The organism is Rosistilla carotiformis, assembly GCF_007753095.1.
In the GTDB taxonomy this organism is placed as follows: domain Bacteria; phylum Planctomycetota; class Planctomycetia; order Pirellulales; family Pirellulaceae; genus Rosistilla; species Rosistilla carotiformis.
Genome location: NZ_CP036348.1, coordinates 7,337,965 through 7,395,635, shown reverse-complemented (window position 1 = coordinate 7,395,635; position 57,671 = coordinate 7,337,965). Strand labels below are relative to the sequence as shown.

At 57.2% G+C, this 57,671-nt stretch carries 50 protein-coding genes (2 of these 50 only partly in view); 27 read left to right on the top strand and 23 right to left on the bottom strand.

Going from position 1 to position 57,671, the window contains the following annotated elements:
* From Poly24_RS26625 to ilvA, 3 genes are all read left to right on the top strand, one after another.
* A protein-coding gene (locus Poly24_RS26625) for a glycosyltransferase family 4 protein (RefSeq protein WP_145102494.1) crosses the window boundary here: on the top strand, positions 1 to 1,793 show its 3' portion. It extends 454 nt beyond the left edge of the window; only the last 1,793 of its 2,247 coding nucleotides appear in the window; the start codon falls outside the window, past its left edge; its stop codon occupies positions 1,791 to 1,793.
* 96 nt (positions 1,794 to 1,889) lie between these two features.
* Positions 1,890 to 3,335, top strand: a complete 1,446-nt coding sequence (locus Poly24_RS26620; protein ID WP_145102493.1) for a glycoside hydrolase family 130 protein — start codon at positions 1,890 to 1,892, stop codon at positions 3,333 to 3,335.
* 207 nt (positions 3,336 to 3,542) lie between these two features.
* The gene (ilvA, locus tag Poly24_RS26615) at positions 3,543 to 5,066 is read left to right on the top strand and encodes a threonine ammonia-lyase, biosynthetic (protein WP_145102492.1); all 1,524 of its coding nucleotides are present in this window, start codon (positions 3,543 to 3,545) and stop codon (positions 5,064 to 5,066) included.
* A 104-nt stretch (positions 5,067 to 5,170) separates the two neighbouring features.
* On the opposite strand, the gene Poly24_RS26610 is transcribed toward ilvA, so the two are convergent.
* From Poly24_RS26610 to Poly24_RS26600, 3 genes are all read right to left on the bottom strand, one after another.
* A complete protein-coding gene (locus tag Poly24_RS26610) occupies positions 5,171 to 5,506 on the bottom strand; it encodes a type II toxin-antitoxin system RelE/ParE family toxin (protein WP_145102491.1) in 336 nt (111 codons plus the stop codon).
* On the bottom strand, positions 5,503 to 5,772 hold the full coding sequence (locus Poly24_RS26605) for a hypothetical protein (protein WP_145102490.1): 270 nt from the start codon (positions 5,770 to 5,772) through the stop codon (positions 5,503 to 5,505). The genes Poly24_RS26610 and Poly24_RS26605 overlap by 4 nt, the downstream gene beginning before the upstream one ends.
* 96 nt (positions 5,773 to 5,868) lie before the next feature.
* The gene (locus Poly24_RS26600) at positions 5,869 to 6,999 is read right to left on the bottom strand and encodes a pyridoxal phosphate-dependent aminotransferase (RefSeq protein WP_145102489.1); all 1,131 of its coding nucleotides are present in this window, start codon (positions 6,997 to 6,999) and stop codon (positions 5,869 to 5,871) included.
* Positions 7,000 to 7,163: 164 nt separating this feature from the next.
* Between Poly24_RS26600 and Poly24_RS26595 the strand changes: the two genes are divergently transcribed.
* On the top strand, positions 7,164 to 7,727 hold the full coding sequence (locus Poly24_RS26595; protein ID WP_145102488.1) for a DUF4416 family protein: 564 nt from the start codon (positions 7,164 to 7,166) through the stop codon (positions 7,725 to 7,727).
* Here Poly24_RS26595 and Poly24_RS26590 read toward each other — a convergent pair.
* The 3 genes from Poly24_RS26590 to Poly24_RS26580 all read right to left on the bottom strand — a co-directional run bounded on the left by Poly24_RS26590 (position 7,690) and on the right by Poly24_RS26580 (position 10,927).
* Complete coding sequence (locus Poly24_RS26590; protein ID WP_145102487.1) at positions 7,690 to 8,610, bottom strand: hypothetical protein; 921 nt, start codon at positions 8,608 to 8,610, stop codon at positions 7,690 to 7,692. The two genes, Poly24_RS26595 and Poly24_RS26590, sit on opposite strands and share 38 nt — an antisense overlap.
* A 1-nt stretch (position 8,611) precedes the next feature.
* Positions 8,612 to 9,214, bottom strand: a complete 603-nt coding sequence (locus tag Poly24_RS26585) for a YceI family protein (protein WP_197452195.1) — start codon at positions 9,212 to 9,214, stop codon at positions 8,612 to 8,614.
* Between the two features lie 138 nt (positions 9,215 to 9,352).
* On the bottom strand, positions 9,353 to 10,927 hold the full coding sequence (locus Poly24_RS26580) for a 3-keto-disaccharide hydrolase (RefSeq protein ID WP_145102485.1): 1,575 nt from the start codon (positions 10,925 to 10,927) through the stop codon (positions 9,353 to 9,355).
* Between the two features lie 106 nt (positions 10,928 to 11,033).
* Between Poly24_RS26580 and Poly24_RS26575 the strand changes: the two genes are divergently transcribed.
* The 9 genes from Poly24_RS26575 (at position 11,034) to Poly24_RS26535 (ending at position 20,150) form a co-directional block, all read left to right on the top strand.
* Complete coding sequence (locus Poly24_RS26575) at positions 11,034 to 13,028, top strand: BatA domain-containing protein (RefSeq protein WP_145102484.1); 1,995 nt, start codon at positions 11,034 to 11,036, stop codon at positions 13,026 to 13,028.
* Between the two features lie 508 nt (positions 13,029 to 13,536).
* On the top strand, positions 13,537 to 14,043 hold the full coding sequence (locus tag Poly24_RS26570; protein ID WP_145102483.1) for a hypothetical protein: 507 nt from the start codon (positions 13,537 to 13,539) through the stop codon (positions 14,041 to 14,043).
* 70 nt (positions 14,044 to 14,113) lie between these two features.
* The gene (locus Poly24_RS26565; RefSeq protein WP_145102482.1) at positions 14,114 to 16,354 is read left to right on the top strand and encodes a vWA domain-containing protein; all 2,241 of its coding nucleotides are present in this window, start codon (positions 14,114 to 14,116) and stop codon (positions 16,352 to 16,354) included.
* A 237-nt stretch (positions 16,355 to 16,591) separates the two neighbouring features.
* A complete protein-coding gene (locus Poly24_RS26560; RefSeq protein WP_231753372.1) occupies positions 16,592 to 16,888 on the top strand; it encodes a flagellar FlbD family protein in 297 nt (98 codons plus the stop codon).
* Between the two features lie 39 nt (positions 16,889 to 16,927).
* Complete coding sequence (locus Poly24_RS26555) at positions 16,928 to 17,689, top strand: motility protein A (protein ID WP_145102481.1); 762 nt, start codon at positions 16,928 to 16,930, stop codon at positions 17,687 to 17,689.
* A 31-nt stretch (positions 17,690 to 17,720) separates the two neighbouring features.
* Positions 17,721 to 18,497, top strand: coding sequence for an OmpA/MotB family protein (locus tag Poly24_RS26550; protein WP_145102480.1), 777 nt, complete (start codon positions 17,721 to 17,723; stop codon positions 18,495 to 18,497).
* A gap of 3 nt (positions 18,498 to 18,500) precedes the next feature.
* The gene (locus Poly24_RS26545; RefSeq protein WP_145102479.1) at positions 18,501 to 19,052 is read left to right on the top strand and encodes a dihydrolipoamide acetyltransferase; all 552 of its coding nucleotides are present in this window, start codon (positions 18,501 to 18,503) and stop codon (positions 19,050 to 19,052) included.
* A 24-nt stretch (positions 19,053 to 19,076) separates the two neighbouring features.
* Complete coding sequence (gene fliN / locus Poly24_RS26540) at positions 19,077 to 19,523, top strand: flagellar motor switch protein FliN (protein ID WP_145102478.1); 447 nt, start codon at positions 19,077 to 19,079, stop codon at positions 19,521 to 19,523.
* 3 nt (positions 19,524 to 19,526) lie between these two features.
* Complete coding sequence (locus tag Poly24_RS26535) at positions 19,527 to 20,150, top strand: FliO/MopB family protein (RefSeq protein ID WP_145102477.1); 624 nt, start codon at positions 19,527 to 19,529, stop codon at positions 20,148 to 20,150.
* Between the two features lie 59 nt (positions 20,151 to 20,209).
* On the opposite strand, the gene Poly24_RS26530 is transcribed toward Poly24_RS26535, so the two are convergent.
* Positions 20,210 to 21,412 carry a toxin-antitoxin system YwqK family antitoxin gene (locus Poly24_RS26530; RefSeq protein ID WP_231753371.1) on the bottom strand — a complete coding sequence of 401 codons (1,203 nt, stop codon included), beginning with the start codon at positions 21,410 to 21,412 and terminating at the stop codon, positions 20,210 to 20,212.
* A gap of 449 nt (positions 21,413 to 21,861) precedes the next feature.
* Here Poly24_RS26530 and fliP point away from each other — a divergent pair, with 449 nt between their 5' ends.
* From fliP to Poly24_RS26510, 4 genes are all read left to right on the top strand, one after another.
* The gene (gene fliP, locus Poly24_RS26525) at positions 21,862 to 22,680 is read left to right on the top strand and encodes a flagellar type III secretion system pore protein FliP (RefSeq protein ID WP_145102475.1); all 819 of its coding nucleotides are present in this window, start codon (positions 21,862 to 21,864) and stop codon (positions 22,678 to 22,680) included.
* Positions 22,681 to 22,762: 82 nt separating this feature from the next.
* Positions 22,763 to 23,032, top strand: coding sequence for a flagellar biosynthetic protein FliQ (locus Poly24_RS26520; protein ID WP_145102474.1), 270 nt, complete (start codon positions 22,763 to 22,765; stop codon positions 23,030 to 23,032).
* A 46-nt stretch (positions 23,033 to 23,078) separates the two neighbouring features.
* The gene (locus Poly24_RS26515; RefSeq protein WP_145102473.1) at positions 23,079 to 23,864 is read left to right on the top strand and encodes a flagellar biosynthetic protein FliR; all 786 of its coding nucleotides are present in this window, start codon (positions 23,079 to 23,081) and stop codon (positions 23,862 to 23,864) included.
* Between the two features lie 82 nt (positions 23,865 to 23,946).
* Positions 23,947 to 25,023 carry an EscU/YscU/HrcU family type III secretion system export apparatus switch protein gene (locus Poly24_RS26510; protein WP_145102472.1) on the top strand — a complete coding sequence of 359 codons (1,077 nt, stop codon included), beginning with the start codon at positions 23,947 to 23,949 and terminating at the stop codon, positions 25,021 to 25,023.
* A 133-nt stretch (positions 25,024 to 25,156) separates the two neighbouring features.
* Here the strand turns inward: Poly24_RS26510 and Poly24_RS26505 are convergent, their stop codons facing one another.
* The 5 genes from Poly24_RS26505 to Poly24_RS26485 all read right to left on the bottom strand — a co-directional run bounded on the left by Poly24_RS26505 (position 25,157) and on the right by Poly24_RS26485 (position 29,341).
* On the bottom strand, positions 25,157 to 25,396 hold the full coding sequence (locus Poly24_RS26505) for a hypothetical protein (RefSeq protein ID WP_145102471.1): 240 nt from the start codon (positions 25,394 to 25,396) through the stop codon (positions 25,157 to 25,159).
* A gap of 63 nt (positions 25,397 to 25,459) precedes the next feature.
* Entirely contained in the window at positions 25,460 to 25,888 is a 429-nt protein-coding gene (locus Poly24_RS26500) for a CsbD family protein (RefSeq protein WP_145102470.1), read from the bottom strand.
* Positions 25,889 to 26,186: 298 nt separating this feature from the next.
* Complete coding sequence (locus Poly24_RS26495) at positions 26,187 to 26,486, bottom strand: Rho termination factor N-terminal domain-containing protein (RefSeq protein WP_145102469.1); 300 nt, start codon at positions 26,484 to 26,486, stop codon at positions 26,187 to 26,189.
* 123 nt (positions 26,487 to 26,609) lie between these two features.
* Entirely contained in the window at positions 26,610 to 27,284 is a 675-nt protein-coding gene (locus tag Poly24_RS26490) for a superoxide dismutase family protein (protein WP_231753370.1), read from the bottom strand.
* Between the two features lie 527 nt (positions 27,285 to 27,811).
* Positions 27,812 to 29,341 carry a bifunctional aminoglycoside phosphotransferase/ATP-binding protein gene (locus Poly24_RS26485; protein WP_197452193.1) on the bottom strand — a complete coding sequence of 510 codons (1,530 nt, stop codon included), beginning with the start codon at positions 29,339 to 29,341 and terminating at the stop codon, positions 27,812 to 27,814.
* 295 nt (positions 29,342 to 29,636) lie between these two features.
* Between Poly24_RS26485 and Poly24_RS26480 the strand changes: the two genes are divergently transcribed.
* Positions 29,637 to 30,677: an AI-2E family transporter gene (locus Poly24_RS26480; RefSeq protein ID WP_145102467.1), complete on the top strand. Its 1,041-nt coding sequence runs from the start codon at positions 29,637 to 29,639 to the stop codon at positions 30,675 to 30,677.
* 80 nt (positions 30,678 to 30,757) lie between these two features.
* Here the strand turns inward: Poly24_RS26480 and Poly24_RS26475 are convergent, their stop codons facing one another.
* Together Poly24_RS26475 and Poly24_RS26470 are read right to left on the bottom strand one after the other, a co-directional pair.
* Positions 30,758 to 33,196: a serine/threonine-protein kinase gene (locus Poly24_RS26475; RefSeq protein ID WP_197452192.1), complete on the bottom strand. Its 2,439-nt coding sequence runs from the start codon at positions 33,194 to 33,196 to the stop codon at positions 30,758 to 30,760.
* Positions 33,197 to 33,318: 122 nt separating this feature from the next.
* Positions 33,319 to 34,524, bottom strand: coding sequence for a GntR family transcriptional regulator (locus Poly24_RS26470; protein WP_231753369.1), 1,206 nt, complete (start codon positions 34,522 to 34,524; stop codon positions 33,319 to 33,321).
* Between the two features lie 240 nt (positions 34,525 to 34,764).
* On the opposite strand from Poly24_RS26470, the gene Poly24_RS26465 reads away from it, so the two are divergent.
* From Poly24_RS26465 to Poly24_RS26455, 3 genes are all read left to right on the top strand, one after another.
* Positions 34,765 to 35,676: an HAD-IB family phosphatase gene (locus Poly24_RS26465; protein WP_145102464.1), complete on the top strand. Its 912-nt coding sequence runs from the start codon at positions 34,765 to 34,767 to the stop codon at positions 35,674 to 35,676.
* Between the two features lie 79 nt (positions 35,677 to 35,755).
* Positions 35,756 to 37,003, top strand: a complete 1,248-nt coding sequence (locus tag Poly24_RS26460; protein ID WP_197452191.1) for an MFS transporter — start codon at positions 35,756 to 35,758, stop codon at positions 37,001 to 37,003.
* Between the two features lie 1,250 nt (positions 37,004 to 38,253).
* Positions 38,254 to 39,510, top strand: coding sequence for a M14-type cytosolic carboxypeptidase (locus Poly24_RS26455; protein WP_231753368.1), 1,257 nt, complete (start codon positions 38,254 to 38,256; stop codon positions 39,508 to 39,510).
* 99 nt (positions 39,511 to 39,609) lie between these two features.
* Here the strand turns inward: Poly24_RS26455 and Poly24_RS27605 are convergent, their stop codons facing one another.
* Together Poly24_RS27605 and Poly24_RS26440 are read right to left on the bottom strand one after the other, a co-directional pair.
* On the bottom strand, positions 39,610 to 41,562 hold the full coding sequence (locus tag Poly24_RS27605) for a BPSS1187 family protein (RefSeq protein ID WP_231753367.1): 1,953 nt from the start codon (positions 41,560 to 41,562) through the stop codon (positions 39,610 to 39,612).
* 1,304 nt (positions 41,563 to 42,866) lie between these two features.
* Entirely contained in the window at positions 42,867 to 44,345 is a 1,479-nt protein-coding gene (locus tag Poly24_RS26440; RefSeq protein WP_145102461.1) for a sulfatase, read from the bottom strand.
* Positions 44,346 to 45,211: 866 nt separating this feature from the next.
* Between Poly24_RS26440 and Poly24_RS26435 the strand changes: the two genes are divergently transcribed.
* On the top strand, positions 45,212 to 45,463 hold the full coding sequence (locus Poly24_RS26435; RefSeq protein ID WP_145102460.1) for a hypothetical protein: 252 nt from the start codon (positions 45,212 to 45,214) through the stop codon (positions 45,461 to 45,463).
* Positions 45,464 to 46,541: 1,078 nt separating this feature from the next.
* Here Poly24_RS26435 and Poly24_RS26430 read toward each other — a convergent pair.
* Positions 46,542 to 47,096 (bottom strand): hypothetical protein, encoded by a 555-nt coding sequence (locus tag Poly24_RS26430; protein WP_145102459.1) that lies wholly within the window; start codon positions 47,094 to 47,096, stop codon positions 46,542 to 46,544.
* A 362-nt stretch (positions 47,097 to 47,458) separates the two neighbouring features.
* On the opposite strand from Poly24_RS26430, the gene Poly24_RS26425 reads away from it, so the two are divergent.
* Positions 47,459 to 47,764, top strand: coding sequence for a DUF3892 domain-containing protein (locus Poly24_RS26425; protein WP_197452190.1), 306 nt, complete (start codon positions 47,459 to 47,461; stop codon positions 47,762 to 47,764).
* Between the two features lie 411 nt (positions 47,765 to 48,175).
* Here the strand turns inward: Poly24_RS26425 and Poly24_RS26420 are convergent, their stop codons facing one another.
* The 4 genes from Poly24_RS26420 to Poly24_RS26405 form a co-directional block, all read right to left on the bottom strand.
* Positions 48,176 to 49,381 carry a hypothetical protein gene (locus Poly24_RS26420; protein WP_197452189.1) on the bottom strand — a complete coding sequence of 402 codons (1,206 nt, stop codon included), beginning with the start codon at positions 49,379 to 49,381 and terminating at the stop codon, positions 48,176 to 48,178.
* Between the two features lie 19 nt (positions 49,382 to 49,400).
* Positions 49,401 to 49,727 carry a hypothetical protein gene (locus Poly24_RS26415; RefSeq protein WP_145102458.1) on the bottom strand — a complete coding sequence of 109 codons (327 nt, stop codon included), beginning with the start codon at positions 49,725 to 49,727 and terminating at the stop codon, positions 49,401 to 49,403.
* A 214-nt stretch (positions 49,728 to 49,941) separates the two neighbouring features.
* Positions 49,942 to 50,640 carry a hypothetical protein gene (locus tag Poly24_RS26410; protein WP_197452188.1) on the bottom strand — a complete coding sequence of 233 codons (699 nt, stop codon included), beginning with the start codon at positions 50,638 to 50,640 and terminating at the stop codon, positions 49,942 to 49,944.
* Between the two features lie 652 nt (positions 50,641 to 51,292).
* Entirely contained in the window at positions 51,293 to 52,186 is an 894-nt protein-coding gene (locus Poly24_RS26405; protein ID WP_145102456.1) for a hypothetical protein, read from the bottom strand.
* 1,327 nt (positions 52,187 to 53,513) lie between these two features.
* On the opposite strand from Poly24_RS26405, the gene Poly24_RS27915 reads away from it, so the two are divergent.
* Genes Poly24_RS27915 through Poly24_RS26390 form a run of 3 tightly spaced genes read left to right on the top strand, consistent with a single transcriptional unit; the run spans position 53,514 to position 55,062 of the window.
* Positions 53,514 to 53,879 carry a helix-turn-helix domain-containing protein gene (locus Poly24_RS27915; protein WP_145102455.1) on the top strand — a complete coding sequence of 122 codons (366 nt, stop codon included), beginning with the start codon at positions 53,514 to 53,516 and terminating at the stop codon, positions 53,877 to 53,879.
* Positions 53,858 to 54,472, top strand: a complete 615-nt coding sequence (locus tag Poly24_RS26395; protein ID WP_145102454.1) for a hypothetical protein — start codon at positions 53,858 to 53,860, stop codon at positions 54,470 to 54,472. The genes Poly24_RS27915 and Poly24_RS26395 overlap by 22 nt, the downstream gene beginning before the upstream one ends.
* Positions 54,472 to 55,062, top strand: a complete 591-nt coding sequence (locus Poly24_RS26390) for a hypothetical protein (RefSeq protein ID WP_145090892.1) — start codon at positions 54,472 to 54,474, stop codon at positions 55,060 to 55,062. The genes Poly24_RS26395 and Poly24_RS26390 overlap by 1 nt, the downstream gene beginning before the upstream one ends.
* A gap of 323 nt (positions 55,063 to 55,385) precedes the next feature.
* Here Poly24_RS26390 and Poly24_RS26385 read toward each other — a convergent pair whose 3' ends face one another.
* Together Poly24_RS26385 and Poly24_RS26380 are read right to left on the bottom strand one after the other, a co-directional pair.
* On the bottom strand, positions 55,386 to 55,958 hold the full coding sequence (locus Poly24_RS26385) for a M48 family metallopeptidase (RefSeq protein ID WP_145102453.1): 573 nt from the start codon (positions 55,956 to 55,958) through the stop codon (positions 55,386 to 55,388).
* A 161-nt stretch (positions 55,959 to 56,119) separates the two neighbouring features.
* Positions 56,120 to 56,812 (bottom strand): hypothetical protein, encoded by a 693-nt coding sequence (locus tag Poly24_RS26380; protein WP_231753366.1) that lies wholly within the window; start codon positions 56,810 to 56,812, stop codon positions 56,120 to 56,122.
* On the opposite strand from Poly24_RS26380, the gene Poly24_RS26375 reads away from it, so the two are divergent.
* Positions 56,787 to 57,671, top strand: partial view of a bifunctional serine/threonine-protein kinase/formylglycine-generating enzyme family protein gene (locus Poly24_RS26375; protein ID WP_231753365.1) — the beginning only. 2,469 nt of this gene lie beyond the right edge of the window; only the first 885 of its 3,354 coding nucleotides appear in the window; it begins with the start codon at positions 56,787 to 56,789; its stop codon lies beyond the right edge, outside the window. The genes Poly24_RS26380 and Poly24_RS26375 overlap by 26 nt on opposite strands.

Here is a 57,671-nt window from a genome sequence, read left to right as displayed (position 1 = left end):
AGACGCTGATCAACACCTACGCAGTACCGAGCGAAAAGGTTGATTTGATCGCCCATGGTATTCCGAATCGACCCGACATCGATCAGGTGAAGTTAAAAGAGCAGTTTGGCGTCGAAGGCAGATCGGTCGCGCTGACCTTCGGATTGCTTTCGCCCGGCAAAGGCATCGAACATGTCTTGCAAGCGATTCCCGAGATCATCCGACACTTCCCCGACTTCATCTATCTCGTGCTCGGTGCGACGCACCCGAGTTTGATACGTGAACAAGGCGAGCGTTATCGAATCAGCTTGGAACGGATGGCGAAAGAACTACGAATTACTAAGCACGTTAGCTTTTACAATCGGTTTGTGGAGCTGGATGAACTCACTGAATTTATCGGCACCGCGGACCTTTACATCACGCCCTATTTGAATGCGCAGCAAGCGGTATCGGGAACGCTGGCCTACGCATTTGGATGTGGGCAAGCGGTCATCTCCACGCCCTACTGGCACGCCGAAGAGCTGTTGGCCGACGGCCGCGGCGTGCTGGTGCCATTCGCCGATCCCAAGGCGATCGCTCGTGAAGTGATCGGTTTGCTGGCAGACGAACCGCGGCGTTCGGCGATGCGTGAGCAGGCGTATTTGCTGGGCCGCGACATGACCTGGGACCATGTCTCGCAGTTGTATGTGAGCTCATTCAAGCATGCGCTTGAAGATCACAATATTCAGCGAAAGCCGTTGGCCGTGCGGACGCTTGACGAGCGACCGTTGGCGTTGCCGCAGATGCAGTTGGATCACTTGCAACACATGAGCGATTCGACAGGAATTGTGCAACACGCGATTTATTCGATTCCAGATCACGGTCACGGCTATTGCACCGACGACAATGCGCGGGCGTTGATCTTGACGGTTTTGATCGAGGAACTGGGCAAGGATTCCCCCGATGTCCAGATGCTCGCGTCCCGATACGCCGCGTTTCTCAACGTCGCTTTTGATCGAGACACCGGCCGCTTTCGCAACTTCATGAGCTTTGACCGGCGTTGGTTGGAACGCGATGGTTCGGACGACTCTCAAGGGCGAGCGCTCTGGGCGCTGGGGATTTGCATCGGCCGATCGCGCCGCGGCGGAATGGTGTCGTGGGCGCGGGAGTTGTTTCATCGGGCGCTCTCCTCTTGTGAAAACACGACATCGCCCCGCACTTGGGCGCTCGGTATTCTCGGCATCCACGAGTACTTACGGCGTTATCACGGTGATCGCGTCGCCAGTACGATGAGCGAGCGTCTGGCAAAGAAGCTGATCGAGATGTACGAATCGGTGGCAACCGATGATTGGCCATGGTTTGAAAACGTCGCGACCTATAACAACGCCAAATTGCCTCAGGCACTGCTCAGCTATGGCCGATCGTCTGGAGACGCTCGAGCGACCGAGATCGGATTGAAATCGCTGCGTTGGTTGGGTGAGAAACAACGGTCCCCGGAAGGCCGTTTTCGCCCGATTGGTTGCAATGGTTTCAGTCGAGACGATGGAACGACGGCGATCTTTGATCAACAAGCGATCGAAGCGCATGCGATGGTCTCGGCGTCGATCGAAGCCTACGCAGTCACCAGTGACGCTGGCTGGGCAGAGCAAGCCCACCTCGCATTCGATTGGTTTCTGGGCCGCAACGATCTCGGCATGCCACTCTACGATGCATCCACTGGCGGCTGCTACGACGGGCTGATGGAAAATCAAGTGAACGAGAATCAAGGCGCCGAATCGACGTTGGCATTCTTGTTGTCGCTCGCTGAAATGCAACAACTCGCGTCACTCGAATAACGGGATCGGCTTCTAGCCCGTCGTCGTGCCCCGTCAACAGGAGGACGACAGACGATAAACCGACCTTACTCTTTATGTTCTTTTCCATCGGCACACATGCACATTCAACGCACCGGAATCGTACTTTCGCCCAACAAGAAACGCGTTGTCTTGCGGCCGTTTCAGCCGCCGACCGACGATCGAATCCTTCGCGTTATTGCACGGGTTTCCACGCTCGCCGAGAGGGAGGTCGACGCGCTATTGAATCAAGTCTATGAAGAATTTCATGGACGCCACCAAAAACCCAAAGCGTTCTTTGAGCAACGGTTTCTGAGTATTCGCCATCACCTGCTCACCGATGCCCCGTTGAGCGAGAACCGGCGTCTACTGTTGGGAGCCTATTTCACTCAGGAATACGCGTTGGAATCTGCCGCGCTTTTCAACCCTTCGCTTGTTTGGCATCCCGATCAATCAAATCTCGCGAATGGCGAACGGCGGTTTGCGATGAGTTTACGGGCCGTTGGCGAGGGACATATTTCGTCGATCGTGTTCCGTTCGGGAACGATCGGCAAAGACCAGGAAATCAGGATCGACGATCCGGTTCGGTTTGTGACGACGCCTCAGTTTGTTCCCGACTCACGCTATGAAAACGATTTGTTCCGACGCAAATTGATCGAACTCGGCTTGGGAACGACGTTCATCTTTGAAGTTCTGTCGTCACTCGAGACCGTCTTTACACTCGAACAGCTCGAGAATCGATTGAATATCTCACTGCGGGAGCATCGATCGCAGCACGATGAACTGGTGCCCCTTGTGGAACAGGTCGTCATGCTGGCGAAATCGAACTACGAGATTCAATACAGTCCAGATCACGAGTTGTCCGAACGCGTCATCTTCCCCTACAGCCCCACGGAAACAAATGGGATCGAAGACGCCAGGTTTGTTCGCTTTTGTGAAGAGGATGGTCGATGCACTTATTATGCGACCTACAGCGCCTACGATGGCAAAATGGTGTTGCCTCAATTGCTGGAAACCGCGGACTTCCTGCAATTCAAAATGCACACACTCAACGGTCCGGCCGTTGCGAATAAGGGCATGGCGCTCTTTCCTCGAAAGATCAACGGCCACTACGTGATGCTTGGTCGACAAGATGGAGAGCATTTGTTTCTGATGTACTCCGACTTGCTCTACTTTTGGTACACCAAGGAGATGATTGTCAAACCAACCAATCCCTGGGAGTTCGTCCAGATGGGGAACTGTGGTTCGCCGATCGAAACCAAAGCCGGATGGTTGGTTCTGACGCACGGTGTCGGTCCGATGCGGAAGTACTGCATCGGTGCGATGCTGTTAGATCTGGAAGATCCATCGAAGATCATCGCCCGGTTGCAAGAACCCTTGATTACACCAAACGAAAACGAACGCGAAGGCTACGTCCCGAATGTAGTCTACACCTGTGGCGCACTCGTTCACGAGAACCAACTGGTCATTCCCTACGCCATGTCCGATTACGCCACGACGTTTGCAACCGTCGATCTCAACGAACTGCTGTCGGCAATGACTTAAACCGTTGGCACGGTATCATCATGATGGCCAAACGATTGCCAATCGGCTGGCGGATATCCCTTCAAAGCAATGGATCTGGCTCAAGGACCAAGGCCCCCGATCGCTCGACGGTGATTTGGCATATGCTGGGATTGTCCGAAGGGTTGTTGCGATAGGTTTGGTGCAACGGGATCGAGTCAACGGAAGCGATGTGAATTGAGAGAGCCAATGACGGATAAACGCTTGTTGGGATACTTGCAACGGATACTCAACGCCCGGGTCTACGATGTCGCGATCGAATCGCCATTGGAACGGGCGAACAAATTGTCTGCGCGGCTCGGCAACCAGGTCTGGCTGAAACGCGAGGATACGCAGCCGGTCCACAGTTTCAAATTGCGCGGCGCGTACAACAAGATGTCACGACTCTCCTCGGCGGAACTGGCTCGCGGTGTGGTATGTGCTTCGGCTGGGAACCATGCGCAAGGCGTTGCGCTCAGCGCCCGCCAGCTAGGGTGCCAAGCTGTCGTCGTGATGCCGGTGACAACACCGAAATTGAAGTCCGACGCCGTCCGCGACTTGGGTGCCCAGATCGTCCTGCATGGCGACAGTTATTCCGACGCGTATTCGCACGCTCTGGAGCTCGAACAGCAACATGGATATGTCTTTGTGCATCCGTTTGATGATCCCGATGTGATCGCGGGTCAGGGAACGATCGGGATGGAAATCCTGCGTCAGCATCAGCATCCGATCCATGCCGTGTTTGTGGCGATCGGCGGTGGCGGGCTGATCTCGGGCGTCGCTGCCTATATCAAAGCGGTTCGCCCCGAGATCAAAGTCATCGGCGTTCAGATGGGTGATTCCGATGCGATGATCCAGTCGATCGATGCCGGCAGCGTCGTCCCGCTGCACGATGTGGGACTCTTTTCCGACGGCACGGCGGTCAAAGTTGTTGGCACCGAAACGTTCCGATTGACGCGGGAATTGGTCGATGGTTTTGTGTCCGTCGATACCGACGCCGTCTGTGCCGCCATCAAAGATGCCTTTGAAGATACCCGCAGCATCTTGGAACCGGCTGGGGCGATGGGGATCGCCGGAATGAAGCAGTACATCGCGCAGCACGGCCTACAAGGCGAAAGGCTGGTGGCGATCACCTGTGGTGCGAACATGAACTTCGACCGGCTGCGGTTTGTCGCCGAACGAGCGGAAGCGGGTGAAGAACGCGAGGCACTGCTGGCGGTCACGATTCCCGAGCAGCGCGGCAGCTTCAAGCGATTGTGCCAGACCATTGGGCAGCGGAATGTCACCGAGTTCAGCTACCGCATCTCGGATGAACGCGAAGCCCATGTGTTGGTCGGTCTGGCGATCAGCAGCCGTGGGGAACTTCCCGAAATTCAACAGTCGCTCGCCACCGAAGGCTTCGCCGCGTTGGACCTCAAGGATGATGAACTGGCCAAAGAGCACTTGCGCTACATGGTCGGCGGCCGCAGCCGGCTTGTGGGAAATGAGCGACTGTATCGCTTCGAATTCCCCGAGCGTCCCGGCGCGCTGGTCCGTTTTCTGTCCAGCATGCATCCCAGCTGGAACATCAGCCTGTTCCATTACCGCAATCAAGGCGCCGATTACGGCCGGATCCTGGTAGGCATCCAGGTTCCCGATGAAGAACTGCAGGCCTTTGCCGACTTCATCGACACCTTGGGTTACCGCTACGCCGACGAAACGGCCAACCCGGTCTATCACCTCTTCTTACGATGATCCACGCTTCGGTACTCCTTGCCCCCCGTCGCGTGACCGGCAATCGCGCTCTTTCGGACAAGCAGCAGCGGCCTCAGTGTACGCTGACGATGCAGCATTGCGTTTCAAGCATCAAAGCCGACTTGGTCTTCGGTGAGCCGATTCTGCTCGGCGGCTCGAATGGCCAGTACGTAGATCGCATCATCTGCGAGTGTGAAAACGGCGCGGTATCGCGGGCGAGCTCCCAGTCCGACGCGTTTTTCACGAATCTCGTAGGCGAAATCATCATTTTCAGCCGCGAGCGAATGGCTTTCCGGGAACTCCGCGATCGACTCCAATTGCGATTGGACCGCGTCGAGCCACCGGGCGGCTTGTTCCGATGAGTGATGCGTTGCCCACCACAAAGCGTTTCGCTGGACGTCGGCCCGAGCCTGCGGCAGAATAATCAGGCGGTGGTTCACTGCTTTCGCTGCGGCAGGCTGAGATTTGCCCGAATCCCTTCGAAGGCTTCGTCGACCGAAGTCCCTTCGCCGGCTTCCATCTCTGCAATCCCCAGCGCGATCGCTTCTCGGTCTTGCTGACGACGCAACGCCTCCATCGCCTGTCGATGAATATCAGCATCGACGACGAAATATATGCGGTTGCTGTCGGGATCGACAACTTCCAATCCGTTGCTGCCGTTCGCATGCAACGCATCCGATAAGTCTTTCGAAAGCTTGAGAGTCATAACAAAAGTTTACCACAAAGCCCGGAAGTCGCGGGTAAAAACATTGGCTAAACCGTTTGTCGACTCGAGGCATCCGCCGCCCCGCTCCCGGGCGTTTTACGCCTTGGGGCCCGATCGGGCGAGTTGCTTAAGGACTTCGATGCCGCGATCGATCGTCTGGTCGCTGGCGGCGTAGGAGATCCGGAAGTGGGTGTCGCGACCGCTGAAGATCCCGCCCGGGATGATCAACAGCCCCGCCGCGATCGCCGCTTCGACAAACGTCGTTCCCGTTCCCCAAGGGACTTTCGGGAAGATGTAAAACGCGCCGCCCGGGACTTCGATTTCGTAGTCGTCTTTCAACGCGTCGATGATCCGGTCGCGTTTGCCTTGATATTGTTGGCGGTAGTCGTCGACATCGACGTCGATCGCTTCGAGCGCCGCCCATTGAGCCGGCTGCGGGGCGCAGACAAACGAATATTGCTGCAACTTGGTCATCGTCTCGACAACTGCGGTCGGGCCGTGGACAAATCCAACCCGCCATCCGGTCATCGCATGACTTTTGCTGAAGCCATCGATCACGATCGTTTGATCGTTGAATTCGGCGGGCGAAATGAAACGGTCGGTGTAACAGAAGCGGCTGTAGATCTCGTCGGATACCAACGCGATCCCACGCTCGGCAGCCAACGCCGCCAGCTCTCGCTGCTCCTGTTCGGTCGCGATCACACCCGTCGGATTACCGGGGCTATTCAGCAGGATCATCTTGGTGCGAGGCGTGATCGCATCGGCGACCTTTTGGATGTCGATCTTAAAGTCGGGATAGGTGTCGATCGGAACCGGCACGCCACCGACCAGCTTGATCAACGGCGGATACATCACAAAAAAGGGATCGAAGAAGATCACTTCGTCGCCCGGATTGACCATCGCAAACATCGACAGCACCAACCCGCCGCTGGTGCCGCTGGTCACGAAGACCTTGCGATCGGCATGCCCGTATTGGGCGTCCAGCTGCGATTGCAGTTTATCGCGCAGCGGTGCGATCCCTTGGGTTTGGGAGTAGGCGTTTTTGCCGGAGTTGATCGCAGCGACGCAGGCTTGCTTGACCGGGTCGGGGACATCGAAGTCGGGTTGACCGATCGACAGGTTAATTGGATCCTTCAGCGTGGCCGCCAGATCGAAGACGCGGCGGATGCCGCTGCTGTCGAAAGCCGCCGTGCGATCCGCCAGCCAAGGGTGCGTTGATTTGGTCATCGGGAAAAAGGCCTTTGTTCTGCTGCAGATCGGTCGATGCCACGCGGGGCACCTTCGCGTCGATCGAAACGGATCGTGTCATTTCGGGTCGAACGAAGTCGCGAGGGTTCGTCGACCGGGTACTTCAAAACGTCTATTCTATCCAAGAAAAGGTCGGTTCAGTAATGGGTGTTGTGCGAATGCCAGAGAGCGTGATGCCGTTGTGCGCGATCACCACGCGATACGACGACGCGCTCGATTGGTCAGTCGCGGCGTTTGCCGCCGCCGGGTTCCAGGTCCGGCTGAAGAGCGAATTGTTTGCCTTCGACATGACCAATTATTACCAAGCCGAGATGGGCAACGATCTGAAGAAACAGATCTTCGCCTTTGAACCGCTCCGCGATCCGCAACAGCTTGCCGATTGGAAGCTGCTGACCAATCAATGGGAGCTCGATTTCAAGGCCCAGAACAGCTATCCCGAAGACCGTCCGCTGAATCTCGATTCGGGCTACCTCACGCTGGCCAAGTTTGTTCTGGCCACGACCAAAGACCGCGACCATCGGCTGTATCTCCGCGACGGCATCTTTGCTGAAGTCACGATGTCGTTCACCGGCGGCAGCTGGAAGATGCATCCGTGGACCTATCCCGATTACCAAACCGAGCCGGCGATGAACTTCTTGAACGCCGCGCGCGAGGAACTGAAGGCGCTGTTTAAAGAAGCGCGTCGAGCTGAATCGGAGAAGCGTTAAGTCGTTGCGGGAGTTGCCGCATGCTGTAGTCCATCTCTTCGGAACCGGCTTCGGCGGCGATCGCCAGCCCGACCGCGATGCCAAGCAGCAAGATCGGCAGCACTAATCGTAAGACGACGCCTTTAAAACCTTCGCTGCGAGAGAGTGGTCCGGCGAGACTGGCAAACAACGCCAGCGGTGCTAGTGGAATCAACAGGTACGTTGCCAGCGGCACTTCGCTGAACGAATTAACTCGCCCGATCAACAACGCCCCCGCGACTAGCACCGCGACAGCGAAACCGCAGCCGACCAGCGACGTCTTCGTCGGGCGGAACCAGGCGAGGATCGTCAGTCCAAACATCGCCGCCGCACCGGCCAAGGCAATCTGAGCGAAACGTAGGCTGCCCGAAAGGGCCAACGCCACGGCGGCCGCGCTGAGCGTCATCCAAAGCGTTGCGGGCAACAGAGGTCCCGGGATCCGCCGAGCCAACGATTCCAAACCACCAGCCAGGCAAGCGATATAGATCGCCAAGACGCTGGCATGGACCGCCCACGACGGCTGCAGATCGTCCCAGTCGGGGACCAGGAACCAAGCGACCACACCGCCCAGGAGCGCAAACATCAGCCAGCGTTCGACGGCATGTACACCCTCGGCCGCGGCGATCGGTCCGGCGACCGATGCGATCAGCAGCGCGTAGGGGAGCCAGTGCCAGTGCGATTCCGCCGCCCAAGGACCGAGCGCGAGCATCGCGTATCCGGCGAGAAAGCCGAGCGTCAACGCGGCAGCGGACGCGTAGCGAGATCCGGCTTGTTCGGGCAACACACGCGATACGACAACAAAGACAAACACCGCAACCACGGCGGGCAAGCACCCGCCGTAGAGGATGTCCTGGATCGAGAACACGTTAGCGTCCCGCCGCTTCGGTCGGCTGGCCGATGGCAACTGTCATCTCGACATCGTTGCTCACCTTTCCTTGACCGTAGTTCATGCCGAACTGCGTGCGATCGATTTTGAATTTACTGTGCAGCGTCAGCCCTTCGGCGGAGACGTCGACCGAAACGGGGATCTTGATCGACTTCGTCGCCTTCAGCAGCGTCAGATCACCGGTGACGATGTAGTTCCCTTCACCCGAACCGGCGGCGACGGAGGTCGATTGAAACGAAGCCTTAGGATATTCGCGGACGTCGAAGAAGTCGGAGTTCTTCAGGTGTCCGGTCAGCTTGGGGATCTCGGTAAACAGCGATCCGGTTTCGATCTCCCAAGCTATCGATTGCAGCGAGCCATCGGCGGCGACCTTCGCTTGCCCCGTGAACTTTCCGAAACCACCTTTGCGTGGATCGGGCTTGTCCCCTTCGTGCGTGCCGACAAAATCGATCCGCGAGTTCGCAGGTGAGATCGCAGCGGTACCAGCCTGCAGAGCGACAGGCTTCAGAATTGTCGCTGTCGCTTGAGCGAAACAGGTGGTCGAGAGTAGGCAGATTCCAAGCAGGGAGGCGAGTTTTTTCATCGTGGAGCTTTCGTTAAAGGAATGGCCTCGATCCAGACAAACCAATCGAGGGCCGATCATTATAAAGGGCTGGGCAAGCCCGTCGCGACATCCCCCGATTTGAATCGATCCGCTCGCCCCTGGCTACTCTCGCCCGGCCTACTCCTTCGTTTCTTCCGCCGCCTCTGGCTTGGCCTCTTCTTTGACTTCTGGCTTCGCTTCTTCCTTGGCTTCCGGTTTCGCTTCTTCCTTCACCTCGGGCTTTGCCTCTTCTTTCGCCTCGGGCTGTGGCTCTTCCTTCGCTTCAGGCTTTGCCTCTTCCTTCATTTCCGGTTTCGGCTCTTCCTTGGCTTCTTCCTTCGCTTCGGGTTTCACTTCTTCTTTGGCTTCGGGCTTCGCTTCCTCGACGGGGGCGGCCAGGGTTGCGACGGCCAGTTGGCGGATGTGGATATCGGTCGTCGGATCGTGAGCTTGCAGCATCAACGTACCGGCTTCCAGGCGTTGGCCCTTGCGCGGGTTGGCGTCGGGGTCGCGATCGTCGCTCCATTCGCTGACCTGCAGTCCGTTAACCCATGCGGCCATCGTCGATCCATCGGCGATCAACAGCATCGAAAACCATTCCTGATCGTCGGCGGCAACGATCCGAGCGTCCTTGCGACGGAAGAAACCGCCGGTTCCGCAATCGGCCGGGAACATCGGATCGCCTTCGATCGTGGCGTTGGAGATCTGGCATTCGTAGCCCATCATCACGTCGCCGGGGATGCAGCGGAAGAAGATCCCCGAATTCAAAGCTGCCGCGTTGGTGCGGACTTCGGCCAACAGGGCAAAGTCGTCGTATTGAGCCTTCGATTCCAATTGGGCTCGGCCGCCGGTGATCTGCATCCCGTCATCGGTCATCTGGTAATCCCCTTCCATCTCGGGATAGCGGACCCAGTGGTCTTCGATCTTCTCGGAGATCAACGAATCGAGTCCCAGCGGGCGGATGCGAACATCGCGAAATGCTGCCGGGCCGCCGTTGTATTGCAGACCGATCAAGCCGGCGGGCAATGGATTGGGATCGACGTAGTTGAGGATTTCCACGCCGTCGAGCTTCACGTTGACGGTCGCACCTTCAACGCGGATGTCGTATCGATGCCACACGTCGTAATCGAATGCGGCGATGTCGGCGCTGCTTTTCGGTTCCCGCTGCACCAAGCTGCCGGTCGGGAAGGGGTTGTCGACCGAAGCGATATTCAATTCATAGCAGTCGACCGTCGGATCGGTTGGGAACAGATTCGTTCGCAGAAAAACGCCGCTGTTGGTTTCGGGAGAGGCTTTGAATTCCAGCGACAGTTGATAGTCGCGCCAACGCATGGTGGTGCAGATCAGGCCCTTTTCGCCGTCATCGACACTCAGCACCCCATCGTCGATCTGCCAGTTCGCTTGGCTAGCGATCTGCCATCCAAAGAAGGTTTGGCCGTCGAACAGTCGCACCCAACCTTGGCTCGCCTGTTCGGCGGGCAAGCGGTTGGCTAGCAGCTGGTCGGCGTCCATCACGATCACGCCCGGCTGCGATTCGGGATCATCCATCGCGGCAGTCGCTTCCGATTCGGCTGGCGCGTCCGATGCGGGAGCCTTTTCGACCGCTTCGGCTGGCGTTTCCTCGGGCCGATCGGCGGGCTCGCTCTTGCATCCCACGACGGTCCCGATCAGGGCGATCAGAAACAATACCTTGAAGCTGCTAGTGTTATTCATTGCAATTTGAGAGAATTGGAAATGGAGTCGACGCCAGCAAGCCGGTGCTTGTGGTATTGCGAAGCAGTCTATTTTCTTTGAAACCCCCTTCTCGACAACCAACACGATGGGAAATGAGCTGCTTTTTTTAGGCCTTTTTGCAAGCAGCTGGATGTTGCTGTGGGCGGCCGCAGCGGCGATTCCGATCGTGTTGCATCTGCTTTCGCGTCGCCAGCGGCGTTCGATCCGCTGGGCTGCAGTCCAGTTTGTGATCGCGGCGCAACAGAAATCGCAGCGAAAGTTTCGACTGTGGCAATGGCTGCTGTTGGCGTTGCGCGTGCTGGCAATCGTGCTGTTTGCGATCGCGCTCGCCGATCCGGTGATCGATGCTTCGGCGGACGTGCCGCTCGATCGCAGGCCGCGTTTGCAGATCCTTGTGATCGACGGATCGATGTCGATGAAAGCGCGCCGCGACGACGGAACACGCTGGTCCGACGCGATCGCTGCCGCATCCCAACGGTGCGACGATGCGCTCCCAGGCGACGGGTTTCTGTTACTGCAGGTTGGTGCCCAAAACGACTGGATCGTCGACACGATCACTTACGATCCGGTCGAGATGCAGCAAACGCTGGCGTCGCTGCAACCGACCGACAGCGAAGCCGCATTTGATCAGACGCTCGAGAGTCTTTCCGATCGAATCCGTTCGATCGACCGCGATGCTCTTTGGAATGGTGAGGTACACGTCGTAATCTTTAGCGATATGCAAGCCACCTCATGGCAACGCGTTTCGTCGCAAACAAAGCTCACGTCCGACGCGCTGTGGGAAATTGTTGAGGTCGGCAACGAGGAGGTCGAAAACTCGCACATCGAAACGTTCCACGTGGACGCTGGCTTTTTTGTCGCCAAACAACCGCTGCAACTTCACAGTCGGATCGCGCGGTCGTCGCGGGCCGATACCGCTCCGATGTTGGTTCAATTGTTGGTCGACGGCGTGGTTCAAGAGAGTCGCCGAGTGGCGATTGCCGCGGGAAGCCGTGGGGAAGTTCACTGGCAGCTTCCGTTATCCCAAGGCGAACATGTCGTCGCGGTCCAAATTCCCGAGGACGATTTGAACGCCGACAACGTCCGCCGCATGGTGGTCGATATGCGGCCGGCGCTTCGCGTCGCCTGCGTCGGCAGTGAGGCATCGGCAACACGGTTTGCGGCGACGGCGCTGCGCAGTGGCACCGCGGGTTCGCTGCAGGTTGAAGAGATCGTTGCACCGCGGCTGGACCGGTTGGATCCGAACGCCTTCGATTGCATCGTGTTGTGTGACCTGGGGCCGATCGGTGCCGCGGATGCCCAGTGGTTGCGACGCTATCTACAACAAGGGCACACCGCGATGCTGTGGCTTGGTCCCCGCAGCGATCCCAATTTGTTTAACCGCGAATTTGCCAACAGCGACAGCAGCGATCCCCTTGCGATCGGGCGGATCGAATCGCTCGCCGACGCCGGGCAATATCCGATCGATCCCCGAGGTTATGCGCATCCCATCACTCAACCGTTTCAATCGCATCCCGACAGCGGCTTAATCACGACTCCCGTGTTCAGGTACTGGAAGATCCTTCCGGTGGAGAATTCACGCGTCGAAACGGTGCTAGGGGTTGGCGACGGCGACCCGTTGTTTTTATCAAAGCGGCTTGCCAGCGGAGGTCGATTGATTGTGATCGCAACCGCCGTCAACCCGCAGGCTGGGACGGGCGATGCGAGTTGGAATGCGATCGCTTTGTGGCCTAGCTTTATTCCTTTAATGCAGGAGACGGTCGCGCTGACGCGCGATCCCAATCCAAATGCTGAAACCGCGGTTCGGTCCACGGAGCGCGAGGCGGGCGTCTACCCGGTGCGGCGCGATGGGAAAGTGATAGGGCAATTCGCGGTCAATCCACCGGTGGCCGAAAGCGAGCTCGTCACGTTGGATCGCGATCGGTTGCCCCAGCGGTTGCGGCCGGAGTCGGACGAAGCCGCAACGGTGGCGCAAACGGATGAGGTTCGAGATGCGGGCGTGCCACTGTTCCAGATTGTTTTGGCGTGTCTGATCGGTTGTTTGGTGGCCGAATCGGCGGTCAGTCGTCAGTTGCGATAATGGTTTCACGCCAGGCTTGTGGGGCTCGAACGGGAAACGAAAAATGCGAGTGATCTCCAATCGCTGGAGACCACTCGCAAGGTAGGGTCGAATCGACGTTCACCGCCACATCGGTTGGACTGACTGAAACAGGGGCATGTTTCAGGCAAGCCAACGCCACGATGCGACGGCACTACATTAAAAAGGCAAAGTCCTCAACATGGCGTGGTTCCTTGTGTGGCGTGCAATCAATCAAAACTCGCGGTTCGGTGGCACGGCAGATTTGGAATCCGATGGGGGAGCAAAGGGTTTCCATAGCGATCGGTTGCCGTGTTCACCTGATGCTTGTAAAAATCGGATCTACCGCGCGATGTGTCGCATCCATTCCCACCCATTAAGTGGGATTCGCATCACTCGGCCTGGAATTATAGAATCGATTGGCATCCCCTGGCTAAATTGCCTAGGTTTGCTTTGTGTTCCGGTGCCGCGTACTTGCCCCTTTTAAATACCCATAGGACAGCCTTTTAAAGTGCCCAAAAAAACACCGCGCCGCGAAGCTTCTGCGTCCGACACCGGTTCCGAAAGCGCCGCCGCTGATCTCGCATCGACGACCGCAAGCGTGGCGGACTCAAATGATTCAGCCGCCGAAGCGGTAAGCGACGCAACCGCCAAGGTTGTTGGCGCGGCGACAGCCGACCCCCACGACGATCCGCAAACGAGCGACGACAACGTGCCAAACGAAAGCAATGAGATGGAAGGTTCCGATTCGGAAGCCGGCGAGGAAGCGCCACCGCCCCGCAGCGGTTCGCTGTTGGACGACGTGCAAGCATTTTTCGATCAACGTGAAGAACTTGCCCAGCGGTTGGCCGAGGAGATCGAAGCGACTCAAGAGAAGCTAGCTGAACTGCAAGAGACGCTTGCCCAATTGCATCCGGATCGCAGCGTGAATGCTGCCAAAGAGCGACGGCCGAAGAAGGTCAAGAAACCGGCGGCTCGCAATACCGGCGATGCTGCGGAAGTGAAACCGAGCGCGTGATTCGATCGCAGCCCTCGCCGGTCCCCATCCGCGTCCGCCGCACCGTCGACTCGTGGAAACCCTTCCTCGGATGATATTCGCCGCCGACACCCGCTGGGAATTTCAACATGCTTGGCCATTGCCGGCGTGGGCGATGGTGTTGTTGTTCGTGGCGGTGGCGGGTTGGATGACATGGCTGTTGATCCGCCAACGGCTCGCGTGGCAGCGGGTGCTTGGATTGTCGGTGTTGCGGTTGTCTGCTGTGGCGTTGCTGTTTGGGATGCTTGGCGGTTGGCGGCTTTCGTTTTTTGAGACCGAACTGCCCGACTTGATTCTGTTGGTCGATGATTCGGCCAGCATGCAATTGCCCTCGGGCGATTCGGCGGGCGAAGCGGGAATCGACCGTCTGACGCGTGCTCGAGATTTGTTGGCCGAGCCCGGTCGGCTAGAGACTTTGGGTGAACGCTATCGGCTGAAATTGCTTGCGATCAGCGACCAGATGCGGCCGGTCGATGCGTTGCAAGATCTACAGGCCCAAGGGCTGAGCAGTCGCTTGGGAGATGGGTTGTTGCAGATCGCCAACGCACAACGTGGCCGGTCGACGGCGGCGATTGTGCTGTTGTCCGACGGAGTGGTTACCGAAGGGGTGGCGCTACGCGTTGCGGCGGACCAGTTGGCTTCCCAAAACATTCCGTTGTGGACGGTTGGGATTGGAGGGGAGCAATCGCCGCCGGAGCTGGCGATCGACGAAGTGATCGCCGACGACCATGCGTTCCTTGGCGATGAAGTGCAGGTCCGCGTGCTGTTGCGTGGTAGCGCGCCACCGGGGAGCGAAGTTGCGGTGGAGCTGCGGGATCGCGATTCCGAAGCCGTGTTGGATCGTCGACAGGTTCGCATGGAAGCCGCGTCGACGCGGACGGTTGTACCGCTTCGCTTTTCTGCAAATCGGCCCGGACCTTGGAATCTGGAGGTTGTTGCGCCGCCGATCGCTGGCGAGATCTTTACCGACAACAACCGCAAGCCGATGCGTGTGGTGGTTCGCGACGAACCGATCGGCGTGTTGTTGATCGCCCAACAGCCGAGCTATGAATTTCGGTTCCTCAAGCACCTGCTGGAACGGGCACAAGGGCAAGGTGCGGCTGCTGAAAACTTGATCCGTTTGACAAGTGTGTTGCAAGATGGGGACCCTCGGTATGCCGAACAAGATCGTTCGGCAGCGACGCTGCCACCGGTGAAGGCAAGCGACTTGCAAGCCTTGGATGTGGTGATTTTGTGCGATGCCGATATCGATCAATTGGGCGATTTGATGATCGATCAAATCGACAATCTGGTTCGATCGCAAGGGACGGGATTGGTGGTGGTTGCCGGACCAGAGAATCGCTTGGCGGCTCGCGGTTCCGCGTGGGATCATCTGATGCCGGTGAAGCTTGAGGATTTGAAGGCGCCCACGGGTTTGCAGTCGCGGCCACTGACGGTCTTCCGCACGCGGTTGGGGGAAGCGTCAGGCGAGTTGCCGCTTCCCGCTGGAATCCGTTGGTCCGACCTGCCACCGTTTTATTGGTTGTTGCGTGCGCCCGCTGTCAAACCGGCGGCGCAGGTGGTCTTGGCGACTGACGAAACGGGGAAGGAGGTCGCGCCGACGCCGGTGATCGTGACGCAGATTGTGGGTGCTGGCCAGGTGTGGCTGCAATTGAGCGACGAGTCGTTTCGGTGGCTCAGCGGGTCCTCGATCCACAATCTTCATGAACGCTACTGGTTGCAAGTGATTCGGCAATTGGCCCGCCGGAAGCGGATCGACACGATCGATCGGGCGGTCTTGCAAGTTTCGGGGACGCGGTTCACTCAAGGCCAGTCGGTGGAGATCGAGCTGGCGTTGCCCGCGGCGGAGCCTCGTCGTCAGGCGCGGGTTGCAATCCGGAGTCCGGACGACCCACCGCGGTTGGAGACGCTGTATCCGTCCAGCGATCCCCAGCGGTTGCGGGGAACGGTCAGCGATTTGCCCGCGGGGGACTATTGGATCGAGTTGATCGACCCGGTGTTTGAAAGTCCTCCGGAGCCGGTGGCGTTGCGGATCGAAACGCCGTCGATCGAAATTGCCGATGGGCGGGCGGCGTTGCTGGCGTTGGATGAAGCGAGCCAGATCAGCGGCGGGAAAATGTTGAGTGTCGCCCAGGCGACGGGTTCGCTGTGGTCATCGTTGCCCGTCGGACGCGCGATCCGATTGCGCGAACTGCCCAGCCGACCGATCTGGAATCATTGGATCGTCGCCGCGATCGTGGTGGGGCTGTTGAGTGGAGAATGGATCTTGCGACGGCGATGGGGCCTCGCCTGACCGTTTCTTGAACTTCACGTCGACCCCGCGGCACCACCGCTGCGACGGTGCTGATTCGGCCGAACGCGTAGACGTAAATCGTCGCCGGGCAAAGGATCTTCGTTGTCGTCGGCACAATCGCTTCAACCGTGACCGTGCGCGTGGGATGCAAATGCATTAGATCGCCACAACAAGCACAATTCTTACGGATCGCCACGCATCGAAGCTAGCGTGTTCTACAGTTGATCAGAGGCGCAGATGTTGTATTTGCGCATCATCGGCAAAATGAGCCGAGTCTGTCGGTTGACGGCAGTCGTGGTTCATCGATCGGCAGTTTTAAACATGATCAAGCTCACGCGGATTGATGGCGAAGCGTTCATCCTGAACGCCGAACTGATTCGGTACGTCGAAAATCGTCCCGACACGTTCGTGACCCTAACCACGGGCGAGCGATTCATCGTGCGGGAAACGATGGACGAGATCGTCGATCGCGCGATTGGATACCAACAACAAAAACAACTGCTGCCGACAATGTCTCCCCATTGCGGTTCGTAAATCGTTCCCCTTTGATTGGAAATAGACGGCGTTCAAATTATGGATATTGCAAGTCTTATCGGCGTGATCCTAGCGCTGGGCCTGATCTTGGGCTCGATCGCACTTGGTTCCGCGCCGTTTAGCGCCTTCATCGATCTCCCCTCGTTCCTGGTCGTGATCGGTGGTGCCGTCGCGGCGGCGTTGATCTGTTTTCCGATGAAAAACATGGTCGGTTCGCCGATGGTGGCGATGAAGGTCTTCTTGAATAAGGCCCCCGATCTGCAATCGCTGATCAAGCAGATTGTCGAATTGGCGGAAACCGCGCGGCGCGACGGACTGTTGGCGTTGGAGAGCAAGATCGCCGAGGTGGAACATCCGTTGGTCAAGTCGGGTTTGCAGATGGCTGTCGACGGTAGCACCCCCGAAGGGGTTGAAGAGGTGTTGCGGACGGAAGTCAGCGCGATCGCGATCCGTCATAAAGATGGCAAGGCGGTGATGGACCAGTTGGGACGTTTTGCGCCGGCCTACGGAATGATTGGAACCCTGATGGGTCTGATCATGATGTTGAGCAACATGTCCGACCCGTCGAGCATCGGTGCCGGTATGGCCGTGGCGTTGATCACGACGTTGTATGGTGCGATCGTGGCGAACGTCTTCTTCTCACCGTTTGCGGAAAAGCTGGGTCTGATCAGCCGCCAAGAAATGGTCTCGATGGAGATCGCAATCCGCGGCGTGTTGGCGATTCAATCGGGCGAAAGCCCTCGCGCGATCGAACAGAAGCTGCGGACCTACCTGCCGCCTAAACAACGCTCTGCAGAATAGACATTCATAGGTCATACGGGATATATCGGATATGGACGAAGGTGGAGATGACGGTGCAGCAGCGATCCCAGAATGGGTCGTGACGTTCGGCGACATGATGTCGTTGCTGCTGACGTTTTTTATCATGTTGGTATCGCTCAGCGAGATCAAGGAAGAAGAAAAGTTCCAAGCCCTCGTCGAATCGATGCGGCAACAATTTGGCCATGAACGTTCGATGGAAAGCATGTCGCCGGGGGATGCAAAACCTCGCGAAACCGCGTTTGAAGTTTTGGCGACGATGGGCCGCGCCAAAAAACTGGACTCGCACAAAGGTGGCGTGGACGCCAAAGCGCCCGTTGGCGAACAACCGACGGTGCGGATCATCCGTCCCGGTCGGTTGACCGCGGTGGGGACGGTCGTGTTCTTTCCCGAAGGGGAGTCCGAACTGAACGACGATGTGAAGGCCGCGCTCGATGGGATCGCGGACGAACTGAAGGGCAAGCCGCAGAAGATCGAGATCCGTGGCCATACATCGGCCCGCATGGCGGCCCAGGCCGTCTCGATTCGTGAACCGATGAACCTGGCTTACGCCCGCAGCGTCCAGGTCTACGATTATTTGGTGAACCACCATCACATCGATCCGCGACGCTGTCGAATCGCTGCGGCAGCCGACAGTGAACCGATGAGTGTTGCCGCGGACCCAGCGAAACAACAACAGAATCCCCGTGTCGAAGTCTTCCTGTTGGACGAAACCGTCTCCGATTTGATCGGAACCAACGACGAACGTCAAAAGAATATCATTCCGGAAAACGATCAGGAGAGGCAATAACCCATGGCAGATAAACAAGAGAGCGTCGAAGACGAAGCGACCCCCTCCGATCAACCCAAGAGTAAGAAATTGATGATCGTCGGATTCGTATCCGCGGTGATGATCGTCGAAACGTTGTTGTTCTTCTTCATGGTTCCGTCGGCGGATGAAGTCGCCGCGATGGCCGAATCGCAGTTAATCGAAGACGTGCAGAACGTCAGCGAAGTTGAAATCAAAAAAGACGACGACGAAAAGAAAGTCATCGAGTTTCAGTTGGGGCCATTTGGCGAGACCTTTTCGCCGCTGGGGACCGAGCGACAGTATGCTGTCGAATTTCGTTTGTTCGGCACGTTGCGGCAAAAGAACAAGGAATTGATGACCAAAGAATTCGAAGAGAAAGAGGGCCGCTTGCAGCACGGGATCCGGATGGTTGTCCGCAATTCGCGTCTGGAAGAATTGCAAGACAACCAATTGGGCTTGATCGAAAGGCGTATTTTGACGACATGTAACGCCGTGCTTGAAGAACCGATCCTGCTGTCGGTCGGTTTCAAACAATACAAAGTTCGCGAAGAATGATAGCAACCTAGCGAAGGCCGTTCGATGTCAGATGATGGATCACAGACACAGAATCCGCCGCAGCCCACCGTCGCGGAGGATGCGCGATCGACCGCCGGGATGGAGCAATTGCTCGACCAAGCGGAAGCGGATCTTGCCGCTGCCGATGGCCCGGCAGCCGCAACGGATGCCAACCCGCAACCTTTTTCGCTGAACGAATTACAGCATGAAGACGGCATCGACGAACTCGTCTCGATGAACCTGCTGAGCGATGTCGATCTGGATCTGCGGATCGAATTGGGACGCACCCACATGCGGTTGGAAGATGTGCTGCAATTGCGCAGTGGATCGGTGGTCGCCTTGGACCGTTTGGCTGGCGATCCCGTCGATGTGTTTGTCAACGACCGCTTGGTTGCCCGCGGCGAGGTGTTGGTGTTGAACGAAAGCTTCTGCGTTCGCGTCACCGAATTGGTGACCGGAGGCAATGCGTAAACGATGTTTCGCCAACCCGCAATCTTGTTGCTGACGTTGCTGTCGATGCTTCCCACCGCGGCTCAAGATCCCTTGCCACGCGTGGTTTCCAATCCCAGCTATTCGATCCAACCGTTGAACGAATCCCCCGCGACGGAACCGTCTGAACAGGCTTCGCGGACATCGATCCCGTTGCCACCGGCGGGCAGCAAAACTCCCACGGCGGCCGACAGCGAAGCCTCTACAGGGCCTTTGTTCACCGTGATCAGCAGTCTCGCGATTGTGCTGGGATTGTTTTGCGGATTCGTCTGGGTGACCCGAAAGACCGGCGGTCGCCAAGCGGGCACGCTCAACCGCGATCTGTTCACCGTCTTGGGCACTTCGCAGATCGATCCCCGCCATCAAGCGGCTTTGGTGAAGTGCGGTGATCGCGTGCTGTTGGTCGCGTTAACGCAGACCGGTGTCACGACGTTAACCGAATTCACCGAACCGGGCGAGGTCAACGAATTGATGGCTCGAGCCACCGGCAAGGCGCGGGCGACGTTTGCCGAAGCGTTAAAAGATGCTGGGGATGGCAAAGCAGCCCATGGCTTTGTCGATAATCAAGCCGCCCCGCGTCGCAGTCTGTTCAGTCACAGCGCGACTTAGGTTCCGTCATCGGACGTCGCTTGTGCGCGACGCCCGATTGTCAGGAGGTCGCTCTGGGGCTACCGCTGGACGCGGCGCTGTGCGTTCGCCGAACTGGGACGGGCCGGGTTTGCGTTCCGGCTACGCACCACATCCGAAGGCCTCGCATCGGCATAGGTTTGCCGTTTGGCAACCTTTCCTTCGGGAGTCCAGCTGATCCATTGACCTTCGGGAGCTCCGTTGGCGTAATGCCCTTCGGCACGTCGCATTCCATTGGGATGCCACCAAGCCCAAGCGCCGACCGCGACGCCTGCATGATAATGGCCTAGGGTTTCGCGTTGGCCGTTCTCGAACCAGCTGGCAAATTCACCGGTCAAATGTCCCTCTTCATACTTTCCTGTCGACTTCTTTTGACCGTTGGCGTGGTACTCGACAAAACTGCCGTGTTTCAAACGCTTGCCTGCGGTTTCGTAAACGGCCGGCTTGGCGTTCCACCAATCATCGCGTTGCTTCAGTGTTTGCTGCGCCGATAGATACAGGAATTCTGCTTTGGGTTGTTGATTCTTGTAATGTTCGACTTCACGTTCCTCACGGCGACCGTCCTGGAACGTGTGGCTTGTCAGTTCGTTGCTCGCCGCATCGTATTCCGCCATCACTCCTTCGAGCATTCCGTCTCGATAGTTGGCTTCGTACATCCGTTTGCCGTTGGGATGATTCCAAATCGCTTGACCATGACGCAGGCCATCGCGGAACGGGATCTCGCTGACCAGTTTGCCTTGGGCATCGGTGATGATCCAACTGCCGCTGAGATTATCGGCGGTGAAAGTCGCTTGGGAAACGAATGGGGCCTGGAACTCGCTGTACGGATAAGCGCTCAACAAACTGGCGTCGGCGGTTTCATAAACGCGTCGCCAGTCGCCGTGTCGGGCGCCCATTTGAAAGTTGCCTTCGGCGACCAAGCTGCCCGATGGGCTGTACATCCGATAGGGACCATTGTTGACAAAGTTGCCCAGTTCATCTTGCGTGACGGTCCGTTCAACCTTGACCGAACCATCGTCGTAGCGTTCGCGGACGATTTCGGAATTGCTGTCGGCGACCAGAGATTCGCCAGCCAGTTCCCGGGCGGCTTCTTCAATCCGACGGGCGATGTAGGGCGTATCGACGGTCAACACGCTGTCCTCGGGGAAGTCGTCCAAAGAAGCCGGTTCGTTGGCAGGGGCTAGCATCATTGGCGCCGCGATCGGGGGAACCAAAACACTTTCGTCAGCATCCAGGTCTCCCATGGAGCTAAGGGTGGCGCTGCCAAACAAGATCCAGTGGATTGCGAGACATCTCGCCGATCGACTCTTCATATGATTCCTCATCGAGATAAACAGGGGCATTGCGAGAGGGGGAATGGTTGCGGTTCGCATCCATCGGGCGGGGCCGATCGATCGGCAATTCCATCATGGCATGGGGCATCGCAGTGAACCGGCAACGGGATGGATCCCAGCCGTCCTTCGCGAACCCTCGCGTACCTACATGTCCCTACGTCGACTATGGAATCGGTGGGGCATGACTTCTTATCTATCGACTGGAATAGTTGCTCAAACCAGTAAAGTCGGGCGTGATGCTAGCATGCTCGAACTTGAATCAAAGTTTGGATTTTCCCTAACTTCTCTTCCGCTGGGAGCCTTGGTTTCCTAATCTCCGCAGTGCCTAGGACGGATTTCTCTCCACGCGCGGTGTACGGATGCAACGAAGCTGGATCACCCTTGTATTGTTCGGCTGTCTTGCTGCATCGATCAGCACCGCCGATGTATGCGCGCAGGAGGTGATCACGCAGACGCCGATTCGCTTGGACGATCCGATCGACTTTGTCCGCCAAGGCCCCGAACATTGGACCAGCCCCGAAGGGCTCAGCAGCAGCCTGCAGATCATGCTGTTGTTGACCGTCCTGAGCCTGGCTCCTGCGATCTTGCTCATGACCACCTGTTACGTACGGATCATCGTCGTGTTTGGGTTGTTGAAGCAGGCGATGGGGTTGCAGCAATTGCCCCCCAGCCAAGTCATGACCAGCATCGCGATGTTCATGACATTGTTTGTGATGGGACCGATTTGGCATCAGGTCTACAAAGACGCGATCCAACCCTACACCGATCCTTCGATCGAGATGAGTCTTGAAGAGGCGTGGGATATCGGCAAGGCACCGATCTGTGAATTCATGAGCCGGCAGATCGCGGCGGCCGGAAACTACGATGACGTCCATCTCTTCTTTCGCTATGTCGATGGACCACCGCCGGCGGAGATGGCTGACGTACCGATTCGAGTGCTGTTGCCCGCTTACATGCTCAGCGAATTGAAGGTCGCATTTTTGATGGGCTTTAAGATCTATTTGCCCTTCTTGATCCTCGATATTGTCGTCGCCAGCGTGACGATCTCGATGGGCATGTTGATGCTGCCGCCGGGGGTGATTTCGTTGCCTTTCAAATTATTGTTGTTCGTGCTGGTCGACGGTTGGCGACTGGTGGTGCAGATGTTGTTGGAGAGCTTTGGCACCCTTCCTGGTTGACGACGATCGATTTCCAAACCCACATCGCAACCTCCCTCGGGCCGTGCTCGACGCGTGCCCCCAAACCTCACAGAAGAGAACCATGGACGCTAATTCCGCTGCCGATTTTGTTCGTGAAGCCTTGTTGCAAGCGGTGATTATCGCTTCGCCGCTGCTGTTTATCGGGATGGCGGCCGGATTGATGATCGGGCTGGTTCAAGCGTTGACACAGATTCAAGATCAAACCGTTTCGTTTGTCCCGAAGATCTTGGCGATGGCGACGACAATGATCGTGTGCATGCCTTGGATGATCCAACGGATGGTCGAATTCGCGCGTGAACTTTACCTCAGTGCCGGACAGATCGGCCCCTAGCAAACGGTTGTGGTGGTGGGAACGGAATCCCCGAAGGCGCGCACGAATGGAAGCATTGACACAAATCGGCCAACAGCAACTGCTGCTGTTCATGCTTGTTCTGACCCGTCTAAGCCTGATGTTGATGGGGATGCCAGGCGTTGGTGCCGGCGTGCCGCGACGCGTGAAAGTGTTCCTCGTGTTGACGATGACCGGATTGTTGTTCCCTTTACTGGGAGACTTGCCCGTCCCCCCGGTCAACAGCATCGTCGATCTGGCGATCGCGATGGGACGCGAAGCGATCGTGGGGCTGTTTATCGGATTGGTGATTCAGTTGTTGATCACCGGTATTCAACTGGCCGGTGAATTGATCAGTTCGACCGCCGGTATGCAATTGGGGGCCGGAACCGATCCGCAAACGAAAGCTGCGATGCCAATCCTGGGTAATATGATCGGGATGATGGTGACGGTGATCTTGATGTCGGTCGGCGGTCAACACATGTTGATCGATGCTTTGTTCACCAGCTTCCGAACGATCCCGCCGGGACTGGTACGCGTCGAAATCGGTTGGATCGAATTGTTGACGTATGAGATGACCCAAGGGATGGCGACGGGGGTTCGAGCGGGCGCTCCGGTGGTGACGGGATTGCTGCTGTCGAACCTGATCACCGGGCTGCTCAGCCGCACGCTACCGCAACTAAACATCCTCGCCGTTGGTTTGAATGTCAACGCGATTGCGATGATGGCGATTTCGGCGATCGCACTGGGGTCGTGTGGTCTGTTATTTGAGACCGAATTATCCGCCCTGTTCGATCGATTGGGCGATCTGTTGGCGACTACGAAACCGGGCTGATCCAAACGATCCGATGACGCTGCGACAGCGTTTTCATTTACGACAACCGCAATAACATTTTGGAAAGGACGCGTCAGACGCGATGGCGGACCAAGACGGCGAAAAGAGGTTTTCAGCCAGTGACAGCCGGCGACAGAAAGCCCGTGAACAGGGGCAGGTGGTCCGTAGCCAAGACTTGGCTTCGGCCGCGCTGTTACTGGCCGCACTCGCAGTGATCGGATATTTCGGTCGTCCGATGGTCACCGATGTCGCCGAAGTGTTGGTCGCGTCACTCGCCGATTCGGAAGTCGAAGCGTTTACCGTCGACAGCGCCAGCAGCCTGTTGACCCGAACCGGCTACTTCACCCTGATGGCCATTGGGCCCATCATGGTCTGCATGTTCATTTGCGCGATCCTTGTCAACATCCTGCAAACCGGCCCGATGTTGCTGCCCGACAAGCTGATGCCCAAATTCAGCAATATCAGCCCCATGCAAGGGATCAAACGGTTGTTGGCGCTGCCCAACTTCATGCGTTTGGGGTTTGGAATTTTCAAACTCGGTGTGATCTCCGCCGTGGCCGCGCTCTCGCTGATGCAATGGTATGAAGCGGTGTTGGGTGTCGGCCAGTTGGGCGTCGCCGCCGTGGCCAAATTGATCTTCGATGCCACCTTCTATACATGCCTCTGGATTGGCGGGGCCCTGTTCATCTTGGCGGCTTTCGATTTCGCCTTTCAATGGTGGAAGCATGAGCAGGATTTGATGATGACCGAGCAGGAGATGCGCGACGAGATGAAAGAATCTCAAGGCGATCCGCAGGTCATTGCCCGTCGTCGACAAGTTCAACGCCAACTAGCGATGCAACGGATGAAGTCCGATGTGCCTAATTCCGACGTGATCGTCACCAATCCAACGGAGCTGGCGATCGCGATCAAGTACGATCCCAAGACGATGGCCGCGCCGATTGTGTCAGCGAAAGGGGCGGGGCTGTTGGCCCAAAAGATCCGCCGCATTGGGCTTGAGCATGGCATCGCAATCGTCGAACGCAAGCCACTGGCGCAGGCGCTTTACAAGAACGTGGAGGTGGGACATCCCGTACCTTCCGAACAGTATCAGGCCGTTGCCGAAGTCCTCCGCTACGTCTACCAGCTCGAGGGACGCACGATGCCCGAGGCGGCGTAACCGATCCACTGCATCGCTGAAGAATCCCTATCGCGACGCGGGGCGCGCGTTCCAAGTTCGAACACGCGGCCCCAGCATCTTTCATGGTCGCTCGCATCTCAGCGATTCGGGGATGCTTGCGATCCGTTTCGTATTAACCGCGAAGCTTCCAACCCACAACGACACCCAGTCCGAACGACCAGACGGCCATGACGTCGGGTCGGTCCTTCGCGTAATCGCTGAGCAGTGCAAAGATATCCTTCGCCGGTTCGGCAACGTAATGGCTGCCATACTCTTGGATACTTTCGGCGGCGGAGTGCGTCGCGGCTTCGACCTGGTTATGCACAGCGTTCGTTGACGGATTGCGTTGTTGGGTTCTGTTTTCAGTAGGCATGGGATGAAATTCCTGTTTAACGAGTGACTTGGAACGATGGACGCACGAGTAAATCGATGCGGGTTAGCGGTTCATGAAGCGGTCGCGCCAGGTGGGCTCGCGATAGCGGTCGGTGGCGAGCGAATACCCGATTGCGACACCGGCCAACAAGCCGATACCAAATGCGGTCACGATCGACTCCATCGGACGCTGAGCCACGGCACGCGTTGATTGATCGTAGCCTTGACGCATCCGTTCGCCGGTCGCTTCGGCATAGCTCGCCGCGCGGTCCGAGAGGTTCGAGCATGTCGCCCCGCACTCCTGGTAGACTTTGTTAACGAACGATTCGACCTCCGTTCGGGCGGCGCCGACTTTCTGTTGAATCAATCCGATCAACTGCTCTTTCTCGCCTTCGACTTCTCGCAGTTCATCGTCGGTGATCTGTCCGTATTTCTCTTTGACAGCCCCTTGGATCGAATTCCACTGTCCACGGGTTTCTTGTTTCGTTGCCATGGTGGTTCTTCCTTTTCGTTTATTGTTTTCTGCTGCTTGAGGAATGCACTCAATTGGGAAGCAGTTGCTGTTCTCTCGTCGCAAACGATGTACCAACGCGGTCCGACTTCGACGATGCAACGCCCTTCGACATGGCGGTTTGCTGCATCGTCCGCTGCTGCCACGTCTTCGAATTTGCACAAGTCGCAAACTTTGAGAAAGCTCGCAAAATAGGGCGCGAGCGGTGGCGAGCCAGGATGGTTGAGAACCGATCACGCCGTCGATGCTTCGTTTCCGATGAATCGCCGCACGACGTAGATCAAGAACGGCGGCTGCGAATCGCTTCAATCAATTCGCGTTTTCTCATCTTGCTGCGGCCGCTAATGTTGAGATTCGATGCGATGTTCCGCAGCGCGTCGACCGTTCGGTCTTCAAGCGGAGTATTTGGATTCCCGGTCCCTTGCGTTGTCGTGTTCGGGGTACGCCCTTCTTCACGCCGCTGCTTGTTGACGGTCCTAGCCGCTACCTCTTTAGCACGCGCTTCCGACCTTCCGCTGTCCCGTTGACTCTCCTTGATGTGCTCGTATTGACGCTGGTCTTTGTCGCTCCACCGTGGCATCGCTTTGATCTCCACATGAAAAAGAAAATCCTGCTGCGCGGGCGATCGAACCTGCGATCACCGATGGACACGTTGCGGTCGGTCGCCCGGCAAGGAATGAAGTTCACTTAGAAGCGAGACGCTTTATTCGGCGGAAGCGTTTTCGATCTTACCGAACGCAACGCGATCCCCGGCGTCACCGCTCGGTTGCGTGAACTGGTCGGCTTCAGCATGGATCACGATCGCACGTCCGACGATCGAATGTTCACCGGTCAACGAGATCACCGAATCGTCGATTTCGATCATCGCGATCCCCTCTTCGTTCGCTTCGATGTTGCCAAGATCGCCGACGTGTCGCTTCTCATCGCTCATCTTGCCATGCGGCTGATCGGTCGGATTGAAGTGTCCACCGGTCGATTTGCCAGTCTCCTTGTCCGAAAGGTCTCCCTTTTCATGGACATGGAACCCATGCTTTCCGGGAGTTAACCCAGTCACCTCGCCGCGGACTTTGACGACATCCCCCTCCTGAGTAAATCGCACCGCACCGCGGACTTTGCTGTCGCCGACCGGTACCAATTCGCAGATCGCAACAGCTGACGTCGACTGCTCGACACGTGCTGCTGGATCGCCAGTCTTCGGATCGCTAGCCGCCGGAACATTGGTCGCCGGATCGACCGCGACCGGATCGACGGTTATTGGATCGACGGGCAACGCGTCGGTCGCCGTCGGGCTCGCCGGGTTGGGCGTTGTGTAGTCGCCCGGTTCCTCACAGCCCACGACAGCGAGTGCTACCAGTGCCGCGCAAGAATAGATTCGCATCTTCATCATCGGTCTCCATTTGCAAGTTGGTTTCGTATCGTCCAGTTCGGTAGATCCGACACCGCGAGTGGTCGCCGATAACGCTCTACGAGCTTCCAATCGGGGCGATCGCCCATCGGATCCGATACATTGCAAACGTCGCAAACCACGTGCCGAGAAGAGATGAAGATCGAGGCCGCCGGGCGATTCGAGACGCCCCGGCGCGGCCGGATCCGCTTACACGCAATACCGTTCAACGAAGCGTAGTGGACGAGGTTACGAGTCCTTTTGCATCAGACCAAATCGCTGGGACTCGTAACCTCGTCCACTACGTCCACTACGTCCCGGGGCTAATTCTTTCGACGGTCCGAGGCTCCTTCGTTGAACGGTATTGCGCTTATACGCAATACCGTTCAACGAAGCGTAGTGGACGAGGTTACGAGTCCTTTGGCATCAGACCAAATCGCTGGGACTCGTAACCTCGTCCACTACGTCCGACCGCAATTTCTTTCGACGGTCCGAAGCTCCTTCGTTGAACGGTATTGCGCTTACATGATGCCGCGGCGAATTTCTTCGAGGATCACCGGCATGTCGGCGGTCGTATCGACCTTGATTCCAGCCATGCTGGGAGAGACCCGATCCGCCTGGGCGACCTGCTGCCGGTAGACCGTTTCGTCGGCATCGGACAACGAATCGCTGCGACGTTGCCGCTGGCGGATGCGGTCGATCGCCACCTCCTCGGGACAGATGCATGTCGCGACGACGACCTTGTCACCCGCAGCGGCCAACCGCTGCTGGGCCTCTCGTAATAGATCGGCTTGCAAAAACGTGCCGTCGACGACGACCGGAACTCGGTTTTGCAGATGCTCTATCGCCTGGTCGAACATCGCGCTGTAGACCTGTTGGCGCGACTGCGCGTCGTAGTTCACATCATCGTCCGGCGAGTTTGCCTTCCGCAGCGCATCGGTCGACAGATGGACCGCTCCCATTTTCTCGGCGAGCGCCTTGGCAACGGTTGTCTTGCCGGTCCCGCTGAGCCCACGAACGATCACGGCTGTCGGGCTTCCCAATTGCTGGGCGTATCGGTCGGCCAGCTCGATCAACCGCACGGCTCCTGGCTGGGAATCGGATCCCGACGCCTCCGTGGTTTGATCGGATCGCAACGCTTCCACCTTTGCTCGCACACAAGCGCGATAGCATCGATAAAAGGCTATCAATTGCGGATCGGGGGCATCTCCCAACGCTTGGCAGCAGCGCCGCAGCACCGCTTCGCCCAACTCGGGGACACCCGCATCGTCGCATGTCATCGCAAAGAAGCTCAATTCATCGGCGATGTCGACCAACCGCAACTCGCGGCTGAATTCGATGCAATCGATCGCGACCGGCGGATCGGTCAGGTAGATGTGTTCGGCCCGCAGATCGCCATGCCCTTCGACGAGGTGGCCATCGGCAACGCGGTGCTGCAGCAACGCATCGCCGCGCAAGAACATGAACTGCAGCTGAGCCGCTTGTACGCGTTGGACCACGGTTGGCGGCAATTGATGTTTTGCATCGAGTAGCTCGTTCCCGTTGTCGAGCACATGCTGACGATAACAATCGCGATAGGTTGGCATTTCGACCGGCGGCAATTGGCGGTAGAACGCGGTTAACATGTCGACGATCGGTGCGACGTCTCGATCACCCCAATCCTCTCGTTGGATCATCTGCGTCAGGCAACGTTCTTCGGGCAGCCGCCGCATCGCAACCAACCAATCGACGGGAGGGACCTCGCCGCCGATTCTCCATTTCCCGTCGTGATCTCGGCCGACCGGAAGAACGCCCCGATAGATGTTCGCCGCCATGCGGCGGTTCAGTTCGACCTCGGCCTCACACGCTGCGTGCCGCTTGGCAACCGTCGAATAATCCAAGAATCCGAAGTCGACCGGCTTCTTCAGTTTGTAGACGTGCGCGTCGGTTAAAAACAGATACGAGATGTGCGTTTGGATCTCTTGCGGCGGCCCGCTGGCGTCGTCGTAAACTTCCGCCGACCGCAACGCGTCGATCAGATCGGTGTTGGTCTTTGGCGATTCATCCTGCATGATGCCGTCTCCGTGGTGGGCTCGCTTCGGTGGGGAATGCATCTCTCATTGCATCACTCTTACGGTTTCGGTGCAATCGTGCTCACCATCACTCTGCGGCGTGCTGCGAGCTTTCTACAGCAAAACCCTCGCAAGATCTGGACCAAACGCGTGGGTGAACTGGTAGCGATCAGGTCGGAAGCAGGCCGAGCAATCGACGGCGTCGAAGGTGCGAAAACCGGTCCCATCGATCGATGGCGCGATTGTTGCAGTGGGTCATCTTCAAAAAGCTCACCCCAGGAATCGTCAGCCTCGAATGTCCAAAGCCAAAACCTCCCTATTTGCTCTGCTGCTGATCGCCCTCGTCTTGGCGACGGCAGGTCTGTTGGTCCCAACACTGAATGTCAGCCTGCTAATACTCGCAGGTTTGTTGTTTGGAGTCTTCGTGCATGCGATCAGCGCCTGGTCGGCGAAAAAGCTATCGCTCTCCTACCGCACCACCTATCTCGTGGTCGTTGCCCTGATGCTGGTCGCCATCGGGCTGGGCATCTTCCAATTGGGATCTCAGGTGGCCGATCGGGCCGATGAACTGTGGAATCAATTGCAATCGGCCGCGCAAACGGCAAACGAGCAATTGGAACAACACGCCTGGGCCCAGAAGCATTTGCCCGACGTTTCGGATATCGAAGAGCAACTGACGCAGTCGAGCAGCGACATCCTGCCGGCGGTGCTTCAGCGATTGCAGTCGTTGGGGTGGGGAATGACCGCGGCGTTGGTGATCTTCTTTATCGGATTGTACGCCGCTTACGATCCCGATCTCTATCGCGACGGCCTCGTTAAATTGATGCCACCAGGGAAACGGGCTCGCACGCAGAAGGTTCTCGATCGGATGAACGGTTCGCTGCAACGCTGGATCGTCGCCCGGTTTGTCTCGATGGCGATCGTCGGAATCGCCACGGCGATCGGAATGTGGGCGTTTGGAATTCCGATGCCGATCACACTCGGCGTGCTCGCAGCACTGCTGACCTTTATTCCCAATATCGGTCCCCTGCTGGCCGCCGTTCCGCAGATGCTGTTGGCTGTGAATGTCGGCACGCAGATGGTGCTGTATGTCTTGCTGTTCAATTTCGTGTTGCAGACGCTGGAGAGTTATCTCATCACGCCGATCGTGCAACAGCGAGAGGTCTCGTTGCCGCCAGTCCTGACCATCGCAGCTCAGTTGCTGATGGGTGTTGTCGTCGGGATCCTCGGCGTGATGCTCGCCGCACCGATGGTCGTGGTTGCGATGGTGTTTGTGAAAACGCTGTACATCGATGCTCGACAGCAAGCGCCGGAAGCATCGGCCACGCATTCGTAGCAACCAGTGCGAAGTGGAACCCTGGCATCGGGGCGTTCCACAACCGGCAAAGGCAACGCGTCGCTCGCGTAGCGGGGCCGCTAGTCGTGTTGGATGTAGGCGATGATTCCCAGCTGAGCTTTCGGCGATCCGCCCAGCTGAACTCGGCGGGCGAAGACCTTGGAGCCGTCGCCAAATTCGCTGGCCGTTGCACCTTCGGCGAAGAAGGTTTTCAGCTGAGCAAACTCGTCGGTAATCGAAGCGTTATCGACAGCTTGAACGCGTCCATTGTGGAACTGCAACACGATACTGCCCGCGATATCGGTCACGTAGATCGTCACCCGTTCGGGAGCGACGGCGGTGAATAGTTCCTCCAAGCGACTGCGGAGATCGAGTTCGATAATGTTCAAGCCAAACAGGAGGCCGTTGCTGTCGAAGGTCGCCTGGACGCCACTGACGACCAACGGCGATCGGTTGTTGACCGGCACGTTCTCGCTTATTTGGTCGTTGGTGATCAGCACCACGTCGTCGGGACGCAGCGAATGGATCACTTGGGTTCCCTCCTCGTCGCGCTCGCTCGCCTCGCGTGCTAAAAGATCTCGCTCGGGCACACGAAAGACGCGTCGCCCGACTCCACTGCGTTCGGATCGAATCAGTTCGCGGATCCCCCCTCCTTCCTCTTCGATGCATGAATACGCGACCAAGTAGGCGGGGTTCGCCTTCAGCAAACCGCCGAACAGATGCGCCTGGCGGTTCAGCAATTCGACTGGCCCGACTTCGGCCATCGATCCGTCCGACTGCGGAGCGATTGCGGTGCCACCTTGATGCGATGCAACGACAGCTTCCATCAGCGGCAGCTCGGAAACGAAGTGCAGGTTGCGGACCATCCCCTCGGTCTCGAAGTTCAAATTCACTTCGAGTTCGCGTGTGAACTCTTGAGCCGACGCATAACGCGCCTGCTGCAGCGCCGACCTGCCTTGACGCGCGGTGTAAGCGATCGCCGCGCCACCGATCAACAGCAGCGAAGTGGCCAACAGCAGCGACTGCGTTGCCGTCGGATGATCGGCCATCCAGCGTTTGAGGCGTTGTTTGGTGGGAGGTTTGTAGGCATGCACCGGTGTGCCGGCGATAAATCGCTCGATCTCGACCTCCAGCGCCTTGGCCGATTCGTAGCGCAGATACCGCTTGCTCGAGAGGGCTTTGACGCAGATCGCGTTCAATTCCGGCGGCACCGACGGCACCAATTTGATCGGCGGCACAACTTCGCCAGCAACGATCTGCGACATGATGTCCGACCGGCTGCTCCCCGTCTCCGCGTCTTCGATCGCCGATTGGTGCGGTGCGACGCCGGTCAGGATCGCGTACAGAATCCCGCCAAGCGCGAACACGTCGGTCAGTTCATCGACTTCGTCCAGCCGCCCCGACGCTTGTTCGGGAGCCATGTAGAGGGGCGTTCCCAGCACGCGGCCGACCTGCGTCGAACCGACGCTGTGCAAGTCGCCCGGTTCGGTCCGGCCGTTGACTTCGTACATCCCCGACGCGTCGTTGATCATCGCCAAGCCCCAATCCAATAGGGTCACTTGGCCGAACTCATCGAGAGCGACGTTTTCCGGTTTTAGATCGCGATGGATCACCTTGCGCGAATGCGCGTGCCCGACCGAATTGCAGACGTTGATCAGCGCCGACAGCAATCGGTGCAGCATCATCGGGTCGTCGTTTCCCGCTTCGCGTCGTTCGTGGTATTCGGCGATCGCATCCTGCATCGTCCGCTTGCCAAGAAACCGCATCACATAAAACGACTTGCCCGTCGCTTCATCCTCGCCGTATTGATAGACCGGAACGATCCCGGGATGTTCCAGCCGGCCGGTGATCTCGGCTTCGCGGCGGAAGTGGTCCAAAGCGACATCGCCCGGAGCCACTTCGCGGGAGATCTCTTTCACCGCCACATAACGCTGCAGGTTTTGGTCGCGAGCCAACCAGACGATCCCCAGACCGCCCTGCCCCAACTTACGCAGCAACGTGTAGCGCGAACCGACCTGCCGGTCTTGGACCTCGTCCTGCGACAGGACCGACGTATCGGCGATCCCCAGCAACTTGGCGACCTTGCCGTTGGGATCCAATTGAGCCAGCCAATGCTGCTCGCGATCCGAACTGGTCATCGGGTCCTTGTTTCCGTTGGCACCGTTGCTGCGAGCATTGCGATCCAGCTTGGCGATCGACGTCAGCATCTGTTGAGAGCGCCGTTGGACCGCCGTTCGCTGGTCGGCCGAGATCGTCTTCTGCTCGAACAAATGATCGGCCAGCGACAGATTGCCGTGCGTCGTCCAGCTCTTCGCCGCTCCGGCAAGAGTCCGCACGTTGGCGTGCCCCATCTTCAGCAGCGCAACAGCAAACGCCAGATCGCGACTCTGTTTGGTCCCCTTCGCAGTGTCCGCGTCGCTCCCTGCCGACGGACTCGCTCCATCGTGCGCCAAGGTTTGCTCCAGTTCTGGCATCGCCGCCGAACCCTCGTCGGTCGCACTGCTGTCGGTTGTTTTCATCAAATCGCTCATCATGTCTCTCCCCAAGAGATTGTAGTTCGCAAAGGGGCGTGTTCGCGATCCCAACCCGTGTTTTGCATTGTTTCCTCGCACCAACGCCCGCCTCGAAACGCCGGCACGAGTCACATTGGCTGCGGTTTCATGTAAGCTCCGCACGATTCGCGGACGATCAATTGGCTTGCCAACAGGTACTGACGCGGCGGCACCACCACCTTCTCGATGCAGTCGAGCATCGATCGGAAGGCGACCATCGCGATGTCGCGGCACGGTTGCCGGATGGTTGTCAGCGGGACGGTCAGCAGTTGCGCATACTTCACGTCGTCGAATCCAATCAGCCGGATGTCCCGGGGCACTTCGATCCCCAGCTTCGCCAGCGTTTGCATCAACGTGGCGGCAACGCGGTCGTTGGAACAGATGATGGCGTCCAGTGGATCGCGAGCGTCAGCGGCCGACGCATCGGCCACCAAACGGAACCGGGCGATCAGTTTTTCGATCTGATCGACGTCGTCCGGTTCGAACCGGGCAACCTGCAGCGGGCGGGCGGACGGCTCTTGGGAGATCACCGCCTCCCGCGCTCCGGCGATTCGTTGAGCGATGGTCGGGGCCGTTTGCGGCGGCGCCAAAAACAGCAGCCCGTTGCAGCCGAGCTTCAATAGATGTGATGCCGCAGTAAAACCAGCGGCAAAATTATCGATCCCGACCAGATCGAATTCGCTGCGCTGCGGAAAGGGATGGATGTCGCGGTCGACCAAGACGACAGCGATCCCCGCCTGCCGCAACCGATCGGTGATTCGGAAATTTAGGTTTTGGCTGTCGGGATGGTGCTCCAACGGGACAAAAAAGACTCCCGGCACGCCCCGCTGGATGAACGCGTCGCACAGCTGTCGCGAAGCTTCGATCGGATCGGCACCAACGGTCACCGATTGGGCGTTGGTCGGATCGGCAAAAGCTTCGTTGACGTTGGGGTGCACTCCTTCCCTGCCCCACAGCAAGGCACAGTCATGCAGCCGGGCGAGTCGCGCGATGTCGCCGCAGATGACTTCCAGGATCTCGGTCGAACCGATCTCCGGCGCCAGCAGCCCGATCACTCGCTGCCCCTCTTCGACCACCGCCGCCTGCTGACGGACAAACGTTCCCGAACCGGCTCGCCGTTCGATCAGCCCCTGGTTCTGCAGCTCGCGAAGAGCCCGAGCGGCGGTCGGACGCGAGACATCGAATCGCCTGACAAGCTGCGTTTCACTTGGCAACCTACCGGTGGGTTGGAACCGACCAGCTGTAATGTCGGCGAGCAATTTATCGGCGATTTGACGGTATTTTGTATCGGCCACGATTCCCCTTACGTTTTCAGAATGCCTGCAAAGCATTGATTGCAAAAGATGTTATTGGATGTGAATCCGGCGCAAACTCACCTCAAGGGCTTGTCACTAACAGGTTGACAACACGTGCTTACAGCTATTGTGACATTCTCGGCGAGTCTGTCCATGGTAACCGGTCGTCACCTGCGTAGGATTGCCGACGTAGGGACGCAACACCACGTAAACGAAGACACCACCTCAACGGAGGCAAAGATGAGTATCGCGGTAACCCAATCCGATCGTTTCCATTTGGATAGCGACGCGCGCAGCGAGCTGCCCGAACCGGCAAAGGGAGGACGAGCCAAGCACTATTTGTTGGCCAGCGATTTTGATCAGACACTTAGCTTCAACGATTCGGGGGAAGTTTTGAGCGAGATGCTGGGGCTGCCGGACTTTGAACGCAAAGTCAAAGGGCTAGCCAGTTCCCATCTGGTTCAACAGGGGGGCGAACTGACCTATCTGCTGCTGCACGATCCCGATTACCGCCAGGTCCGCCGCGAACACCTGGTCGAAGCGGGACGGCGGATTCGGCTGAAAAAGAACCTGGCTCCATTGATGGACCTGCTCGATCGAGGCATCGACGGCCATCGGTTTACGTTTTATGTCGTCTCTGCATCGCCGGAAGAGGTGGTGCGGTCGGCGCTCGAGGGAATCGTGCCAGCCGATCGGATCTTCGGCACTCGGTTGAACTTCGACCCCGATTCGGGCGAGATCAGCTCGGTCGCCCAATTGACCGCGGGCTACGGCAAGGTGACCGCCTTGGACGAACTGCAATCGCAACTGGGAGTCAGCTGGGACCGGATCGTCTACGTCGGCGACGGCAGTTCCGATGTCCATGTGATGCTGCACGTCAATCGCTGCGACGGATACACGATCGCGGTTTCCGAAAACCAACACCTTGCCCCGATCGCCCGCCGGACGGTCCTCAGCGACAACGCGTTCAGCGTCTTGATCCCGATCCTGGAAGATGTGATGGGCTGGACCGATCGGACGAAGATTCGCGAGCTGTTCGAAGCGAGCGGGTTGGATGTCCAGGGCTGGGAAAAATCGCAAGTCGATCGGCTGACGATTCTGCCGACCGATGCCGACACCCGAGATGCGTCGTCCGCGACTGCCGCTTCGTGAGCATGGATGCTTCGTCGACGACCAACATTGGGCGTCGTCAATTATCAACACCAATTTGGATCCACGATTCGATTCTCCTATGAACAATATCGCTGTACCTCAATGGATTGTGCGTAACGACTCGGGAAATCCGCTAACGGCCTCTCTCTGGGCAGTGCGTGGATTGTTTTTCCTGAACGGTTTTTTGTATGCGACCTGGGCGACGCGAATCCCCGCCATCCAGTCTCAGTTCCAACTATCGCACGCTGCTTTAGGCGTTGCGTTGATGATGGTGGCGTTGGGAGCTGTCGTTGCGATGCCCACCGCCGGTTGGCTCTGCTCGCGTTGGGGCAGTCGTCGCGTTGTCGCGATCAGCTTGCTGCTCTACATCGCGGGCCTGCCGTTGGTGGCGCTGATGCCCAGCTTGACCGCGCTCTTTATCGCGTTGCTGTTGTTCGGCGTCGGGCACGGCATGTTGGACGTGTCGATGAATGTCCAAGCGGTGGAGGTGGAGCGGCGGTGGCAGAGGCCGATCAATTCATCGATCCATGCGCTCTGGAGTGTCGGCGGATTGTCCGGCGCGATCGCTGGTAGCGTGATCGGACTCTGGGGCCTCGCCGCCGGCCTGCACTTTGCCCTGGTCTCGGCGCTCCTTTCGCTTGCGATCGTACCGATCGTTACCCGCCTGTTGATCGAATCGCCAACCGCCGCATCGGACACGCGGGACGAGGAAACCGGAGCACCGTCCCAGCCGCGCGGCAGAAACCGGGCGTTGATCCTGTTGGGAGCGATCGCGTTTTGCATCATGGCGGGTGAGGGTGCGATGGCCGACTGGAGCGCTGTGCTATTGAATCAAGTTCTGGGAGTCAGCGAAGGGCTTGCCGCAACGGGCTACGCGACCTTTGCCATCGCGATGGCGGCGGGCCGATTTGTCGGCGATCGCTTGTCGATGAGGCTGGGACCGATGAATCAGGTACGGATCAGCGGGCTCGTCGCGTTGGCAGGGTTGTTGATTGTCGTCACTTCGTCCCATCTCGCATTGGCATTGTTGGGGTTTGCGATGATCGGTGGCGGCTTCGCCACGATCGTCCCCGCCGTCTTTAGTGCCTGCGGACGGTTGGACAATGTCCCGGCAGGCGTGGCCTTGGCGACGGTATCGACGATCGGATACTTCGGCTTCCTGTTGGGGCCGCCGTTGATCGGATTTGTCGCCGAATGGCTTAGCCTGAGGATCGCACTGGGCTGCCTGTCGGTGACAACCCTGGCATCGGTTCTGCTCGCGACAACCCTAGCCCCACGTACCACCGCAACGGACGACACCAGCCAACACGATCGCTGTGCCGCATGATCACGATCGACACAGTTGTCGAAGTTAACGGCTGGAGTCGAGGCTTCAGCCGAAACGGAAATCCCGCAGGGATTCTAAGAACGTAGCCGGTGGTCTGAGCGCAGCGAACACCACCCCCGACTGGGGCGCATGAATCATTTGCCACAGAGGTCACCGAGACCACAGAGAGAAATAGAGACCATCCGCAACCCTCGGTGACCTCTGAATCCTCTGTGGCAAAAACATTCACGATTTACCGGATCGCACAATCGAACGCCGCCCCCGACGGGGGCGCATCTCATCGCAAAAGAATCATTTGCCACAGAGGTCACCGAGACCACAGAGAGAAATAGAGACCATCCCAACCCTCGTTGACCTCTGAGTCCTCTGTGGCCAAAACATTCACGATTTACCGGATCACGCAATCGAACGCCGCCCCCGACGGGGGCGCATCTCATCGCAAAAGAATCATTTGCCACAGAGGTCACCGAGACCACAGAGAGAAATAGAGACCATCCCAACCCTCGTTGACCTCTGAGTCCTCTGTGGCCAAAACATTCACGATTTACCGGATCACGCAATCGAACGCCGCCCCCGACGGGGGCGCATCTCATCGCAAAAGAATCATTTGCCACAGAGGTCACCGAGACCACAGAGAGAAATAGAGACCATCCGCAACCCTCGGTGGCCTCTGAGTCCTCTGTGGCAAAACATTCACGATTTACCGGATCACGCAATCGAACGCCGCCCCCGACGGGGGCGCATCTCATCGCAAAAGAATCATTTGCCACAGAGGTCACCGAGACCACAGAGAGAAATAGAGACCATCCCAACCCTCGTTGACCTCTGAGTCCTCTGTGGCCAAAACATTCACGATTTACCGGATCACGCAATCGAACGCCGCCCCCGACGGGGGCGCATCTCATCGCAAAAGAATCATTTGCCACAGAGGTCACCGAGACCACAGAGAGAAATAGAGACCATCCCAACCCTCGGTGACCTCTGAGTCCTCTGTGGCCAAAACATCGATATGTGATCCCTCCGGGACCATCGCGCATAACGGCCTCGCATTCCGGAGGTGCACCGCTGCGCGACGACCTCCGGCTACCTTCTTGCATCCCTTCGGGATCACCTCGCGCTGAGATTACCGTAGGCCCACACTCTCACCGCCGCAATTCGACTCTTGGGTTCACCGATGGTATCGTTACGCGTTTCACGAATCGATGAATGCATCGGCCTGATGGGCCGAGAGAACGATGGAGTCCCCACCGATGAACCCGCGACAACTTCTTGTCCCGCTTGCCCTCCTGTCGCTTGCGATTGCCGGCGAGCAACTCTTCGCCGACGCCCCGCTGTCGGTCGCTGCTGATTTCGAAGGGGGATCGGTTGCAGAGGTCGAAATCGATCCGGCGGCTGGCAGCATTCGATTTATGCCCGGCGGAGATCCCGCCCGCGGCTGGCCTTGCTGGTGGTACTTTCGCATCGATGGTATCCAACCCGGGCAAACGATCACGCTTCAGCTGCGTGGCTCGACAGCCACCGTCGGCAAACAAAAACCGCTGGGGGCGTCCTGGGCAATGCCAAAGCGAGCGACCTATTCGACCGACGGCAAAACATGGCGACAAACCGATCCGGGGCAGCGCGACGGACCGATCATGACCTATGAACTCACCCCCGATACATCGTCGGTGTACGTCGCCTGGGGACCGCCTTACACACCCAAGACCGCGGAAAAACTTGCGACTCGATTGAGCGAAGCCTCACCGCATGTCGAAGCGATGCAGTTGTGCCGATCGCGCGAAGATCGCGCGGTTCCGATGCTCCACTTCCGCGAGGGAACGCGCACGGCGGAGCAGCGCTTTGGCGTCTGGATCCAAGCCCGGCAGCATGCTTGGGAGAGTGGTTCCAGCTGGGTCGCCGAGGGTTTCGCTGATTGGTTGGCCGGCGACGATCGCCAAGCGGCTTGGCTGCGACAACACGCCGACGTCTATCTGGTTCCGATCATGGACATCGACAACACAGCGACCGGCAACGGCGGTAAAAACGCGATCCCGCGCGACCACAATCGCGACTGGTCGGCCAAGCCTCATTGGAACGAAATCCTCGCGGCTCAGCAAAAAGTGGGCGAGCTGATCGACCAAAACCGGATGGATCTGTTCATCGATCTCCACAACCCAGGCCCCGGAGATCCCACCTTCTTCTTCGTCCCGCCGCGGGAATTGTTGAAGCCTCAGGCGGTGGAAGCAGCCGACCAGTTCATGGAACTTGCCTACCAGCGGATCAGTCGCATCGAGCCTTCGATTCCGATGAACAACAAGCCGAGGGTGACGGGATCGAATTACCACCCGCTGTGGCGACAGATCAGCAAGAACTGGGTCAGCCTGAACGGCAATCCCCACACGGTCAGCGTCTGCCTGGAAACGGCCTGGAATTCTCCCGCGAGTACACAGGCGGGCTACAAAGCTGTCGGCGAAAACCTCGCCATCGCCACGCAACAGTTCCTGGCCAAACAACCCGAAAAACCGTAGCGTCGCGGGCAGCTGTCGATCGATAAGCGATCTCGCTTCCCAACCGAAGTGCCCGCGTTTAACGCCCGACGCAGACGAGTGGCGGCGCGGAGCGGCTGATCAGTCGTACTTCACGTGCACGCGTTGGCAACCGGGATCCTCTTCCGTCGCCACTCCCACTTCGTCGACGGGGTGCGTGTACAAATAACGCCAGACGGGATCAAACTTCAATCCGCCGTCTTCGTTTTTGGGCGAAGAGCGACCGGGGGTGACCGAGCCATGGGCGCGGCCAGCGTCTCCTCCCACATCCGCTGCGGTGATCAAGCTGCGCGAGTTCTCGTAGGGAGGCGTGGTGGAATCGACGTCGACGATCGGGCCAAACGCATTCATGCCTAACATCTCCCAAGAGCGACAATAATGGTCGCCGGTCCAACCGCCATCCAGGACGTGAGTGAACCCGAAGAATCGATTGGCGGGAGTGGCCGAGGGCAAGCTCTGCCAATCCTGATCCTGGTCTCTCGGCCCGCACAACATCACAACCCGATCGACGCGTTGATGCTTGGCGAACCGAGCGGCGGTGGTGCTGCCGTGCGACGCACCGGTCATGATGATCTTGTCCCAACGCAATCGCGATCCACCATCGGCCAGAAACTGCTGCCAGTTCCCCTGCGGATTCTCCTTGGACAACCACAACAACAATTGACGCGCTCGCTCGGCAGCTCCATCGGGAGGCATCAGATCCAGTTCATCGCTGAAATCCAATCCGGTGGCCGCTTCCAACCGAATCCGCCCGCGAGCGTACGCATCCGAAGGTTGGGGTGGAGCTAGCTTGCCGAACCATCCCCGTGCGTAACTGACTCCGATCGCATGGATACCGTATTCGTTCCAACGCTCGAACAGTCCGCCGTTGTGCCCCATCAACCAGATCGCCAATTTGCCCTTGGGAGCGACGCGGGTGTCGACCGACGCGAACTCCAAATCGGCAGGCTTCTCGTCGCTACCCGAAACAAAACCGATCGCCGGATATTCCCCGGTTCGCGAATCGATCTCGCTGGCGCGAACGCGAAACTGATACCGCTGCGGCGACGGATCTTTCACCGTCTTCGGTTCTGCTGGGATGCCACGGACGACATCGCCACCTTGCTGAGCCGCCTTGTGAGCGACGGTTTGCAAAAACGCGGCGTATTCGGGTTCGAGCTTTTCGGGAACATACTCGTTGCCGACCGCACTCTCGGCGAACAAGCCCTCGAACCAAACGCAGGCTCCCAGATATTCACCCGCCAAGTTGGCGTGATGGCCATCCATTCCGAGCGTCCGTTTGCCATCGCGATTGTTCCAGCGGTATCCGGTGTGCAGCGAATGCGTTTGAGCGGGCAGTTCGGGGTATTCCAGTTTCCCGGCGTCGAAGTCCTCCGCCGCGCGATAACCAAACTTGGGATCGTTATCGGCGATCCAAAACGCATCGCCGACAGGAATCCGGCTCGCCGAAAGCTCGGCAGCAATCGTCCGGTACGCATCGCTCAACCCTTCGTACATCGCCTGCTGCGTTGTCGGGCCACCATTGGATTTACGCGAACTACGAAAGCGAGGATCATCGCTTCGGTAAGCCCATGTTTGATGCACCAACAGCTTCGCCTGCGGCGCGTAGCGATGGATGATATCAGCCAACTGGGCCGCGTACGGACGATACGTCTCGACGTCATGACTCCGCACGCTCAGTTGTTGGATCGTGACGAAATCCCAGTCTTCGCTCTGCAACGCCTGCTGCAAACTCTCGCCTTTCGAATAGAAAGCCGATCGATCGCTGCGATCCTTCTCAAACGCGAGTGCTTTCGCCGCGTGCAGTTCCAGCGGCGACCCGCCGATCGTCAGCGATTTGTGAGTCAGCTTGTGGCCAGCCGCCTCGGTGATCTCATCGAGATAACGCGTTGCGTTATTCGTAAAACTGTTGCCGATCGTGAGGATGCGAACGTGCTTGGGCGAATCGTCGTTCGTTGGATCCGCACCCACCGACTCACCGAACCCGATCGTAGTGAGGGCGAAGAGCCAAAAGAACATGCGTGCTCGAAACATAGTGTCGTCTGCTGTGGGGTAAGAGAAAGGAGAGTGATGTCAGGGTCCAACAATGATAACTCAAACCGATCCCGATTGGAGACGCCCCGTTTGCTGGAGTCGAGGCTTCAGCCGAAACGGAAATCCCGCAAGGATTCAAAGAAGGTAGCCAGTGGTTTGAGCGCAGCGAACAGTTGGAGTCGAGGCTTTAGCCGAAACCGATGAGTCAGCGGATCCCATACGGTAGCCGGTGGTTTGAGCGCAGCGAACACCACCGGTACGGATCGCGCAATCGAACGCCGCCCCCGACGGAGGCGCATCTCATCGCAAAAGAATCATTTGCCACAGAGGTCACCGAGCCCACAGAGATAAACCCAGAGACCACTGCAACCCTCGTGCCCTCTGAGCTCTCTGTGGCAAAAACATCGATCTGCGATCCCTCCGGGACCATCGCGCCTCGGGGCCCTCACGTTCCGGAGGCACTCCGCTGCGCGACAACCTCCGGCTACCATCTCGCATCCCTTCGGGAGCATCGGTTTCGACATAACCGCAGCAAGTCGAAATGGCCACCGGATCCCGCAGCGGATCCCATACGGTAGCCAGTGGTTTGAACGCAGCGAACACCACCGGTACGGATCGCGCAATCGAACGCCGCCCCCGACGGAGGCGCATCTCATCGCAAAAGAATCATTTGCCACAGAGGTCACCGAGTCCACAGAGAGAAACAGAGACCATCCCAACCCTCGGTGGCCTCTGAGTCCTCTGTGGCAAAAACATCGATCTGCGATCCCTCCGGGACCATCGCGCATCGGGGCCTCACGTTCCGGAGGTGCGCCGCTGCGCGACGACCCCCGGCTACCTTCTTGCATCCCTTCGGGAGCATCGGTTTCGACATAACCGCAGCAAGTCGAAATGGCCACCGGATCCCGACGGGATCCTAAACGGTAGCCGGTGGTTTGAGCGCAGCGAACACCACCGGTTCGGATCATGCAATTGTTCGCCGCCCCCGAATGGGGGCGCACAACCTTCGCAAAAGAAGCGTTTGCCACAGAGGTCACTGAGCCCACAGAGATAAACCCAGAGACCACTGCAACCCTCGGTGCCCTCTGAGCTCTCTGTGGCAAAAACATCGATCTGCGATCCCTCCGGGATCATCGTGCATCGGGGCCCTCGCATTCCGGAGGTGCGCCGCTGCGCGACGACTCCCGGCTACCTTCTTGCATCCCTTCGGGAGCATCGCGTCCAGCACACCTGCCGCACGATGAACACCAACGAAAACGGTTTCGCAATAGAATTCACCGACACCGAACCCGCGATCCACTAGATCACGGAGCCCATGGTTTGGGGCCGTTCTTTTTTTGCTGGAGGAATTTCGCATCGACCGATTTGTACCACGCGTGCAACCGACGGCGCATTTGATCGACGCGGTCGGGCTCTTCGGAAGCCAGATCATTCCGCTCGCCTTTGTCCGACTTGAGATCATACAGTTGAACGCGGCCATCTTCGTAGCGTTCGATCAATTTGAAATCCCCTTCGCGAATCGCACCCGCCGGAATGCCCCCTTGGTTGCTGTAGTGAGGATAGTGCCAGTAGAGCGATTGGCGATCGAGCGAATCGCCTCGCAGTGCCGGCATCAGATCGACTCCATCGACCGCGTGTTGGTACTCGACCCCTGCGGCAGCTGCGACGGTGGGAAACAGATCGATCGAACAGATCGGCTGGTTACAGACCGAACCGGGCTGCGTCACCCCGGGATAGCGAACGATCCACGGCTCGCGAATCCCTCCCTCGTACACCCAACCCTTCCCGCCACGCAGCGGCAGGTTGCTGGTCGGCGAACCTTCGCTAGTCGACAGGCCACCGTTGTCCGACGTGAAGATCACGATCGTATTGTCGGCCACGCCCGACGCTTCGAGCTGCGCCAGCACTTTGCCAACCGCTTCGTCCATCGCCTCGACCATCGCGGCATAGACCGCATGCTTCTGCAAGATCCGCACCTTCCGCGGCTGATCGCCAAAGACCTGCTCTTCGTCACCAAACTCCTGTCCGTTGATCTGCGCTGCCTTCGCTTTGTATTTGGCGATAAGATCGGGGCGCCCTATCAGCGGCGTGTGAACCGAATAGAACGACAGGTAGGCGAAAAAGGGCCCCGTCTTGTGAGCATCGATGAAGCGTGCGGTGTCGCGAGCCAACCGGTCGGGCAGATGGTCCCCATCGGGACTCTCCACCGCCATCTGCGGATTCTTGAACGGTGCAAAATACTTCTTACCCGTGTAGGGGCCGCCTTTGCTGTGCCCTCCCACATTGACGTCGAAGCCTTGGTTCTGAGGGTAATACTCTTCGGATTCCCCCAGATGCCACTTCCCGGCAAAGAAAGTTGCATAGCCCTTGGTCTTCAGCGCCTCGGCGACCGTCACTTCTTCCAGCGGCATGTTGTCGTTTAACGGAGCCGGTTCAAAGGTGCCGCTTCGCTTGCCGGAGAAGAAATTGGTGGCATCGACGCGCGACGGGTATTTGCCCGTCATCAAACTGTAGCGCGTGGGTGAGCAGACCGGATTGGCGGCGTACCCATCGGTGAAACGCATCGCGGTATTCGACAGAGCGTCGATGTTCGGCGTCTCATAAAAACAGTCCGGGTTGTTCGCTCCGATATCCATGTAGCCCAAGTCATCGACAAGAAAGACGACAACGTTGGGAAGTCGAGCGTCGTCGGCAGCGCGAGCGAACCCACCAAAGCTGGCGAACATCGAGACAAGAACCAACAGCGCGAGCGAATCGCGAACCACAAATTTCAAAAGCTGCATCGTTACCGCCATAAGATGATTTCTATTTCGAGAGGAACCAGGAACAGAGGAGATTGTACATCGCCCGATTCCCCAAAACGAATTCCTCCAATACCAAAACAGCGCTGGAGTCGAGGCTTCAGCCGAAACGGACGAATCGCTCGCCCCCACCGGATCCCGACGGGATCCCAAACGGTAGCCGGTGGTCTGAGCGCAGCGAACACCACCGGAAACATCCACAAAAATCGATCGCCGCCCCCAACGGGGGCGCACATCCACAACGTCCAAACCCGGCCCGCGAATCGCAAAATGGCGAAGCCATGGCAGGATAAAGCCTGGGGACGCAAGTCCCAGGTAACGGGCCTCCCACTACAACCCAAAGTCGCGGAGCGACGACAGGACTCCACGTCTCAAACCCGGCCCGCGAATCACGCCAACACCGCGAATGATATTATCGATTCACAAACAGAACGGAAAACAAGACACCACAACGAGCCCACCTGTCTTTCCGTTTGCTGCAACTCTCGGTGGCCTCTGAGTCCTCTGTGGCCAAGTATTCATCTGCGCTCCCTCCGGGAGCGCCGCGCGTTCGGTCCTCAGGTTCCGGAGGTACGCCGCTGCGCGACGACCTCCGGCTACCTTCTTGCATCCCTTCGGGATCACGCACACCAACCTTGCGAATAATCTGCACCAAAACAACGGCAGAGCAAAGGGCAAGTCACTGTTTTGAATTGGCGCATCAGCTGGGTACGCGTTGGTGTTTGGTTCGCTTTGGACGACGCCGCGCTAGCGTGTGCAGGCTAAATCGCCGAAGCACCAACTCGTAATTACCCTGAGCGATTGGGCGATTGTTTTGCGCTGGACTGGTTTGCGGTTAGAATAATCGCATGACACCCAAACAGCTTTCATCGGACATCACCGACGCATTACACGCCGCAGGTGATCAACCACTGCCTGTCGTCGATCCATCGAATCAGAAAGTTTATTTCCTGATCGATGAGCAGACGCACCGACGGGCGATGGCCGCGCTGCAACAGCAAAATGCGATTGCTTCGATCGATCGCGGGATTGAAGGGGAAGGCATGACGTTGGAGGAATCTCAGCGACGCAACCTTCAAGCGTTGCAGCGACAGCAATGACTTTCGCCGGTGTCATCAAAGACGAGGCACACAGCAACATCCTGCGAAACGCAACGACCGAAACGGCGTTTGATATTTGGCAGAATGATCAGGGCAGAATGATTGAGAGCGCAGCGCGAGTGGTTTCAATTATGAAACGCATTCCTGCTTGAATTAAAAAACTCCAACCAAATCATTCTGCCCCCATCATTCTGCCACCCCTCTGCACGTGCCGAGCAGAACGACTACCGTGACGGCTCACGTCACTCTTTTGCTACGCGGTCGCTTTATCTGCCAAGACCGAAACGGCAATTGGCATTTGGCAGAATGATCAGGGCAGAATGATCAGGGCAGAATGATCAGGGCAGAATGATCAGGGCAGAATGATTGAGAGAGCAGCGCGAGTGGTTTCAATTATGAAACGCAATCCTGTTTGAATCAAAAACCACCAACCAGATCATTCTGCCCCCATCATTCTGCCACTCCTCTGCACGTGCCGATCAGAACGGCCACCGCGACGTCTCACGGCATTCTTTTGCTGGCGGTCGCTCGATCTGCAGAGATCGAAACGGCAATTGGCTTTTGGCAGAATGATTGAGAGCGCATCGCGAGTGGTTTCATTTATGAAACGCACTCCTGTTCGATTTCAAAATCTCCAACCAAATCATTCTGCCCGCATCATTCTGCCACTCCTCTGCACGTGCCGATCAGAACGACTACCGTGACGGCTCACGGCATTCTCTTTCTGGCGGTAGCTTTTTCTGCAGAGACCGAAACGGCGATTGGCATTTGGCAGAACAATTTGGAGGTTGGTTTGCTGCGGAGAAGCTCCCGGTCGGGGCACAAAAAAAGCGAGCAAGAGATAACCGTTGCTGGCTTTAAGCAAAGTACACCCCAGTGGATTTGAACCACTAACCTTCGGTTCCGTAGACAGTCCGAGCTTTCCTTTCGCGTTCCGGATACTCACCAAAACCCCGTTTTTTACGGGGTTTTCTTTTGCACCTAACTTTTACCTCACCTCAATTTCGCGTGTTTTTTTCTTATTAGTGGGTCGATTAGTGGGTCGACAAAATCGGATGACCTAAGAGCTTCGAAATGTCTACCAAAACTTGGCCCCGGGATTCGACATGAGGTTGCCCGTTTCTAAAACATGACGGAAACCTGCATCGCTTATTATGCGTCGGCAGCTAAGATGCACCGGATGCACCGGATGCACCGGATGCACCGGATGCACCGGATGCACCGGGCGCATCGTCGCGATCGCCGATTGTTTGGACGGCTGCCGACGCATCACGATCCAGCCGGGATCTGTGCACGAAGGAAAGCCTGCCGAAACTTCTACGTTTGACGCAAAGCGGATCGAACTTGTCACGCACTGCGACGGCTTTCCACCTGTCGAATGGGACATGCTATAGGTTGCGATCACCGAGTCACGTTGAGCATAAGGATTGAAAATGGGTAATCGAATACAAAACGCCTCGCGTAGCTTTCGCCACGCCGGTAAATCGGCTGCCAATGGAATTGCCGCTACTATGGAACGGATTGCTGCGGCAAACCAAATGGCCGATGCGATTGACGGCTGGGACGCGTCCCACGAAGAACGCTGGCACCAATGGCGGCACACCGTCGGTGGAATGAAGACGTGCGAAGGCATCGACATCCGGCTAGCGGAACGGATTTTCCTCGCAGGTGCATCGTGGGAAAGGCCCGCGTCTGTCGAGGCGGATAGTGGAAGCTGAGCAAATCGAGTGCGGCATTCGATCCGGATTCCGTGTCCCGTCGCTCTTTGCCGGTCATCTAAGGTGAGCTGAGATGTTCTGGTGTCGGTTCACATCCTGCAGCTGAACTTCGCTGCGAATGAAGTGTGCAGCGCAGCAGATGGATGCAATAGTGCAGGGGAGTTTAGTGTCTCAGCTCGCTGGTGGGTTCCCGCCTTTGTGGTCAATTGGTGTTCCTGCATGGGGAGGTGCGGCGGTATGCTCTCGTCACCACATCACTATTTGAGGGGGGGCAGGAATGACCACGAGTATTCGGATCAAGTTTATCGTTAAGTCGGAGCAGATGAAGCCGCATCTACGGATCTCTCACGTCGGAGGCACCAGTGAAACCAGTGCTCGCTGGTACGTGCCAGTTGAAGAGGCGATTCGTGACATTGAATGTGGGAAATGCCGTTTTTTCGTCTTGATTAATGGGCTCGCTATTTGGGTTGTCGTCGCCGTTGACGCGGCGGGTGTGAAGTACTTGAAGACGCAGGCTGACAGCGACACCGTCAGTCACCTTCTCAGTCTTCCCGATTGCAATCGCGATACGGTGGGTTCATGACTGGATATCGCGGCGAGGTTTCAAACTCATGCCGCTGCGAGAAGACTAACAATACGTCAGGCAGGAACCATGAGGCAAGGGCGGTGCTTGACGGGGGGAGGGTCAGATTGTGGCGCGGCCCGGTTTCGGTAGACCGACCGCCAGCGCACGTATTTTTCCGGAGTTTTTTGAGGGGGGGGCCCCTCGCTGGTCTCATCCGGAAATCCTACGGGCGTCGAGCTGCCGACTACGATTCGCAGCGTTAAAAAACACCCAATGGCGTGCCGGGCGAGTCGAATTCATTCAGATAACGTCAGACATCACGGGGAACGGAGAGTTGATCATCCATTGCAGCAATCGGCGCAAGCCGTCCTCCTGTACATGTCATTGTTCTGTCTGCTTGTGAATCTCTATCCAAAACGCAATAGCGATCTACATCATGTAGCGCAGCTTGTCGTAAGCCCGCTTTTTCATCCGATCGTCGTCGCTGGCTTCCGTCAGCTCGTCGAAACCGAACATGGTTTTCACACGGTGCGTGAGCAACGCGCGGTCGTACGGTGCCTTGCCGGAGATCCAGTAGGCGGAGGTGTAAGGGCTAAACTCTGAAAAAGGCTGTGGACCGAATTCATCGGCTACGTTTGGCAAGTTTCGCCATAAACGGAGGTGTTGGTAATGCGACGCGATCGCTGCGGGCACGAGTTCGGGATAGCCGTACTCCGCGAGGTTAGTGATAGCGGCAGCGTGGTTATTGATGTGTACGAGGCCACCATAACCCTGGCGGTGGACCTTCGAATCCTGGTTGACGATCTCATCGAGCACGGCCTCGACCATTCCCTTCACATCTTTGTAGGGCGGCGCACCGTCATCGACCTCCGGAAGCGTGACCTTGTTCCCTGTGATTCGACCCTTTGCCTTTCCGTAATAGCCGCTTCCAGGGTGGGAGTTGTCGAAAAGTCCAACTAGCTTGCGGATACCGTCGATGATCGACGGGGTCGCAAAATCCGGGCATTCCTTGAGCGCGTGAATGGCGATGGAGGCGAAAATCACGTTGTGCCCGGACTCGCGTGGCGTCCTGATGTTCTTCTCGAGCGCCTCGGCGATACCGTCGATCAGGCTATCCTTTGGGGGCTCCTTCGGAAAGTCTTCAAACAGCTCTGAATCCATGATCTTCGAATTCTTCTTCATCTTCGACCCGAACACCGACTCGCCGGCTATCACCCGATCGAGATCGCCTTCGATTCCCTTGTAAACTTCGGGAGCGAGATCCGTACGCTGCCTCCCTATGAAGTATCCGGCCAACAGGGAGGCCCCAAGATGACCAGCCATCGCGCTCATCCGGTGGGCCCTGGCAAGTGCATTTAGGCCCTTAATGAGATAGGAATCGTCCAAGGCAATGGTTTTGGCCGACGGTGTTTCTGCGGCACGGATGGTAGCTCCCCAGATACCGGGAATGCTCAGCCCGCCGATGATACCCGCGGAACCCCTGAGGAACTCGTTTCGATTCATGTGGAGTTGGCTCGTTTTATTCAGTTCGAATAGCGCAACTGTGTTGTTAGGCAGAACGTCCGCGATCAGCGGGCCGGGAGTGTTGACGATCCATTCGAGAAACCATGTAAGCCCGGCTCCTTTGCATCGCATGGTTGGTCAGCATTTTCCATTATTGCAATGTAGTGATCAGAGCAGGCAACAGATATGCCATTCCCACGACCGATGCGCCACCCAACAGGAGGTTTGTAACGCGTTCGTTGAGTCCTGCGCGCGATAGCAGTTCGGCGATGTGGTGCCGCAAAAAGAGAACAAGCAAACAAAACGTAAACGCAACTCCAAAGACGATCGATTGACCACTGTTGATGGCGAACCAGGAATCAGCGGCGGCGGTAACGTATGCCCCCGCCCCAATCAGGACGGCCAGCGCAAACAACTCCAGATTCTGGATGCGCCGTTTGAGGTCAGCGACAGTTTTAGCCAAGTCTTCATTTTGCATCGTGATACCCTGAATTACGGGACTAATTGTCGGACGCCTACGAGCGAGAAGTGTCCATGGTAGTGCTGATTGTTTGCATTTGCCATTTCCAGGCGACTCGCCTCAGCCTGACGAACGGCAGCGGTAACGGGGCCGCCGCCAAAAGACTATGATTTCAAAACCCGCGTCATCGGCGGCTCCCGTTCACCGCATTGTTCCCCGTCGCCTGAGTGGATCAGGTATCGGTCTGGATGAAGATGTACCGACCGCGAGCAACCGCATCACCAATGGGTTTTAGTAAACCGTCAAAGAACTGCTCTCGCACGCAACCCTCACCGTCATCAGGTAGGTTCGCAAAGTGTGCTTGCACCGTCGATAGTTGCTCTGCAAGTCGCTTGACAGTCTCAGGATCGAAAATGCTGTAGATGCGGTGGTAACCGTATTCGTGAGCAAGTTCACCGTGGAAACGAAATCCACTGGAGCCAAACTCGGGCTCTTTGAACATATCTGCGCCTTGAGCAACACATTCCTCAGCACAGTCCCAGTAGACGCTTTCATAGTCTGTGCATTCGAAGCCAATGCCAACGGCCTTACCGACGTCATCGCGTAGTGAAAAAACGAATTTATCCCAGATCTCGGCGTCATCTTCGTCGAGATCGGCGTACCAATCGGGCGACGAAAGCCTAGTCTTGATAGCGTCTGCAAGTTTTGAGAGATCGCTTGGAAAGGCCTCGGAATCTCCGACTGATTCTTGCAAATACTTGGCGATAGCCATCGCTTGGTCGTCAGTTGGACTGGTTGTGAGTTGCGAAAAAGCACTCCCCTCAAGCGTATAGATGAAGTAGCCAGCCATTTGTTGCAGCATCTCCAGTTTTGGGTTTAGCGGGGAACGGTCGCGATCACCCAGTCGCGGCGAAAGATTTTCCATTGTCAAAGCGGCCGACTCCGCGACTTGGGTGCATCGCTTGGTTCGCCGTTGATGCCTATGTATTGAGTTAGCGTCCACGTGGTTCAGGAGCCTCGAGTGTTCCACCGCCCAAGTCTGCCCAAAGCTGAGCAATCGAGGGAAGATCAGATGTGAGGTCAATCGAATTGGCAGAAAGCGTAAGCTCAGCAAGGTAACGAACGAGCGACCATTCGCGCGATGATCGAATCCCGTGTGCGGTATGAAGGTAATAGCGGTCGGACGTTTCGATCAAGTGACAGGCTGTCCAGAGATGTCCAAGAGGCTCGCGGTTGAATGCGGCATCACCGCCAAGAAACGAGCTTGGCAGCCCGGTTCGCAGCGACCAATTTGCAACGGTTTCCGACCCTTCGCCCCCTTCGTACACACCAACCGAATTTGTCAGTAAGGACAACAGGCGAAGTGCGTTGTCGGTCGCAAGCAACGGCTCGCGATCGTTCTCGCGTATGGGTTGCAGCTTTGAAATCGTCGTCGCAGGGGACGCCGCAAGCAGTCGAACCACGTCAAAGAATCTTGCGGATACAATCATATTCCAGTCGGCGAACGTCTAAAATCACCGGGTCGCGACAAGTGATTGTCCATTTGAAAACGTCCGGCTTCGCGACTCCGGTGCATTTTTTTGTTATCCCCCGTCGGTTGGGTCATGTCCAAGACGTGGCCTAAGGGGATCGTCATTCATCAGTCCGGTGGTGTCAAAGGTCGTGGGTTCGCACTGTTGCGCGTTGGACGCCAATGCTTCGAGAATCGTCTCGGGGCTCTTGAGTAAGTGTTGATTATTGCTGAGAAAGATCATTTCTTCTGGTGTCAGGCTGCGTACGTACGCGCGTGGAGTATTACCAGAAATCTTTACGGTCAATATTGACCCGACGAGGCAGACAGCATCTGGCGTATTTTCAAGCGCCGCCATAATGTCACGAGTTGCCTTCGCTTGTTTTTCATCTATAGACGCTTGGGTTTCTTGCAGTTGTTTTAGCTCAATTGCGCGTTCGATTTTCTTCAGTCGATCGGCAACTTCCGGTTGCGTTGCGACATCCTTTGTTTTCGCGAACCATTTTTTGAACCATGAGCTGAGTTCGGGAGGGAAATCATCTGCGATTTCAAAATCGAACGCGTCGAGGAGTTGTCGTATCGCGTCGCTTAGCTTTGTGACCGTCTCCGCATCGTCCTTCGGGAGATACACTTGAACGGAAACGAACCTGTGAAGTGGAATCAGATTTGGGTCAACGCCCATCGACTGTGCGACGAGATAGTTGTGAAGTTCCCCCTGAAGTTTGGTCTGCGAATCCGAGAGCGCGTCCATGCGTTCACCCATCCGGTCACGGGTGCGAAACGGATTCTCACGCAACAAGAAGTAAAGCTCATCGTAGAACATGTCAGGTTCTTTGGGCCGGTGGAGCAGCCGTTCGATGAGTCGTTCGTACGATTTTGACGACAGGTCGCCGTCGGACATTAACATCGCGGAGAATAGAGCTTCGAGTCTCCGGATTCGGCGTTCGAGTTCGTCTTCGTTGGCCATCGCTGGTTCAGGTTACGGTTGAGTTGGATTAAGGGGGATAACGGTTCGGATCACCAGGTGGCGGCACTGGATGGTCTAGCTACCACAAACCGCGGCCACCGACACTCTGATGCATCCGTTGGTTGTTTGAGTTTTGTTTTTCGAGATCGATCAGTTCCAGCACCCGATCGAACGATGATATCGCGAGCGTCTGTCTGTCGCAAATCGAGTATTTGGTTGAATGCGATCTTGGACTGAAGTGACGAAAGAAGATTTAGCCGGCATCGAACAGCAGAATCGCCAGACGTGTAAGCGAAGCATTCGTTCACTGCCGGATTATCGCAAGCGTTCAAGTGGGCACACGCAGATCGTTCCCTGGCGTTCAGGTCCCAAGGCGAGTCGGTTCTCTGGTCAGTCCCGTTTCCCTTAATGAATTGCAGTGGCAAACGGTTGGTTGCCATATTTCGTGAGTCGAAGCGTCGTCGGAGATAGCGTAATCAAACGGCTATCAGTAGCGGACGCGGGACGAGCATTGTTTCCGCTCAGGTAGGTTTGCCTCAAATAACGTTTCGGATCACCAGGTGGCGGCACTGGACGGTCTAGCTACCACCAACCGTGGCCACCGACACTCTGGTGCATCCGTTGGTTATTTGAGTTTTGTTTTTCGAGGCCGATCAGTTCCAGCAACCGATCGAACGATGATATCGCAAGCGTCTGTCTGTCGCAAATCGAGTATCTGGTTGAATGCGATCTCGGTTTCGAAGTGACGAAAACATCGAGCCAGCATCGAGCAGCAGAGTCGCGAAACGTGTAAACGAAGTGATCGTTCATAGCCGGATTATCGCAAGCGTTCCAGTAATCGAACGCAGATCGTTTCCAGGTGTCCGAGAACCAAAGTCGAGTTCGTTGTCTGGTCAGTCCCGTGTCCCTCAATGGATTGCAGTGGCAAACGGTTCGGTACCGTATATCGTGCGTGGAAGCGTCGTTAGAGATTACGAAATCGATTAGCGGCAAATTCGGACGTCGGTCGAGCATTGTTTCCGCTCAGGTAGGTTTTGCTCAAATAACTATGTTTCTCACCGGTCGGCCCGGCTGAGAATAGGATTTATGGGCTTATTCTCACTGGTTGCTCCGTGAGAACAGCTTCGTTAGCAGCGGTTATTCTCGCTGGTTGCCCCCCGTTTGCAACTCCCGGCTCCGCTGATGGAGCCGGAGCCCGCCTGCACAAGCTTTTACCGGACGTTTGACTCACGCCTCCCGCCGCTTCGGACCTGCTGGGAAATTCCCCGGCCCCGAATCGACCGGGTAGGATTCTTTGCGTTGAAACATCGCTTATCGGGGGATAAGGATGCCGGAATTTGTTCTGTCGCTGCGCCAACTTGTCGCTTCGGGAACGTCGATCGAATCTGCAGCTGCTTCAGTTAGAGTAAGTAAATCGACCGCCCATCGAATGCTCCAGCTCTGGGGCATGGGGGGCAAGAAACGTCGCCTGAATCGGCGTCTTTCCGACGAGCAACGTCAGAAGATCGGCGAGCTGCTGTCGATCGGCCTTTCGCATCGGGAAGTCTCGCGCCGAGTCGCGTGTGATCACCGGACCGTGGCTCGATACAGCGATGTCGTCTCGTATTCATTTTGCCGACCGCGCCGCTGCTGTTCATGTGGCTATCGCGTCACCACCTCGGAATGTCTCGTATGCTTGGCACGTGTCGCGTAGCTGGATTTGGCGTCTGTCTGATTTTGTTGTGTCTGCCCGGATGCAACGGATCACTCGAATCCGTTCCCGTTACGCAACCTGTGCCACCGCCGGCGGCGGAGATCCCGGTCGCTAACCTTCCCGTCGATCTGCGGGAATGGAACTGGACCAATCGCCTCGGCATCGGTTCGTGTGCCCACGCGTCGTTTGTCTACCACCTGCGTTGGCAGAACCAATTAGAGTTGGCCGAGCGATGGCGGGCCACGCATTCGGGGGGCGAATCGGCAACATCAATGCAGCGAGCCGTCCGAGCCGAGGGACTTCCATTTAACGCGACGACAACCGCGGATCCTGCATTCCTCGACTGGGCAAGCCGCACCCGACGCGGCGCGATCATCTGGTTCTTCAAGGATCACGCCGTTCACTTCTGCGGCTGGGCGACGGTGGACGGAATCGAGTACGCGATCCTCTGCGACAACAACCGCATCGAACGCTACCTGCGCGTGGAACGATCCGAGTTTCTGCGGCGCTGGAAACAATACGACGGGTTCGCGCTCAGTACCACATTCTCGCCGGTACCGCCTACCCTATTCCCTGCTTTTGAAAGTGTCTGATGCACCCCAAACGCAACTTGTTCTGTCTCTGCTTTTTGCTTGTCGCCGCGTTGGTGCCGGTGATGAGCGGATGCGATGCCCAACAGCCCTACCCGCATCATCACCAACAGCCCGGTTGGAACGTCGATGTAAACGGAGCGGGTTGGAACGTTGATATCAACGGCCAATCGCCGCAACGAAACCCTTACTTTCCAAACGTCAGACCGGCCCCCGTCCAGCCGCGGCAACCAATCTTTCAGCAGCCGCGGCAACCAATTCTCCAGCCGCCCCAGTTGTGTCCAGGCGGGCGATGCCCAGCCCGATCGATCGATTCGGTTGGTGAGGCGGAAGCCGTTGCCAGCACTGTCGCGGTGAAGCAAGGATCGTGCAAGTGCCTGCGCTGCATGAGGCCGACGGTCGGTGCCGACTGGCATAGCCTTTGGACGCCTGCAGGGGACGTTGCGACGTATCTCTGCAATGAATGCTGGGATCGAACGACGCCCGAGGAACATGCGGGCTATCTGAGATTGGTCCTGCAGCGTGCAAAGCTGCCCGACGAAAAACGCGAACCGTTCGTTGCCGCGTTGAAGTCTACGATCGCCACCGATTGAACCGGCGCGTCGCAACTTAATCCAATAACCCCCGAGTGCCTCCGGTGGCCGGTTTCGATCGGCTGCTGGCTTCTCGCTGTCGAAATTGGTCCGCAACTAACGTGCGGGCTCGAATGGAACGAGATGGAACTTTGGCAGCGCTGAATGCCTATTTCGACATCACTCGCTAATCGAACATGCAACGAGGAATCGAATTGGCAAACTTCAGCGGTTTAGCTTAGCTCCGAAGTCAAATTGTACCTGACGGTCGTAGCGAGCCCAAAAAATTGCACAGTTTTCAAAGACCTTAGAAATGCTTCAATCGCCACAACCAATCCACGGTGTTATGGTAACTGAGGTTTAGCTTTTGGTGTGAGTTGCCGTAGATTCTGCGCACCGACATACGTTGCTTCAGGAAATTTGAGCTTCAATTTGTCTGCGGCGAGTAGCACGTCACGAGATCGTTTGCCTGGATTCGGGTGCGTTTTTACAAATCCAGGTATGAACTGCATCCAAGGCATCGTTTGTTGTTGCTGCTGGTCCCAGCGATTCAGGAGGCTTGCTAACTCGCGAGGGGAGTAGCCAACCGCCATCATCCACTCCGTTGCATCGCTGTCAGCTTCACGCTCCTGTTCGGGGCGAAGCGGTCGCGTGACTAAGTTGATCCACATCATACTCTTTTGGAAAGAAATCGGTTGACGAGCAAGCTTTAATTGCTTCAATGGGATGATCAAATGCCCGCGGTCTAAGTGACTGAGTTCATGCGCCAATACGCCGACCAAAGCCGCCTCGCTCTCGCAAGTTTTCAACAACCCCCGAGTGATCAACAAGTGACCGCCCGCGATTGCAAAAGCATCAGAACTTTGAGATTCGATTAGTCTTAAGTTTAGCCTGTCATATCGCTTCGCTTGCTTCATCAATGGCTTCAGTGACTTAACCAAGCTGAGCAAGTATTTGACCTCTGGCCCACGTTCACGTGTGTTGAAATTCGCTTTCTTTAGCTGATCCAGGAAGGCGTCAAAGACTTGCTTTCCAAACCGCTTTTCTTCTCCAATGGAAACTTCAATCGCTTCAATTGTTAATCTTTTAAGTCACGAGACTTCGCGAGAATAACAGTGTTTACCGACAGTCCTAATACCGATGCGACCTGGGCGAAAAGTTCCGAATTCATTCCGTAACGCTCCAACGTCGGTCGCCTGCAAAATGAGTCCATTTGGCTAAGGTGTATTGATTTATGCGTGGCGTTTTGCGAGCAGGGTCGAGAAATCTTCAGAAATGCTGACAGGTCGAGAGTGCTGAAATGCCTTCTTTCTTCGGAAACGCGATTTAGCCCCATTTTTCCCTTCAAAGGTGCTCGACTATGCTCACGCAAACTCACACGGTAGATAGGTTGATAGTTGCGGAATTTCCTGTCATTGCAAAGCGGATTTCGCAAAACCATTTGCAGGCTGAGGTTCCTTCTGTTGTTGTCCCGCAGGTCCGGGAGAAACCGGCGACGGTCGTCGCGACTCAAATTCGAGATCTGGTTCGCCGCGATCTGAACATTCACCTGCAATCGGGCATCGGATTTGTCGCGGTCGGTTTCATGTTGGGAGTGTTGCTCCATCGACCGTTGATCATGCACTCTGCTTTGGGTTACGCGGCCGGGACATTGACTACGGTTTTGGTCGCTCGATTGAGCATGTTTCAGCGCGCAAACGCTGTCGGCATGAAACCTATCATGGACGATTGTAATACTCTGCGTATTGACCGATAATATCAGGCGATGCAAAGTTAAACACTGGTGTTGTTGCGGGCGTGGGAAGTTCTCTGGGCACTTTAAGTCGATTGTCATTGTGAACCAGCCGCAAGCCGAACTCTCCGAAGAAACGCTGCGGCGATTCGTATTGGGATTGTTGGACGAAACCGAATCGGCACGCGTGGCGGAATGGTTGGAAAAAGATCCCGCAGTGGCGGCTCGGGCGGCGGCTATCGAACCCGATTCGTTTCTACGTAAAATGGCGGACGCGGGGCGCGGCACGCACGTCTCTGCGATGGAGTCCACGTCGGTGGATCGGATTTCATCTGGTTCCAGCCGCCCATCCACCGCCGCAGATCCCAAACACATGTCCAGCGACGATAGCACGATCCCGAATCTCCATCCGGAATTGGCCGCACTGCAGCAGTATCGGTTCGTCGAGCAGCTTGGCGCAGGGGGAATGAGTCTCGTGTACCTGGCCGAAAACCTGCATATGGGTCGGCGTAAGGAAGCGCTGAAAATCCTCAATGAGTCCCAGACGAGGCAAAGTGGATCACGGGAACGATTTGATCAGGAAATTGCTGTCGCTGCACAATTGCAACACCCCAACATTGTCACTGCCTATTCAGCCATGAAACTGGCATCTCTTTCGGTCTTTGCCATGCAATATGTGGAGGGAAAAGACCTGGACAAATTTGTTCGGTCCAAGGGTGCGATGCGCATCGACACCGCCTGTGGCGTGATCCGTCAAGTCGCGGCGGGGTTGCAGTATGCAATGGAAATGAGAACGATCCATCGCGATATCAAGCCAGCGAACCTGATGCTGACGAAAGTCGGTGCGAAGCATGTGGTCAAAATCCTCGACTTCGGTTTAGCCAAATCGCAGATGGAA

What these genes read in the sequence shown, in the direction of transcription:
- Poly24_RS26555 (WP_145102481.1), top strand. Translation starts at nt 16,928, where the DNA reads ATGGATATTGCAAGTCTTATCGGCGTGATCCTAGCGCTGGGCCTGATC.
- ilvA (WP_145102492.1), top strand. Translation starts at nt 3,543, where the DNA reads ATGACGGATAAACGCTTGTTGGGATACTTGCAACGGATACTCAACGCC.
- Poly24_RS27605 (WP_231753367.1), bottom strand. Translation starts at nt 41,562, where the DNA reads ATGTTTCGAGCACGCATGTTCTTTTGGCTCTTCGCCCTCACTACGATC.
- Poly24_RS26605 (WP_145102490.1), bottom strand. Translation starts at nt 5,772, where the DNA reads ATGACTCTCAAGCTTTCGAAAGACTTATCGGATGCGTTGCATGCGAAC.
- Poly24_RS26530 (WP_231753371.1), bottom strand. Translation starts at nt 21,412, where the DNA reads ATGGGAGACCTGGATGCTGACGAAAGTGTTTTGGTTCCCCCGATCGCG.
- Poly24_RS26415 (WP_145102458.1), bottom strand. Translation starts at nt 49,727, where the DNA reads ATGCAAAATGAAGACTTGGCTAAAACTGTCGCTGACCTCAAACGGCGC.
- Poly24_RS26535 (WP_145102477.1), top strand. Translation starts at nt 19,527, where the DNA reads ATGTTTCGCCAACCCGCAATCTTGTTGCTGACGTTGCTGTCGATGCTT.
- Poly24_RS26405 (WP_145102456.1), bottom strand. Translation starts at nt 52,186, where the DNA reads ATGGCCAACGAAGACGAACTCGAACGCCGAATCCGGAGACTCGAAGCT.
- Poly24_RS26435 (WP_145102460.1), top strand. Translation starts at nt 45,212, where the DNA reads ATGACACCCAAACAGCTTTCATCGGACATCACCGACGCATTACACGCC.
- fliN (WP_145102478.1), top strand. Translation starts at nt 19,077, where the DNA reads ATGTCAGATGATGGATCACAGACACAGAATCCGCCGCAGCCCACCGTC.
- Poly24_RS26560 (WP_231753372.1), top strand. Translation starts at nt 16,592, where the DNA reads ATGTTGTATTTGCGCATCATCGGCAAAATGAGCCGAGTCTGTCGGTTG.
- Poly24_RS26420 (WP_197452189.1), bottom strand. Translation starts at nt 49,381, where the DNA reads ATGCGATGCAAAGGAGCCGGGCTTACATGGTTTCTCGAATGGATCGTC.
- Poly24_RS26575 (WP_145102484.1), top strand. Translation starts at nt 11,034, where the DNA reads ATGGGAAATGAGCTGCTTTTTTTAGGCCTTTTTGCAAGCAGCTGGATG.
- Poly24_RS26495 (WP_145102469.1), bottom strand. Translation starts at nt 26,486, where the DNA reads ATGCCACGGTGGAGCGACAAAGACCAGCGTCAATACGAGCACATCAAG.
- Poly24_RS26490 (WP_231753370.1), bottom strand. Translation starts at nt 27,284, where the DNA reads ATGCGAATCTATTCTTGCGCGGCACTGGTAGCACTCGCTGTCGTGGGC.
- Poly24_RS26550 (WP_145102480.1), top strand. Translation starts at nt 17,721, where the DNA reads ATGGACGAAGGTGGAGATGACGGTGCAGCAGCGATCCCAGAATGGGTC.
- Poly24_RS26600 (WP_145102489.1), bottom strand. Translation starts at nt 6,999, where the DNA reads ATGACCAAATCAACGCACCCTTGGCTGGCGGATCGCACGGCGGCTTTC.
- Poly24_RS26510 (WP_145102472.1), top strand. Translation starts at nt 23,947, where the DNA reads ATGGCGGACCAAGACGGCGAAAAGAGGTTTTCAGCCAGTGACAGCCGG.
- Poly24_RS26390 (WP_145090892.1), top strand. Translation starts at nt 54,472, where the DNA reads ATGCACCCCAAACGCAACTTGTTCTGTCTCTGCTTTTTGCTTGTCGCC.
- Poly24_RS26475 (WP_197452192.1), bottom strand. Translation starts at nt 33,196, where the DNA reads ATGAAAACAACCGACAGCAGTGCGACCGACGAGGGTTCGGCGGCGATG.
- Poly24_RS26515 (WP_145102473.1), top strand. Translation starts at nt 23,079, where the DNA reads ATGGAAGCATTGACACAAATCGGCCAACAGCAACTGCTGCTGTTCATG.
- Poly24_RS26455 (WP_231753368.1), top strand. Translation starts at nt 38,254, where the DNA reads ATGAACCCGCGACAACTTCTTGTCCCGCTTGCCCTCCTGTCGCTTGCG.
- Poly24_RS26505 (WP_145102471.1), bottom strand. Translation starts at nt 25,396, where the DNA reads ATGCCTACTGAAAACAGAACCCAACAACGCAATCCGTCAACGAACGCT.
- Poly24_RS26580 (WP_145102485.1), bottom strand. Translation starts at nt 10,927, where the DNA reads ATGAATAACACTAGCAGCTTCAAGGTATTGTTTCTGATCGCCCTGATC.
- Poly24_RS26395 (WP_145102454.1), top strand. Translation starts at nt 53,858, where the DNA reads ATGCTTGGCACGTGTCGCGTAGCTGGATTTGGCGTCTGTCTGATTTTG.
- fliP (WP_145102475.1), top strand. Translation starts at nt 21,862, where the DNA reads ATGCAACGAAGCTGGATCACCCTTGTATTGTTCGGCTGTCTTGCTGCA.
- Poly24_RS26545 (WP_145102479.1), top strand. Translation starts at nt 18,501, where the DNA reads ATGGCAGATAAACAAGAGAGCGTCGAAGACGAAGCGACCCCCTCCGAT.
- Poly24_RS26425 (WP_197452190.1), top strand. Translation starts at nt 47,459, where the DNA reads ATGACCACGAGTATTCGGATCAAGTTTATCGTTAAGTCGGAGCAGATG.
- Poly24_RS26430 (WP_145102459.1), bottom strand. Translation starts at nt 47,096, where the DNA reads ATGCCTTCGCACGTCTTCATTCCACCGACGGTGTGCCGCCATTGGTGC.
- Poly24_RS26485 (WP_197452193.1), bottom strand. Translation starts at nt 29,341, where the DNA reads ATGCAGGATGAATCGCCAAAGACCAACACCGATCTGATCGACGCGTTG.
- Poly24_RS26565 (WP_145102482.1), top strand. Translation starts at nt 14,114, where the DNA reads ATGATATTCGCCGCCGACACCCGCTGGGAATTTCAACATGCTTGGCCA.
- Poly24_RS26500 (WP_145102470.1), bottom strand. Translation starts at nt 25,888, where the DNA reads ATGGCAACGAAACAAGAAACCCGTGGACAGTGGAATTCGATCCAAGGG.
- Poly24_RS26385 (WP_145102453.1), bottom strand. Translation starts at nt 55,958, where the DNA reads ATGAAGCAAGCGAAGCGATATGACAGGCTAAACTTAAGACTAATCGAA.
- Poly24_RS26465 (WP_145102464.1), top strand. Translation starts at nt 34,765, where the DNA reads ATGAGTATCGCGGTAACCCAATCCGATCGTTTCCATTTGGATAGCGAC.
- Poly24_RS26520 (WP_145102474.1), top strand. Translation starts at nt 22,763, where the DNA reads ATGGACGCTAATTCCGCTGCCGATTTTGTTCGTGAAGCCTTGTTGCAA.
- Poly24_RS26460 (WP_197452191.1), top strand. Translation starts at nt 35,756, where the DNA reads ATGAACAATATCGCTGTACCTCAATGGATTGTGCGTAACGACTCGGGA.
- Poly24_RS27915 (WP_145102455.1), top strand. Translation starts at nt 53,514, where the DNA reads ATGCCGGAATTTGTTCTGTCGCTGCGCCAACTTGTCGCTTCGGGAACG.
- Poly24_RS26620 (WP_145102493.1), top strand. Translation starts at nt 1,890, where the DNA reads ATGCACATTCAACGCACCGGAATCGTACTTTCGCCCAACAAGAAACGC.
- Poly24_RS26480 (WP_145102467.1), top strand. Translation starts at nt 29,637, where the DNA reads ATGTCCAAAGCCAAAACCTCCCTATTTGCTCTGCTGCTGATCGCCCTC.
- Poly24_RS26585 (WP_197452195.1), bottom strand. Translation starts at nt 9,214, where the DNA reads ATGAAAAAACTCGCCTCCCTGCTTGGAATCTGCCTACTCTCGACCACC.
- Poly24_RS26440 (WP_145102461.1), bottom strand. Translation starts at nt 44,345, where the DNA reads ATGCAGCTTTTGAAATTTGTGGTTCGCGATTCGCTCGCGCTGTTGGTT.
- Poly24_RS26595 (WP_145102488.1), top strand. Translation starts at nt 7,164, where the DNA reads ATGGGTGTTGTGCGAATGCCAGAGAGCGTGATGCCGTTGTGCGCGATC.